The sequence below is a fragment of the Halobacteriovorax sp. genome (genome assembly GCF_041587335.1).
Classification (GTDB): Bacteria; Bdellovibrionota; Bacteriovoracia; order Bacteriovoracales; family Bacteriovoracaceae; genus Halobacteriovorax.
On record NZ_JBFGYP010000013.1, the window covers coordinates 1 to 43,979 of the forward strand.

The window sequence follows — 43,979 nt, forward strand, 5'->3', positions numbered from 1 at the left end:
GCAAGGAAACTATGCAAAGTCTGACTGGATGGAGATGGAAAAAGAGAGAGGAATTTCAATTACGTCCTCTGTTATGTCCTTCCCATATAATAAAAGAGCGATGCACTTACTAGATACTCCAGGTCACAAGGATTTCTCTGAAGATACATATAGAACTCTCACGGCCGTTGAATCTGTACTCATGATGATTGACTCAGCAAAGGGTGTTGAAGCACAGACACAGAAACTAATGGAAGTCTGTCGCCTACGTGACACCCCTATTGTAACTTTTATGAATAAGTTTGATAGAGATGCAATGGATCCATTTGAGCTCATTGATAATATTGAAGAAATTTGCTCAATTCAATGTGTTCCAATGACTTGGCCTGTAGGTAGTGGAGTAGACTTCAAGGGTGTTTATGATATTGCATCAAAAACAATTAGAAGTTTTGACGAAGGAAATGACCCAGACAGTGCAACTGTGCTCGACGCAAGTGATCTTAGATCAGAAGCTGTAATGAGCTATGTAGGAGAAGCATTAGTTGAAAAGCTAGAAGAAGACCTAGAGATGGTTACAGAAATGATGCCAGAATTTATAGAAGAAGAATTCTTAGCAGGGATTATGACTCCAGTATTCTTTGGTACAGCTCTTCACAACTTTGGAGTTCAAGAAACTCTAGATATGATCTCAGGCAGTGCTCCTGGACCTGCCCCAAGAGAAGTGAAGCTTGCTCCATTTGATGAGAAATCTGATGTTAGAGACGTTCTTCCAACAGAGAAGAACTTCACAGGTTTTATTTTCAAAATTCAGGCGAATATGGATAAGAAACACAGAGACAGAGTTGCATTCATGAGAGTTTGCTCTGGTGTATTTGAGAGAAATACAAAAATTCATCATGTTAGGACCGGCAAAGATATAAAGATAGCTTCTCCTCTAATGTTTCAGGCACAAGACAGAGAAATCACAGAGAAGGCCTACCCAGGAGATATTATTGGTCTTCACGATACTGGGAAATTTCAAATTGGAGATACATTCACAAATGGTGAAAAAATAGAGTTTACTGGAATTCCAAACTTTGCACCTGAAATCTTTAGAAAAGTTCTTCTAAAAGATCCAATGAAAGCAAAGCAACTTGATAAAGGGCTACAACAACTTTCTGAGGAAGGAACTGTACAGCTCTTTAGAAGACATACAAGCCCAGAGAAAATTCTTGGAGCAGTTGGTGTACTTCAATTTGAAGTTGTGAAACATAGACTTGAAAGTGAATACAATGTCCGTGGTGAATACGAAGGCTATGGTTTCGTAGGTGTTCGATGGCTAAAGTTTAAAAATGATGTACAAAAAGATCAATTTATTCAAAAGAATGGTTCAAATATAGTCTACGATAATAAAAACCGTCCATGCTTTGCAGTTCGAAGTGAATGGGATCTTAAGCTTGTTATGGAAAAGAATGAAGAAGTTGAGTTCTACTCAACATCTGACTTCAAAAAATCTCATTAATCATAAAATCAGGTACATACAGTAAAAAGTGTCTCTTTAATGAGGCACTTAACTGTAGGTACTTCTAAAGATTAGACTCCCTAAGTACTTAAAAATTAATGTAATCTTAAGCCCCTTTGATTCAAGGGTAAAATAGGTTATGCCGATTAATATTTTAGGTACAACATATAGGGAATAAAATGAGTCTAAATAAATTAACTATTGGAGCAGCTGTCATTGCATTTCTTGCAATAGGTGGAGTCGTAGTTAATAAGGGCTTAAACTCTGAGAAAAATACTACAAGCAAAGAGGCCCCTAAGAAATTTGAGAGAAAGTATAGACTGATAAAAAGATCAGTAAGTAGCTCAGGTAATTCCCCTTCAAAAATCACAAAAAATAATAAAGAAAAAATAACAAAAAGTAAGAAACAAAAGAGAACATCTTCAATTGGTAAAAAAAATAAAAGTACTACAAATAAAAAGAAATCGACTAAGAAAACCATAGATGATCAATTAAACCAGGAACCTCTTGTAGGTTATGACAGTAAGACATACAACCTAGATAGATCTAGCGACAAAGATAGAAATAAAAAGAGTAATAAAGAAGGTGTAACCTACGCTACAGGGTCAAGCACTAAAAAAGAAGAAACAACCGAGAGCTCTACAACAAATGAATCGTCTAGTGCAGGCTCTTCAAATACGTCAAAAACAAAAATTATAAGAGGAAGTATTCCTGCTTTAATAGGATCAATTACAAAAGTAGACTCTTCGCTACTTATAAATTCAGCATATTCAGCAAACTGTGTAAATCCTAAGATAGAATTATTTGATGCTCACACAATGTCAGTGATTGCAGATAACCCAATTAATCAAGAAAATTTAAAATCTACGACAGATTTTATATTTGACCCTGAAGAGCTTCAGTTAGATGTAGAAATTCCAACCAAGTATATTCTTAGAACAAGTGGCTGTAGTGTAAACTATCAAAGAATCATTACAAGTTTCTATGAGAGTCAAAACTTAGGTCCGGCAACAACTCTTATTTCGAGTATCATAAGATCTAGTTTAGAACTAGATTTAGATACAATTGATAGCAATGCTCTTCACAATGCAACTAAAGAGCTAGAAGAAAATACTGAGGCCACAGACACCGAAGAAGAAGTTTACGCCAAACTTGAATCATCACTTGGTCTTAAAGAAAAGTTCCAACAAACATTTGAAGGAAATGGGCCAGAGTTATTATTATCTGCTGCACCAGAAGTAAGTTCTATAAATGTAGATGAATCACTTAAAGAGAAATCCAACTATACTTACACAGTGAACACAAACCATTGGAATAATGATTATGAAGTCGCTTATGAGTGGATCTTAAATGATAATAAAGTTTCAAACAATGCTTCATGGAGTTTCACACCTTCAGCAAACTCACCAACGTCTTACAGTGTAGTTCTAAAAGTTGGTAAAAAGAATTCAGGAGACCTAGATGTTGATACAAGCTATCCGTATCACTTATTAGAGTACACAATACCAATAGAAGATACATTTGAAACAGTTTCACCAAACTTTAATTTAAATGTAGCTTCTACAAACCCTACTGGTGATAAAAATATTATTTTAGATATACAGACAGGAGCAGAAGTTTCTTCAGGTATTTATGCTAACTGTGAGACTTTTTCTAATCTAGCTATAACTGAAGACAATGACTTCCCATCTGATAGTGATTTCAATATTGCGTGTACAGCTGAAAATACACAAAACTTAAACTATGCAATACAAAAAAGTACTGATGGCATTGTTGATTTAAACATTTGGGCAATTGATATCAATGGAAATAGAAGTTCAGCAAAGATCTTATCTATTGAAGTTGATACAACAGAGCCTACAATGGCGTTTAACTCACTGGCCTCCAACTACAGAGCAGATAGAACAATTGATATAAAATGGGACGTTACTGAAAAAAACAATGATGGAACACAAAACTTCATGGTTGATTTCTTTGATGGTTCATCGTGGAGTAATATTGGAAATGTAGCATCTGTCGCTGGAGAAATTGATGATGAAACATATACATTAAGTTATGCTCTCCCAAATATACTTGTGTCTAATGCACGTTTTAGAGTGACTTTTGAAGATTCTCTTGGAAACACAAAGATACTTGAAAGTGCAAACATCGCTATAAATAAACCTATACTATCGGTATCACCTACCTCTCACACCTATGCAGATACACTGAATCAATCAAACGGCTCAAACCAAACCTTTACAGTATCAAATAGTGGTCAAGCGAGTGCAGATTTTTGTAGTAATGCAACTCTTAGTGGAGCTAATAGTTCAGAGTTTGAGATAACAACGGATGATTGCTCCTCAAATGATTTAGCAGTATCAGCAAGTTGCAATATAGTAGTAAGACCTACACCGACATCTAAAGGGGCCAAGTCTGCTGTAATAAACTGGACTTGTGGTAGTGACAGTATAACTTCAAATATTTCTTACGACTCTATAAACAATGCTCCTGTATCACCTTCTGATTTCTCTCAAACTACAGATGAAGATTCGGCTCTATCCTTTAATGTAAATACTGGTAGTGATATAGATGGAGATACTCTTACTTATTCAATAGTCTCAACAACATCTCAGGGTACATTAACTAGTTGTATGGCCTCTGATACTGACTTGAGTTGTCTTTATACTCCTAATGCTGACTATAATGGTAGTGACAGCTTCACATATAGAGTAAACGATGGAACAGCTGACTCTTTGAATATTACGACTGTGAGTATAACAGTTAATCCTGTAAACGATGCTCCGATAATAGGAAGTAACCAATCTCTAACAACAGATGAAGATACAACCTTTAATTTCACAATAAACTCAGGTTCAGATATTGATATACCTGCTCAGACACTTTCTTATAAAGTTATCACATCACCAACAAATGGTACCCTTTCAAGCTGTATAGATAATACAACCTATAAAACAGATAGAGATTGTACATACTCACCTAACCTAAATTTCAATGGAACAGACTCATTTACTTATGAAGTATATGATGGTGATACAAACTCAACTTCAACGGCAACAGTATCTTTCACGATAAATAGTGTTAATGACGCTCCTGAGCTAGCATCTGGTCAAACAGAAACAACTCCAGAAGATAATGTTTTAAATTTCACATTAAATTCAGCAACAGATGTTGATTTAGACACATTGAGCCATAGTGTTGTTTCTACGACTTCAAACGGTGTATTAAGCTGTGCCGGAGTAGATGGAAGTTCGTGTACATATACCCCTAGTAGTGATTTTAATGGATCTGATAGTTTTACGTATAAAGCAAATGATGGCACAGCAGATTCAAATACTGTTACTGTTAACTTAACAATATCTCCTGTTAATGATGCTCCAACGGTAGCCTCAACTCAAGCAGTATCTACAAATGAAGATACACTAGTCAATTTTAATTTAAATAGTGGTTCTGATATTGATTCGGCCACTCTTACCTATTCAGTAGTAACTCCTCCTTCAGATGGAACACTTACTTGTACTGGTGGAACTTCTACAGACTGCTCATACACTCCAGCTGCCAATGAAAATGGAACAAGAACTTTCACCTATAGAGTCAATGATGGCGCACTAGATTCTAATACTGCTACTGTTACGATAACAATCAATGCAGTAAACGACGCTCCAGTGATGGTGGCCGACCAGTCCTTTACAACAGATGAAGATACATCATATTCAGTGACATTAAATGGAGCGACTGATGTTGAGACTGCAACTGGATCAATTCAATATAAAATAACTACTGCTCCTACAAATGGAACCCTTACAAATTGTACTGATGCCACGACATGGAATACAGATATTATTTGTGACTATAATCCAAGCGCTGACTTTAATGGATCAGACTCATTTACTTATAGGGCCTATGATGGATCATTAGAATCTGCAATTTCATCAACTGTCTCAATTACTATATCTCCAGTAAATGACGCTCCAGTAGTCGCGGCTACACAGTCAGTAACTACAGATGAAGATACTCTAGTTAATTTCAATCTAAATAGTGGAACTGATATTGATTCTGCAACTCTTACTTATTCAGTCGTAACTCCTCCTTCTGACGGAACACTCACTTGTACAGGTGGAACTTCTACAGACTGCTCATACACTCCAGCTGCCAATGAGAATGGAACAAGAACCTTCACTTATAAAGTAAATGATGGCGCTCTAGATTCAAATACAGCGACAGTTACGATAACAATTAATGCAGTAAACGATGCTCCTGTAATGGTGGCCGACCAGTCTTTTACAACTGATGAAGATACATCTTATTCGGTAACACTAAATGGAGCGACTGACCAAGAGACAGCAACGGGCTCAATTCAGTATAAAATTACGACTGCTCCTACAAATGGTACTTTAACAAATTGTACTGATGCTACTACGTGGAACACAGATATTATCTGTGACTATAACCCTAATGCTGATTTTTTTGGATCAGATTCATTCACTTATAGAGCTTATGATGGTTCATTAGAATCATCTGTATCATCTACTGTATCTGTAACAATAAACTCGGTGAACGATGCCCCTACTTTAGCAGCAACTCAATCAGTTTCAACAGATGAAGATACAGTATTAAACTTTTCTTTAAATGCTGGATCAGATACTGAGAATGATACATTAAGCTATATTATTCTCACACAACCAACAGTTGGAACACTAAACTGTACAGAAGGTACATCTAGAGACTGTACCTATACTCCAGACAACAACGATAATGGAACTGAAACATTTACTTATAAAGTTAATGATGGCGCGCTTGATTCTACAACTGCCACAGTGACCATAAATATTACGGCGCAAAATGACCCTCCAGAAATTGCAGCAAATCAAAGTTTTACAACTAACGAAGACGTAGCGATAAACTTTAATATCGATAGTGCTACAGATGTAGATATTCCGGCCCAGACAATTACATACAAAGTTATAACTCCTCCATCAAATGGTGTATTATCAAACTGTATTACAAGTTCTCCAGGAACTGATTTATCTTGTACATATACACCAGGTACTGACTTTAATGGATCAGATTCATTTACCTATCGTGCAAATGATGGGCTTACAGATTCTTCAAGTGATGCCACAATTTCATTTACTATAAATGCAATCAATGATGCACCAACGGTAGCTTCAACTCAGGCCGTATCTACGAATGAAGACACTCTAGTTAATTTCAATCTAAATAGTGGCTCTGATATTGATTCAGCGACTCTTACATATTCTGTAGTGGCTCTTCCTTCAGATGGAACTCTTTCGTGTACTGGTGGAACTTCTAGAAATTGTGACTACACGCCTGCTGCAAATGTTGATGGAACAAGAACTTTCACTTATAAAGTAAATGATGGCGCACTAGATTCTAATACAGCAACTGTTACGATAACAATCAACTCAGTAAACGACGCTCCAGCAATGGTGGCCGACCAGTCTTTTACAACAGATGAAGACACATCTTATTCAGTGACACTAAATGGAGCGACTGACCAAGAGACAGCAACGGGCTCAATTCAGTATAAAATTACTGCGGCCCCTACAAATGGTACCCTCACAAACTGTACTAATACTACTACATGGAATACGGATATTACTTGTGATTATAACCCTACAGCAAACTTTAACGGATCTGACTCATTTACATACAAAGCGTATGATGGTGCTCTAGAGTCTGTTGCCTCTTCGACTGTATCAATCACTGTAACATCAATCAATGACGCACCAACATTGGCCTCAACTCAATCTCTTACAACTGATGAGGATGTATTATTAAACTTCTCTCTAAATGCGGGATCAGATATTGAAAATGATACATTAACATATATCATAGTAACAAACCCATCTGATGGAACCCTTTCGTGTACAGGAGGAAATTCTAGAGATTGTTCATATACTCCTGCTCCCAATGAGAACGGAACGAGAACTTTTACATATAAAGTTAATGATGGAACTCTCGATTCAAATATTTCAACTGCAACAATTACTATAAATGCAATAAATGATGTTCCCGTTATGCTTGCTGATCAATCCTTTACTACAGATGAAGACACAAGCTACTCTTTAACCCTAAATGGAGCGACTGATCAAGAAACTGCGACAGGTTCAATTCAATATAAAATAACATTGGCGCCAGCAAATGGAACTTTAACAAATTGTACTGACACTTCTTCATGGAGTACGGATATCATTTGTGACTATACACCAAGTGCTGATTTTAATGGATCAGACTCTTTTACCTATAAGGCCTATGATGGAGCACTTGAATCTTCTTCATCTTCTACAGTAAATATAACAGTTAACCCAATCAACGATGCACCAACTGTTGCAGCAACTCAGGCCATTTCAACAAATGAAGACACATTAATTAATTTTAACTTAAATAGTGGCTCTGATATTGATTCAGCGACTCTTACATATTCTATAGTAGCTCCCCCGTCAGATGGAACACTTAGTTGTACTGGCGGAACATCTAGAAATTGTGACTACACTCCTGCTCCAAATGAAAATGGGACTAGAACTTTCACTTATAAAGTAAATGATGGTGCACTAGATTCTAATACAGCAACTGTTACAATTACAATTAATGCAGTTAACGACGCTCCTGTGATGCTAGCAGATCAATCATTTACTACAAATGAAGATACTAGCTATTCAGTAACACTTAACGGTGCCACTGACCAAGAAACTGCGACAGGATTAATTCAATATAAGATTACAACAAATCCTACAAGTGGAACTTTAACAAATTGTACTAATACTACGACATGGAATACTGATATAATATGTGATTACAGTCCAAGTTCTAACTTTAATGGATCAGATTCGTTTACTTATAGAGCTTATGATGGATCACTTGAATCAGGAACATCTTCAACCGTTTCAATTACAGTAACTCCTGTAAACGATGCACCAACTCTTGCCGCCACTCAGTCTATTACAACAAATGAAGATACTGCATATAACTTTAACTTAACGGCAGGGTCAGATATAGATGGTGACTCTATTAGCTATATCATCGTTGCCAATCCAGCATCTGGAAACTTATCATGTACAGGAGGAACATCTAGGGCCTGTACATATACCCCTGCAGCAAATTATAATGGAACTACAACATTCACATATAAAGTTAATGATGGAGCTCTTGACTCTACAACAAGTACAGTGACAGTAAATATCACAGCAGTAAATGATGCTCCAACACTTGCTTCAACCCAAAGTGTGAATACTCTAGAAGACACATTATTAAACTTTAACCTTACGGCCGGCGCAGATACAGAAAATGACACACTTTCATATATCGTAGTTTCTACAGCTTCAAATGGAACTTTATCTTGTACAGGCGGAACATCTAGGGCCTGTGACTATACTCCATCATTAAATTTTAATGGAACAGACTCTTTCACATATAAAGTGAATGACGGATCACTAGATTCAACAACTAATACTGTAACAATAACAGTAAGCCCGGTTAATGATGCTCCAGTAAAAGCAGCAAACCAATCAATATCAACAAATGAAGACACAGTGGATAACTTCACACTAAACTCTGGAAGTGACGTTGACGGAGACTCTTTGACTTACGTCATTGTAACAAATGCTTCAAATGGAGTAGTTAATTGTACAGCTCAATCTTGTACATATACACCAAACACAAATTACAATGGAGCTGATTCATTTACTTATAAAGTAAATGATGGTGCCCTAGACTCTGTCGCAAATACGACTGTTTCAATAACAGTGAACTCAATTAACGATAAACCAGTAATGGCCTCTAATCAAAGTTTCTCCACAGATGATAATGTAACTCTATCACTTACTTTGTCTAATGGAACGGACGTAGATGGTGATACTCTAAGTTATAAAATAGTATCGGCCCCATCAAATGGAACTCTATCCTCTTGTATTACAACTGGAAGCTATGGACCTGATCTAACATGTGACTACGATGCCAATGCAAACTTTGATGGAACTGACACTTTTACATTTATAGCGAATGATGGAACAATTGATGCTGCTTCAGTAGAAACTGTAACGATTACAGTTACTGATAAAACAGCACCTGCCGCTCCAGCAATTGCGCTCTCTTCATCACTATATACAAACTCAACAGCAACAACATTTACAGCAAGTAGCTGTACAGATACTCCTTCGATATTCTTCAATGAAGGAACTCAACCGACAGCAGGAGCAGCTGGTTGGCAATCGTGTACAACAACAGCTTCAGCTCTAACCTTTACACTTGCAGACACTTCACAGGGAATTCATGGAGTAAAAGCATGGTCTAAAGACAGCAACGGTAACGTCTCAAACACTTCTACAAACATTAACATTACTTACGACACTGTTCTCCCATCGATTGCTGCTGTAGATCCAGTAGCACTAAAGGGAGGAAGTAGTAATACTCTAAACTGGACAACAACGGAAACAAACTCAAGTACTGCTCTTGACTATACTGTCTCATTCTATAATGGCTCTTCATGGTCAACAATTGGAACAAAAGCATCGAGTAATGGATCATTATCAAGTACTCCTTTCAACTTCTCTTGGACGACTCCAAGTTTAGATATATCAAATGCTAAATTTAAAATTGATTTTACAGACTTAGCAGGTAACCTTGGAACAGTCACTTCTGTGGATTTTGATGTAGATTCAACTCCCCCAGCTCTTACTGTGACATCTCCAGCAGATGGAAGTTATCACACATCAAGTGCTACAATTACCGGAAACTGTGAAACTGGTACAAACGTAAACTTCAGTGGGGATATCCAAACAAGTTTTGATATTGCCTGTTCTGGGGGAACATTTTCTCAATTAATAAATTTCTCCAACGGAGATGGTACAAAAAATATAATCACTTCTCAAACAGATGTAGCAGGAAATACTACATCAGATTCAAGGAATTTAATTAGAGATGAAGTAGCACCATCACTAGCTAAAACAGGAGGAGTTTCTCCAGACTTTACGAAGAATAATACTCCAAATCAATGGAGTGGTACTTGTGAAGGAACGTATACAATCTCAGTAACTGGAGACGAAACAACTTCATTTGCATGTTCGTCAGGAACATGGACTTGGACACCATCACCAAAAACGGTAGACGGAAACTATTCTTACTCTTTAGTTCAGACTGACGGTGCCGGAAATACATCTACATCTTTATCATTATCATGGGATAGAGACGCTACCCCACCAAGTTTTGAAGCAACTAGTCCATTTACGGCCAGTGCTGGTGGAACGATTACAGAAACAACAAACCATGACTCACTCACATTTTCTGGGTCATGTGAAGGAACAAACTCAATTGTGATCACAGGAGATGATAGCTCAACAATTGGTTGTTCTTCTACTAACTGGTCGTGGACTACACCAACGTATTCTACAGATGGAACGAGAAATTTTGTTCTTACTCAAAGTGATCCAGCAGGAAATACTTCTGATATAACAATTGCCTGGACAAGAGATACAACAGGTCCGGCACTTACAATTGCTGAGAACTCATATAAAACTAATGTAGATACACAAACATTTAATGGTAACTGTGAAGCTGGATTAACAATTAACATAACAGGAAGTGAAACAACTACAACATCATGCTCTTCTGGATCATGGTCATGGGTATCTAGTAGCGAAACAGCAGATGCGACTAGAACATATAACTTTGCACAGACAAATGCCATGTCTAATACAACGACAGTTTCAGGAACGTGGATAAGAGAAACTGATATACCTACAATAAGCGTACTATCAACATCAGCGAGTAATCCAACAAAGAATCCTAATATTCCTATGAGTATGACAGCAACAAGTCAAAATTCTCAAGTGGGGATATCACATATATGTATAAAGAGTGATGATACAGTCGCTCCTCTAGTGGATGATCAATGTTGGGTAGCAGTTAATGACCCATCAATTGGATTACCTGTAACGCAGAATTTAAACTTAAATGGAAACTACTATCACCTCCTAGGATGGAACTCAAATGTTTCAATACCTGTATACGCATGGGTTAAAGATGAAGCGACAAATATTTCAACTCTATCAAATGCTGGAGTTGGAACAAACGCTCAGGATAAATTAACAAGAATATATGACCCAGGAGAGCCTCCATCAATTGCTGATGTTATAGCGGCAAATACACCAAGTACACCGAATCCTCCAACTAGAGCTCAGTCATCAGTTCCAGCAGGTTCAGATGTATTCATTAGATACAAAGTTACTGACAACTCTGCTTTTCCAACTGGTGCTATTTCAATTTACTACTCACAAGATGAGATTAACTTCACTCTTATCTCTGGAGCTGAATCACTAGATGCTAATACTAATCATGGCTGTACTGGATATACTCTAGAAACAAACGAAGGTTGTTTTAAATGGACAGGAGGCTCACCTTATAACGACTCTTACAAGATAAGAGTTAAAGTAACAGACACTACTGACCTCAGTGCTCAATCTATCTCTAATCCACTAAACTCAGATACGATTAAAATTATTGCAGGTAATACTGAATCTGGACTTGGAGGATCAGCACTTTCAGCAATGTTCTTTACTAGAAAGAATGGATCAGAAGCTGATCCAGGATCTCTAGTCGTAACTGAAAATGGTACTGTATACTTTAATGACTATAAAAGAGGAATACTTATTGTTGACCCTCAAGACGGGAAGCAAAAAGTTTTCATCAGTAAAACAGGAACAAGCTCAGGTGATGGTGGCGCTGCAACGAATGCAACAATTAACTACGCTATTAAAATTGCTCTAGACTTCCAAAATAGATTATTAATTCTAGATAGAAATAGAATACGAAGAGTAAATCTAAATGAAGCAACACCAACAATTGAAACAATTATTGGCGGAGGCTCAAATACAGCTGACACAGTTTCAAATCCACTAGATGTACAGATATATAACCACTCAACAAATTCTTGGTCAGCGAGAAATATTCCATTCTTTGCAACACCAAATGGTGATATCTACTTTATGTCTGATTATGGAATAAAGAACTGGAATGCAGCAAACTATAGATTAAGAATATTTAAATCAGCAACTGGTCAAGTTACATCTAAATATGTAACAGGAACAGGAGATGCATTAAACAACTCTCAAAATATATTAGAATGTCGAATTTCACATTTCGGTCTTGCCTTCAATCCAACGAACTCTCAGTTAACTGGAGCAATGGTTCAGACATATCATGAAGATAGCTACGGAACTTGTAATGATTATAATGATAGGTATACAAATGCTTACCTAGATCCTGAAACTTTTGTAGCAAGAAATGATCTTTATTATGATGGTTACAGATATTATAGATATTTTCCAATAACAGGTATGGACGGAAATCAATATAAGACAATCGATAGAAACTATATTATGAGAAATAACTGGGATGGTACATATACTAAAGTCCTAGGAAGTGGAACAAGAGGAAGATGTGACGATGGAACTGCTGCGCTCTCTTGTAATATGGATATTCAAGATTTCTTTGTTACGGCCAATGGTAAATTTTATTTCATTGATGCAGGTCAAATTAGAACTGTAGACTCTGATGGAAAAGTTGTAACGCTATTTGGTCAGCACCCGGCCTACGGAGACAATATTAATGCTCTTAACGCACGATTTTCAAATATAAATACAGTTGCAAGATTAGATAATGGAAAAATCATAACAGCGGACCCTCTTTCTTATTATTATAAAGAATTTACTATTGAGGGAAATATTAATATTATCGCTGGAAACGGTAACTATGGCTATCAAAACTTTACATCTGACCCTAAAACGCAGCCCTTCTATACTGGTTCATACTGGGTAGTTGATAAAACAAATGGAAATGTTATGGTACGTAGAGGTGGTAACGGTGATATTGTTAGACTTAATAGATCTACAAATCTATGGGAAAGAATAATTGGCTCTGGTGCCACAAATTTTTGGGATGGAGATGGTGTAACTGGCTTGAATATTAATGGTTCAACATCCGGAAACCAAAGTCACGGACTTCCTATTGGATTTGGGGATGGTAAAATATTGATGTCTAGAATGAGGTATAACTCACCAGATATTCATTGGGAGGATTTTGCACTCAAGACCTATGACTCAACTAGTTCCTTTACACAAGCTCATCTTGCAGGGACAAACGGTACTGAAACATATACTGGTGGTTACAGTGGAATATGTACTTCGGGAAGTTCTGCAGCCTCTTGTAAGGTTCCCTACTATGATTCATGGGGATCAAATACATGGTGGGATTCTGTAAATAATAGGTGGATACTTGCTGGTAAATATAGAGTGGATAGACATGTTTGGTCAATTACACCAGGTGGAAATGCGGTTAAGTTAGCTCAAACAGCTAGAAATATCGACGAGTCTGCATTATGGTTAAATGAGTCTGGAACAGATGTACTTTACTACTGCTATTCTGGTAAAATATACAAACATAATATTACAACTAATACAGACCTTGGACTTATGAGTTGGCCAATATCAAATCTTTACTGCCGTGGTTTAAAAATGGACTATAATCCTACCAACAACTCCATCATCTTCCCATTTGAACAGAATGGGCTCTATGGTGTTGGTGAATACTTTCTTCCATAATGATTGAATTACTAGAAAAAGAAGTACAATTCACATTCTCAAGGGCGTCCGGAAAAGGAGGCCAGAATGTTAATAAGCTAAATACAAAAGCAAACCTTTCTTGGAATATCTACGATTCAAAACTTCTTACCTACCGAGAGAAAGAAAACTTCAAACTTAAGTATCCAAACTCAATTAAAGAAGGTGGTAGTGTTATTATCACTTCCAGCTTACATCGAACACAAAAGCTCAATAAAGATGAATGCCTTAGAAAGCTTATGAAACTGATTAGTAAGGCAAAAGAGTTTAAAAAAGTAAGAGTTAAAACAAAACCTACAAGATCTTCTCAAGAAAAACGTATTAAAGAAAAGAAATCAAAAGGTCTTACAAAGAAATTAAGGCAAGAAAAATTCTAAAGAGTAGTAGATACAGGAGGCCTAGAAAGACCTCCATTATAACTTACATCAAAAGTATTAATGACATTTAATACTTGAAATTGGAGCATGATAATACGACTGATCATATAAACCATCATGATCAAAAGAGTAAGCATCATTAAAGTAAGAATAAAGCTTTTTATGCTCTACACCACGACTTTCAGTAAAACCGAACAACTTACATAATTTATCCTGTGAATAGTTAGATATATAGTGAGATCTATCGTTAACATAAACTGCTGTAATGTTGAAGAATTCTCCGTCTATTTCAACCTTTGGGTTTTCTATTGTAGCTGTATTAGAAATTCTATTACACTTTATATTAGAAGACTTTACGAGATCACTTTTATCACCTTGAAAGTCACAGGCTAAAGCTGATGTAGTTCCAAGCATAAGTAGTCCAATTAATAACTTTTTCATATTTTCTCCTCAGTTAACAACGATATTATTTATAAGGACTAGTTTGCCAGTAATACAGAAAAAGTGGAGATTAAACAGAAAACTGAGTAAGGTTTATATGTAAAAAAAATTGACAATTTTAGAGGACAATTCAAAAGAAACTAGAGACTTAAAAGAATACAATAAGAATTCGTTAATATTCGTAAGTATTTTCTGATTTCAAAAAAAAGGCCCCTATCTCTAGGGACCATAACATTATAGATTTAATATTTACTTTTAGAGAAGTGGTCCAATTGCATCTACACAGCTATCAGTTCTTCTAAACTGGCCAGGCACGATTCTATCTGGAACTATCCCCTCTCTTCTTCGTTGACCTGCCTCTGCGGCCTCTATTCTAAACTGATGAGTCATAGTATTAAGCTCATCAACAGCGCTAGGCTCCCAAACTCTCCCATCAGATCCAATAGGTACTTCTCTTGGTCTGACTGCTTCACCCCAACCGACTTGTTTTGGGTGAACTTTCATCTTTAGATCAAATGGCTCAAAGAAAATAGATCTAGTGGCTAGATCAGTCTCAGATAGCCCCTCAGCAACAACAGGTTTAAAGTCATCTACTTCCAATCCTAGTTGAGCACAAAGCTTCTCAAGGTCACTGTAGGCCTTGTCAGGAGTAGCTAAATAGTCAGTATGAGAAGTATTTTGTACTTTTCCTGCCAACTCATCATCTTCATTCAATGCTTTAGATAACATTGCCTTTACAAGCCTAATTTGAAGCGCAGACTCCGCCGTATCCCTTGGAGCATTAAACATTCTAAATTCGGCCTTTCTAATTCTTGGATCAACTCTAAATTGTCTTCTCCAAGGCACAACTGGGTTTGCAATATCAAAATCACCAGTAATAAACTCTTCAGGAATTACATCTTGAAAATATGCAGACATATCTAACTGTAAGTATCTAGACTTTCGCCCATAACGAGTATTGAAGTACTCTTCATTGTAGAGAAGTTTCTTTAAATCATCTTCACTACCATTGAAGTTCTTTAACTCATTTTTAAGAGTATCTGAAATTGCAATAGGCTCTGAAGTCTTCACTCTGTTCACATGTTGAAACATGAGAGACATGATTGATCTATTCTCGTGGAATATAGTTAAAAATCTTGCGAGCTCTTTTGGTTTTCCTTCAAAAGCGGCTAAGTCAATATTTACATGTCCTCCACCAGACAATAGGTTTGGTAAGATATTATTCTTTTCAAAAGCTTCATATACTGCAGAAATATCTTCAACTTGAGGAGTAAATTTTGGTGTCACAAGCTCAATAGATCCGCCACGAGCAGAACCATCAATGACATCTCCATTTGGAGTATATGTACGACCTATACCATCCCATTCAACAATCCACTTTCTATTTTTTGGATCGCGAATTTCATACGATAGCTCAAGACCGTGACCATGTCCCCCACCGTCTTCAATCTTTGTTGCAACTCCGTCACCACCAAGTGATCTATGTAGATCTTCTGCAACATTTTTAATTACAGCTTCTCTCTCTCTTTCTGTAAGGTCACCATAAGTTTGAATCCATGCACGTTTATTATCTGCCATTCTCTCTGTTGAGAATTCCGCGTTGACCATCATCGGCATTTTACCTGAGTACTCTATCCCCAGATCGATGTCATTCACATCAACAATATTTGATACGAATCTTCTACCATCTTCTGGAAGGCGAAACTCTAGAAGATCTTGTGCCATATTAAGGCCACGCTTAGGCTGTAAATACCTTCTGAATTCATCAGAGAGTCTAGTCATCTTTGTCCAAGATTTAAGTAGGTTTCTTACCTCAGACTCAATTTGTGGAGATTCAGGGTTTAGCTCTGCAACTTGCTCAAAGAATTCTTTAGAAAGAGAATTAATAATTGCTCTCTTATTTTCTTTTATTATTGGATTATTTGCGTCAGTCCAATCCCAAAGAGGTAAAGTAAATTCATACTTGAGACTACCAGCTTGAATATTTGCAAGTGCTTTTTCAGCGGTCTCTTCAGAGATACTATGTCTTGAAGCTAGAGTGGATGCACTAGGCACTCTACCATTCCAAAGGCTCCAGTCTCCAATGTTACTTAGCCCACTAAAGTCATTTGAAGAAACTCTTGCAGCTAAGACAGTTTGATAAAACCTTGCTAGCTTTATATCTTTAGTCCCTGCACGAAATTCAACGCCGTGAGTTCCCTCTTTCCATCTAGCACCTTCTAATCTAATTACTCCTCTAGCGGTTCTTAGACTTTCTAAATCACTATCACTTTGAACGCCTTTATAGTTTGCCTTTTCAATTCCAGTTCCCCCTTTAATTCCATCAATAATGATGAGGGCCTGAATACCACGATAAAGTTCGGCGAGCTTAGCTTCAGGTAATTCTGGATGAGCATGAAAGACCATACGTTGATGTCCAGGAGACTGAAAGATTTGTCCTGCATTCTTAAGAGACTTTCTAAACCACGCAACCATCTCTTCAAATTCTGCGTAACTATTTTGAGGAGTAAAGCCTAGCTCCCATCCTCCGCCTCTTCCACCGTGGTGGGCATGAGAGTCTTCGATATACTTTTGAGGTAGACCAAAGTTTGGAGTATATAATCTATAGTTTTGTGGAAAACTTGTCCCTTCAAGACCTGGTAACTTGGCCTTAAAGAGTTTCATTCTAATAGATGGCTTTATAAATGACATAGGTCTGTCTTCTGTCATCTCCATAAATTTAGAAAACTTTGCGTCGAGAACACTTAGTTCTGCTGTACTATAGTCAATTCCTTTAAATTGATCTAAGTCTATAACTTTAGAAACTCCATCGACATCTTTAACATCACTTGCAAGGTCAACTTTTACTCCCTCATCTGTTAGATAAGTTCTATAACCATTTGCATTTTTGATGTAATTACTTAAGAAATTAGAAATAAATTCCTTTCGTTTTTCGTCTGGTAAACTTTCAATATATCTGGAGAACTCTCCTCCATTTGGTCCTAATATTCTTGTAATTAAACCAGATGAAGCTTCTTTTTCAGCACCAAAAGTGACACCTGCATCGAAGCCATCAATATTCTCACCACCAACCTGAACGGCATTGGCCCTATATTGAGTTGCACCCTGCTGAAGAAGTCCCCACATGTCATAAGCAGATTTTGGAGAACTACTTTCGTCTGCAATATACCTTGGACCATTACTTACTCCAGAGCAATTATATAGCAATGACATCATTGCTAAATTTGCTGGGAGTTGCTTCCATATAATTTTATTTTTTTTATTATTTTTCATATATCTATCCTTAAATTAATCTTCTATTGAAAAAAACAATTCTTATTTTTTAGAATTTGAACACGATCCTGTAATTCAGGACTATCCTTTGCTCGTTTCTCAAGGATTTCAAAAAAGGTTTCTTTTTTACTGACTTTACCTTTTGATACTGTTGCAACTTCTTTTAAAAGCTTTGTCCATCCAACAACTTCACTGTCAGATATATCTTCACTAAAAAGCCTCCATAACTTGTGAGGGTTTTTCTTATTAAAAATATTTACTTTTCCAGACTTATTTTTAGAAACAGCTTCTATTGATTTAATTAAATCTTTTTGATCAGACGTACCAATTTCTTTTAGACCTAAAAATAAACCGAGGGCCTTCTCATCTTCTGGTAACACTAAGTCACCAGCTCTAGATAGATCTCCTATCTTGAACTTGTTGAGTCGAACATTTATAAAGTTAGTTAAACTTCTTGGCTCAGAAGGAAGCATCTTAGAAAGAACTTGTTTAGATCTCGAGTTACTTAAAATCTCTAATGTAAACTCAAAACCTCTAGAGCTTAAAGTCTCACTAACACAGGCCGTACACGCAAGAACTGCCGAACTATTTCGTCCGTGCCTATTTGCGAGATAAATTAAAGAGTTTATGGCCTTAACAAGGTCGGCTTCAGAAATACTGTTATCAGGCTTTGATAGAAGGTCTAAGAGATAGGCCTTATATCTCTTATCTTTATTAGTTTTTGCATTTATATTTTTAATAATTTTCTTTAGTTGATTAGCCGAAGGTCTGGTGCCATCGATTCCGTAAAGAGCTCTTATAGAGTTATTTACATAGCTATTAATTTCAGTTGCGCTATTACCTCTAATTCCAAACTTTGTTAAAGAGTTTGATAGACCCACTTCATTTACTAAAATATCACCTAACTTAACTAATCCGCCAAAGACTTGTTTCTGTTCTTTATTTGTATCAGAGTTATATTTATTAGTAATATCATTCGCGAAAGGCTGAGCTTGCATTAAAGCACCCAGACAAAAAACGCCTATTACCTTTTGAAACTTTATATCCCATCGTTTCATTAAATCCCCTTCTTTGGTCTCTCACTACCAAATATATTTTAGTGAATGTAGTATCTATTCCTACGTCTATACGGATGACCGAGCTTTTTACTTTAGTTATTATATTTTTAATTAGCCTAAACTACTGATATCTCGTATTGAGCAACTCACTGCATAGGGACAACTATCTTCTAAGATCCTAATATTTCTAACCACACAAAAGGAGTAAGATTTGTCTAAAGTATTAATATTGTTTTTATTCTCTATACCTCTACTGGCGTCTAATTATCATGACTCGCGATTAGTTACTGGGGCAAAATACCCAAATACAAAGAGTGAAGGAATAACTCCCGTTTATACTGAGGCAATAGCTCCAAATAACATCTCATATGAGGGTGGCTATAACGACCTATTAAAACACGTCCTACCTGCTCCAGATCAAGAGAATGCAGGAAGCTGTTTATTTATGAGTAGCACTGGAACTGTTGAGTGGTGGTACTCAAAACTTAATCCACAAATTACTAATATTCAGGACAAGGATCTTTCTGAGAGATACTTTATGAACCTCTCAAAAGAAGGTCTTGATGACGACTTAGAGTATTGGCCAACCGATATGATCTACGCTCTTAATAAGAGAGGAAAAATCTATAGAAATGAAGACTATAGATACACGAAAGGCTGGTATAAGAGAGTAGATGGAAAGAGAGTTCCTGCAATTCCAAATGAAGAGAGAGCTTTCTACAGTATTTCATATAGCTGGATTAGTTTATATGATGACTTAATAGCACCGATGGTGAAACTTCCTAAATTCGAAAGAGAAGTTATATTTAAAGACCCATCTGAAAATAGATGGAATGTTACAACTGCTCCAAAAGATATCGTACAAAGAATAAAAGATATGATCAAAAAGCGAAATGCACCAGTTCTTGCAATCTATAATCACGTAGGCTACTGGCATGCAAATATGATAGTTGGCTTCAACGACACAGCAAGTACAGAAGGATGTCCTTTTGTAGGAACTTACGATCAACGAATGAACTCAAGAGCAGATGAGATTGTAGAAGAAGCAAACGTTGCGAAGACGGAAAAAGAAAAAAATAAACTATTAAGAAAAGCAAAGAACTTCAGAAGAAGAGGAAAGCAAGTAAGTGATTCTCTCGCAGAAAGTGGTGGATGTAGAGACAAGGGCGTTTTCTACGTAAGAGACTCAATCTACTCAGACCCTTCTATGCCTCTGTATGACTACGACCTAAACAATACAGGTGAAGAAACTCACTTAAATGCTCCTGTGATACTAAGAGAGTATGAGTGGGCCGAGCATTTAATCAATCATGCTTACCAGATTTATCCTGTTCTATAATTATCAGAGGGGATCATCTCCCCTCTCCATACATTGAATAACATATGAATGAAATTAAAAATAAATTAAATAAAAACCTAAAACATAAAAGAAAGTGGGCCAAGAGAAATAATCTAGAGTCATATAGACTCTATGACAAAGAGATACCTCAGTATCCCTATCTTATTGATGTCTACAAAGAAAAAGTTTTAGTCTACGACAGACGCATTGAAAAAATCGATGCTGATAAACCGGAAAACTACGATCAGATGATCGAAGCACTTACAGAGCTGTTCAATATCAGTTCTGAAAAAATCATCATCAAAAAAAGAATCATTCAAACAAAAGAACAAAAATATGAAAAGCTTGATTCAACAAAGAATAGGTTCTTAGTACAGGAAGGACCTGCCAAGGCCTTAGTAAATCTCCACGATTATCTAGACACTGGATTATTTCTTGACCATAGACCAATGCGTTTAAAAATGGAAAAGTTAGCGGCCAATAAGAAAATGTTAAATCTATTTTCATACACCAGTATGGTTTCGGTACATGCTGCTATTGCGGGGGCCAAGACAACAAACGTTGATATGTCTAACACCTATCTTCAATGGAGTAAGGATAACTTTCAGGCCAATGATTTAAATTTATCAGAACATTCTTTTATAAGATCTGATGTCTTTACATATCTAAAAGAGCTCAAAGACGATAAGTTCGATTTAATTTTTCTAGATCCACCAACATTTAGTAATTCAAAAAAAATGGATAACACTTTAGATATTGAAAGAGATCAAAAAGAGCTTATTTCTGGATGTATGAACGCTCTTGTAGATGATGGATTACTTATATTTTCAAATAACAAACGTGGCTTTAAATTAGATCAAGAAATTTCAGAGCTATATAACGTAAAAGATATTACTCCCTCAACTATTCCAGAAGACTTTAAAGATAATAAAATTCACGTATGCTTTGAGATTAGAAAAAAATAGCTCAGATTATTAACTGAGCTACTAGAGATAACTCTATAAAAGTTTATTTAAAAACTTTAAGGCATTTCTAGGACTATTCACCCCAAACCAAACCCCTCCATAATCGATTAAATTTAATAAACGAATACTAAAGGCCGGACTATTTTTTTCACTTTTTGTAAGTAAAGGAACATATAGGGCATTATTTGAGACTTTATGACTATCATCTGTATGGACAAGAATAATATTCATAAGCTCTTCATCAACTGATGATGAACGTTTAATCTCTATTCCTAGTGTAAGAGCGTAGTCTGCAAGAAGAGAGTATTCTTGGTTAGCGTACTCATGATTTTCAATATCTGGACTTAGAACAATATTTACAACTCTAGATTTTTTAGAATCAACTTCATCTAAGAGAGAAGATAAAGATGAGATAGACTTTGGTGACAAGGCCCCTACAGGTACTTCAAATGGCATTTGAATAATAGAGAGAAATGCATCTAGCCCACCAAAACAATTGGGCACGGGAATACCAAAGACAGGCTTCTCAGTATGTGCAGCACAAAATCCAGGAAGTGCTGCTCCCAGCCCCGCCCCAGCTAATACGAAGTCAAAGTCATCTTCTTTTAAGAGTTCTAAAATTTTGCTGGAGTCACGATGAACAGAGAGGACCTTGAAATTAACCTTAAAGTTAGGTTTTAAATATTCTAGAATATCAGTATATATATATTCATCACTTTCACTACCAAATAAAACAAGCACACTTCTCATGGATTACTCCTGAAATTCTAATGAGATAGTCTATAATACACCATAAATAACAATTAAAAATATAGAAAAACAGCTAAGTCCTTAATTACTTATAGCTGTAAAATAAATATAATCAGTATAACTACCTGATAGCTTACCAGATGTGTTTAATAGAGTTATATCCACCTCAATAACTTGGCCATTCTGGCTTGCAGAGTTGGATGAGTATATTTGCTTGGGAGAGCTCTTAGAGCCAACTAGGCTCATATCAGAGCCATTTACACCAAAGTTGTAGCCAACCTTATAGTTTGATTGGTCATTGTGTGCCAGGCTACCGTCATACTCACTAGAGACGTTAATTCTATAGCCCGTATTAGATTTAACAATCAAATCAAAACTTCTAACTTTACCAGCGCTCATAGTTCCAAAATCGAGAGAGTAAGATGTTTGATTTTCATCGTATTGTCCCCCTCGTCCTACAAGAGAAATATTAATATCTGACTGGACATTTAAATTTGTGGTTAAATTTCTAGAGCCTCCCCCACTATTATTCCCTCTTGGGTAAACTTGAATTTGAGTAGTGTCAGTATAAAGCCCATTCTGCAATACTGTAGAGTTTCCCCAATAAGGTAGACGTACATAAACAGTAAGCTTTGTGTACCAAGAGTTCATTTGAAAACGAATTCTTTGACTATTATTTTGAGCATCATTCAAACTGCGCAGAGCTGTAGATGTGGAGTCGTCTTTATATATATTATAGTTTAAAGTATTTGCTCCATTATATAGCTTTCGTGAATATGAGTTTGCACTACCTGAGGTTATACCTAAGTCGTAATTCTTACACTGATTAGAAGTTGAGAAGCGATATATGTGAATATCCAGAGCAACACTTTGATCGACATTAACTTGAGAGAAATCAACATTTCCTGCACTAATATAGACAGGACAATTAGCACCAAAAATACTTGAAGAAAAGAATATGAAAAAGAGTATTAAAATTCTCATTTTTTAACCTTAGTTAAATGAATGTTGCCAATATCAATGAATCCAAGAGAACCCTCAGGTAAGTTAAAACTTCCTAAGTATATCTCATCTTTAACATTAAGTTTTACTGAATAAGTCCCCGATTCTAGTCCCTCAATAAGGATTCTCCCCTTACGATTAGTGAAGCTACCATAAACAACTTCCCCTTTATTATTTAAAATATCAAAGGTTAAAAGTTTAACGGGTATTGAATCAGGAAGAGTCAGGCTACCAAATACAGACATAGCGCCTTTAGATTTTAAAGCAATATGAGAACCTGATTTATAAGTAGGTAATAGTGCAAAGTCAGAAACATCAATAGATAAACCATCTCTAAGAAGTGCTCCATCTGCACTTACTTTGTAATAACGATATGGTTGTATCTTAGATAATAAAATATTATCAAATAGAGAACTATCTGCGACCTGTTCACCACTGCTATTGATAAGAATTGTTTCATCTTCTAAGTTTTCGTCACGAGAGAGAATAGCAAAAGAATCTGAAATAGGTTTCCCAAAGCTAAATCTATTATCTGCATAGGCCACAGCAGTTCCAAACTTAAAGCTTCCTTCATAAGAATTCCACCCATCAGAATTTCCTATAGATTTTTCTTGGGAGTGCCTTAGACCCAATTCAAATCTCTCATGATCATAACGTGAATCAAACTCTAAGGACTTTTGTTGATCTGAATTTCGAGCTGTAAATTGGTACGATAGTGAATCATCACTTTGAGTCTTTATTTTCTGAAGAGATGCCTGAGATGTTTTACTTAATGAATTGTAACTACCGTAAAGGTTATGCCCGCGCTCAGGTAGGAACCAACTAAAGTATGCTGAAATCTCAAAACTATTACTACCGTTAGTTAAAGTTCGATAAGTTGAAACGGTATTTATATTGAATCTTCTCTTAAATGTTTTCCCCAAACTTCCAGTCAGGGCCCAAGTATTACTTCTGCCCTGGTTATGGTCGAACTGACCACCAATTCTATAACTGTATCCATAGATATTTTTATTAAAGGCATAGCTTAAAATATTTTTGCTGTATCCAAGAGAATTGACTTGGTCTATTAGTAAGAATTTACTATTTCTGTGCTCAATACCAAAAAGGTGGCCTGAAGCAGCAACGCCTATAAATCGCTGATCCAAAAAGAAGTACTCACCTTTTAAAGAAAATCCAAGACCACTTCTTGAGTTCACACTAGATTGCTGTGTTTTGATTTGACCAAACTTTGTAGACAGAACTTGGTCAGCCCCCAAAAGCTGTGCTTCATTATCTGCTTGAAAGAAAGCTCCCAAGGTAAGATTATCGGTCATCCCTCTTCTATAGTAACCAGTATAAATATATTCGCTGTCTATGTATTCTCTTTCTTCATTAATGATTTGACTCTTTTTCCCTACTCCATAATAAAAATCAGAAAGTCCTACTTTTAATAAATCTTGGCTGAAAGCGGCCGGAATAACGATTTCATCTACTCTTCCTAAGTCGGTCTCAATGACTAGTTTAATTTCGTTAAGACCTTGAATAAGAGGGAGATCTTCTAACTTATGAGTCCCAGCTTTTAGCTTTAAAACATTAATTAATGTTCCGTTAACAAAAACTCTAACCGTTGAAGACTCTCTTAGATCAAACTCAGCCTTCCCTCTAGGAACTGTTGTATCATAGGGTCTTAATGAAAAATCTTTTCCATAACTAACCCCTAAAATACTGATACCTGATAAATAGTCAGTCGATGGAGTTGTGCTATCACCTATAGATAACCTAGTAGTTCTTTTTTGAAAGTCATAAAGAAGCCTAGTGTTGTTACGAATAAAGTCACTATCTTTATATGTATGAGAAGACTCTAAAACAAAACCTTTAAAGTTTACATTTGGAAGAACATCTAACTCTCCAGAGTTATCTCTTTTCATATTGTGAAAGTAAGGACGATAATAATAAAGATTAGAGTAAAAAGAGAATTTACTAGGCTCAGTAACTTCGCTTACCCACTGGGGCCTATACTCAAAGTCAAAGCTAGTCGTTTTCTCTTTAATAATCTCAGGTTTTAGATAAACTTCAATATAAAACTTCTCTTCATTTAAAACAAGCTCAACACCTAAATCTTTTAGAGCATTCAAAGTCATCTCAGAGTCAGTAAATATAACTTCTTCTCGAACAAATTCAGAAAATATTTTTTTTGAATTTAAAATTGATACAGGCTTATTAGATGTAAATTTAACAGGGGCCTCACCAACTTCATTATTATTTAATATAAATGAAGTAGGCACCCATCGTGATTTTGATTTAAATAGCTTAGAAAATATTTCAGATTCAGTTTGAGCACTAGAGTAACTAGCAAAACAAAATAAAGAAATAATTAAGAAGAATTTAATCATCATTCACAAATTCAATCTTATATGGTTTTTGTACGTTGATGCCCTTAGGTGGTACGAATGAAAAATACCTCTTAGTTTGAGCGAGAATATTCTCTCCACGTATACCTTCAAGGTTATCAACTTGAAAGGTTTGACCTTCCTGAATAACTTTCAGACTTGGCTTAAGTAAAACTTGGTGAACATTTCCGCTGTTTTCTAAATAAAAGACAATTCTCGATAGATCCTTTTTAGTCTTTGCACTTATAACAGATAAGTTTGACTTACCATCTTTAGGAGCGACGTATAAGGCCGCAACATAACGGAGAAGGATTTTTATATCTGTTTTACTATTTTTCTTTTTAGTTACATCAATTGGGAGTTGCTCTGCAATTAAACGGAAAGATTTTTCAACTTTATCAATATTGCCTTTAAGCCATCTCACTTTGATTACACGTTTCTTTTTTGGACCTAATACAAGTTGGTCTGGAAAGATTAAAAAATCATCTGTTTCAGGTTGAACTTCACTTCCATCAGAATTCATATTTCTTTGTCTCATTTCTAATTGAATAGCAATTGGATCATCAGAATCATTAAAAACGGTGAATAGAGCTGTCTTAGTCTTGTTAGATGCTTCGATTGTATAACTCATTGGCATGAGCTTAAAAGCGCTGGCATTGGACAGTATTAAAAATAGAAATAATATAGTTAGTTTTTTCACTTTATAATGATAGCTCGTGAAATAAGAAGACTCAATAATAATTAATACAAGGGCCTATAAAAAGGCCCTTATTTTTTTTTAGTTTGCTTGGATTGTGAAAGTAACAGTATCCGAGTAAGTACCTTGAGTAAGGCTTGCTGCAGATTGACCAGTGTAAGAAATTTCAACGTCACTAGCATAGCTATATACACCACCAGTTGATTCGTTTTTAACTTCAGTATCTGACTGAGCTAGAGTAACTGCAGTTCCATCATATTTCATTGTGTAAGACACTTCATCAAGTGAACCGTTTTTAAGTAGCCCACCATTTGCTGTTCTAACTAAGATTTTATATCCAGTATTTGAGTTTGTTTCTTCAGAAACTTCTGCAACTTTTAGATCAGTTTCAGTTGAAGTTAAATCTAGACTATTATTAACGCCACTCTCAGGAGTAACTGAAAGAGAAAGAACTTGATCAATTGTTCCTTGAAGAAGAAGAGTCCCTTGAGTTGCTGCAAACGAGCTGGCTGACATTAGAGTTAAAGTTGACGCAATAAATAATTTTTTCATAATTCTCCCATATAGAATAGTTATTTATAGTATATACAAACTATATGCCAAAAACAGGGAGGCATTTTTTGTACCTTTTGGTGTCAAAATGGATGAAAAGGTATCAAAATGTACAATGACTAGGGACTAGTTGATTTTTTAATTAGCTGCTATTTCTAGAACTTTATAGGAAGAATCACTAGAACTAGATGATTCAATATTTTTAGATTTAAAAAAGTAAGGTCTGATATTTTTCTTGTAGGGAGCATTAGAAATGATTCTTACGTTATTATTTTCATCAATTCGGTAATCTATATTTACACCAATTTTAGAAGATAATTGAAGAGAGCCCGTTGTAGAGGCCACTGAGAATACAGAGTAAAAGAATAAAGAATATATAGAAATCAGTTTTTTCACGAAATACTCCTAAGAGCATTATCGGTCAAAAAGAGCATTACTTGATCGTTAAAATCAAGTAATGCGTATAATCAATTAGTTAGCTTGGATCGTAAAAGTGACAGTATCTGAGTAAGTGCCTTGAGTTAATGCCGCAGCTGAGCCACTTCCAGTTAATGTAATGTCTACGTCACTATCATGACTGTAAACACCACCCGTAGAAACAGATTTAACTTCAACATTATTAGTAGATAAGCTTGATACAGCGTCACCATCGTAAGTAAGGGAGTAAGCAACAGAATCAAGTTCTCCATTTTTTAATAGCCCTGCATTTTGTGTTTTTAAAAATATTTTATAACCAGTATTAGAGTTTGATTGTTCAGAAACCGCAGCAACTTTAGTCGCTGACTCTCCTGCGACTAAGTCTAAGCTGTCATTTACACCTGTCTCAGCAGACACTGTTAACGAAAGAACCTGATCGATTTCCCCTTGAAGTAATAATGTGCCCTGTGTGGCGGCGAAAGATGGAACAGATAGTAAGGCCAAAGTTGTTGAAGCTAGTAATATTTTTTTCATTGCAAGTTCTCCTGTATATATATTAGCAGTTATAAATTCTCACTTATCTATTATCAAATAATATGCCAAGAACTTGAATGTAATTATAGGAACTTGAATAGAGAATCTCGAGAAGAGTGTATAATAATTAGACAGAAGTATTACTAGTTATCAGATAATTGAACACTACCTCCTCTACTGGATAAAGCTAGATAGTCCGTAATCACCTAGAACTGGAATATCTAAAAGAGTTAACTCACTCTTTAGCCAACCTACTCCATTAACGCTTGGGTGATACCAAAGGTAACCTTTCCACTTACCATTATCTGGAAGAATCTGGATTTTATAAGAGTCATAATAGCTCCCAATACTCTCTCTTTTAATGAACTTAACAGTGGCCTTTTTCACCTTTAGACTGCCAATTGATTGAAGATAGTCATAACCTTCTTTTTCAGAAAAAGTTGTAGGTAAGCTTTGTTTAACACTCCCTTTTAACTTGTTACTACCTATTGGAATGTATATTTTCTTTTTAATTTTATAACTAATATGCGCGACGAAAGAATCACTATTGGCCTCCAAGGCCTCAATCTTAATCTCACCACCTTTATGGTGCTTTCCCTTAGCGATATTATGAAAAATAACATCTCCATAAGAATGTAGAGAAAGTGTAAAAAGGATTGAAAATAATATTGATTTCAAAGGAAGCTCCATAAGATGGGTCATGGTTATGTAACATGACCCATATAAAGAAAAGATTAGTTGCAGTAGTTCATGTCTCTAAAGTATTGACCGCAAACGTAGCTTGCATTACGACAATCACTTAAACGAGATGATCTATATGATCTATAACCACAAGTACGCACAGCTTGAGTCTCAACTAGGACATCAAAAGATCCAGTCTCTACAGTACTACCATCATTAGTTAGCTTATAGTCGATAGTATTTTCTCCGGCCTTAAGTAAAGGTCTTTGAGTAAGAGTCCAAATCCAAAGATTAAAATTCTCTCTACTCTCGTTACCTTTGATTTTTGAAGACTTTGTCTTAGTTTTTCCACTAGTGTTTGTGTAAGTTAAAGTAACTTTGTCAGCTTCAATACCAGAGTCATATGTGAACTTAGATCTGATTGAAGGTGTTAAGTAACTGTCAGAGCAGTTCACGTATACAGAAGCTCTCTCGCCTCTTTCGTAACAAGTAAGATGAATCTGACCTCTAAGTCTATGGTTCTCAAGACGGTCTCCTACTTTTAGGCCTGTTTGTGCTTGTGCTGAAAATGAAAGAAGTAATAGAGCTACCGTGCTCAGTAGTGACTTCATGAAGATCTCCTTATTTAAAGTTATAAATATGTTAGATTGATTTTTTTCAAAGTACAAACGATGATAGAAATGGTAAGATACTTAGATGAAAAAAATATTTATCATCTTATCTTTTATATTATCTCTTGATAGCTTAGCGTTAAATTGTAACAACGCTACACGTAAAGTCATTTTTGACGAAGATACTAAGGGAATTGTCTTAATTGTACATGGATTAAATTTAAGTCCAGAGAAGATGGAGACTCTAGGAAATTACTATAAGTCACAAAGTCTATCACCTCTATATGTAAAACTCACAGGACACACAGAGAACTCGAAATGGGACCAGGTAAATAAAGATAGATGGATAAAAGACTTCTATCTACCATTGTGCCAAGCTTATTTAAATTCTAAAGAATTAAAAGTGCCAATGTATGCTCTTGGATATTCTTTAGGCGCTGTAGTCATTCAAAATTCAATAGAAAAGTTCAACGCTCCATTCAAGAGTGTTACCTATATTGCTCCAGCATTCAAAACTAGATGGTACACATCCTTTATAAACATATTATTTAAAGTTGGTTTTGAATTTAGTCTTCCAAGTGGAAACTTTGTAGAATATAGGGCAAAACCAAATACCGGACTCAAGGCCTATAAGGCCATGTATGAAATAGAGAAACAATTAGAATATAAAGACTCTATATCAAAGCTCATTCTTATGGATAAGAGAGATGAGCTGATAGACTTTTATTCAACGCAAACATTATGTGAAAACTCGAAGAATTGTAAATTTGTAGAAATAAGCTCACGGCCCACAAGAAATGAAAAGTCCATCTACCACTTGGCCATAGATCCAGCGACTTTAGGTCAAAAAGCATGGAAAAAACTGACAAGTAAGATAGGCTTAAGCCTCTAATAGAGAAGCTTTACAACTACTTAGAATGTCAGAAGATATTATTTTTCCTTATTTGTTTTTTAAACAAAAATTATGATAAAATTAGAGAGTAATGGATCTCCAAGGAGTTTAAACCATGCGAACCTTGCTCTTAGATAGTACCTTTTTCCCGGTGCGAATCATTAACTGGCAGAAGGCCATGATTCTATTGCTCACCGGTCGGGCCGAAGTCGTCACTGAATACGACGACAAGCTAATTCGGTCCACAACACAAAGCTTCAGCCTGCCCAAAATCTTACGCCTCTTTAACCGACACAACACCCAAAGACATGTTAAATTCACTCGATTAAATGTCTACTTAAGGGATAACTACACATGCCAGTACTGCACCAAACCTTTTGCTTTTAAGGAATTAACTTTTGATCATGTAATCCCAATCAGTAAAGGTGGAAAAACAAATTGGAAGAATATAGTAACCTGTTGTAAAAAATGTAATACAAAGAAAGCCGCCCAAACATTGAAAGAATCAGGTCTTAAATTAATGAATAAGCCTAAGAGGCCAAGTTGGTCTGCAACAATGTGTCTAAAGATTAAGGAAAATGATCCCAGTGAATGGTTTCAATGGTGCCCAGGGTAGGCCTTCTTCATAGACTAATACTATAATAATAAGTTATATTTCCCCATAGCTTAGGGGGAATGTTAAATTTGAAATACCTATTTTTATTATCTATTTTATTTTTAGTTGCATGTACAAGCAACCACTCTGTTCAGACATTGAAAAGTAAGAACTTCAATGGTGATGTCTTTCAATATAAGTCTAAAAATATCGATAAATCGTTCACTGATTTACTTAAGTGGAAATTCTTTGGAAAAAGTACTCCCTGGCCTAAATCTATTCCAGTAAAACAAGTTAAAATAGATAAGAAAAGAGTTTCTAATGAAACACATATCACATTCATTAACCATTCAACTTTTCTAATACAAAACAAAAATATCAACATCCTCACTGACCCAATCTGGAGCGATAGAGCATCACCATTAAGCTTTATGGGTCCAAAGAGAGTTAGAAAACCTGCTGTAAAGCTAAGCGATTTGCCACCAATAGATGTAATTTTAATAGGGCACAACCACTACGACCATCTAGATATAGAGACTTTAGTAAAGTTGAATAAAACTCATTCTCCAACTTTCATTGTAGGACTAGGCGTAGAGAAGCTGTTAAATGAAAATGGAATAGAGGATGTTATTAGCTTAGACTGGCACCAGACTGTCAAAAAAGATGAGATAGTCTATAGATTTGTACCTTGCCAGCATTGGTCTGCAAGAGGCCTATTTGATAGAAATGAAACCCTATGGGGCTCTTTTATAATTGAGGCCGACAAGAGAATATATTTTGCAAGTGATACTGGATACTCCGATCACTTTCAAAAACAATACAAAGCATATGGAAAGATGGATATCTCTCTCTTACCTATTGGTGCATATGAACCAAGGTGGTTTATGAAAGAGCAGCACCTAAACCCTAGAGACAGTGTAATGGCGCACTTAGATTTGAATTCTAAGTTAACAATCGGAATGCATTTTGGAACCTTCAAATTGACTGATGAAGGAATTAATATGCCTACAGAAGAGTTGGAATCAGCACTTACTGAGTTTGGAATAAAGAAGAATGAATTCATAGCTCCATTTTTTGGACAAAAATTTAGGATTAGATAATGGAAACTGATTTTCTCACATGGACTAGAGAGCACGAAACATCAACAAAAGAACCATTTATATGGAAGAGCTTAAATAATGGTGTTCTTAAAGTATTAGGTACGGGCCTGATTGAATTTATTCCAAACACCACTTCAGCAAAGCAGGTTGTATATAGTTGTGGAATACATGGAAACGAAACAGGCCCGATTGAAATTATCAACGATATTATATCTGACATAACAAATGCTAAGCTAGAATGTGTTGAACATACACTTTTTATTATTGGTAACCCAAGGGCCATGAATCTAGAAAAGAGATTTTGCAGTGAAAACCTCAACCGTCTCTTTGCGAGAGATTTAAGTTCTAAAGAAGATAACTATGATGTCCTTAGAGCAAAAGAAATCATTGAAGTCATGGATAACTTCTTTGATGATAAAAGCAGTAAAATTCACTATGACCTACACACAGCAATAAAGCCATCAGAGTTACAAAAGTTTGCCATTTATCCATTCACTCCAGGTAGAGATATAGATATAGAACAACTAGGTTTTCTAGAAGATTCTGGCATAGACGCAGTGGTCTTTAGTAATAGTAAAGCGACAACATTCTCCTACCATTCAAGTATGAAATATGGGGCAAGCTCTTTCACACTAGAGCTTGGGAAAGTCCAGAGATTTGGCGAAAACAACAGAGAGTCTTTTAAGGATATTGAAAACACCCTAAGACAAATCCTTGAGGGTAAATATAAAAAGAATGAGAAGATCTCAAAACTAAAGCTCTTTGAAATCAATATTGAAGTTATAAAAAATGATGATTCATTTGACTTCACATTCGACAATACTCTCCCAAATTTTTCTACGTTTAAAGACGGAGAACTAATCTCTAGTGACAACACAGAAAAAATATATGCAAAAGGAAGCGAACAAAGAGTCATATTCCCAAATCCAAATGTAAAAGTTGGAGAGCGGGCGGCACTTATTATCCGACCAAAAAGATTGCCAATGTAAATCTAAGTGTTTACAATTTATTCTCACACACTAAACTTTTGGTAACAGGGACGTTATGAAAGACAATATTGAGGATATGGTAAAAGAGACCATAGAAGAAAAGCCACTAGGTGGAAAGTCACTTTCATCTATTATAAAAAGTAATACATTTGATAAACCTTCAAAAGGACTATCGAGCTTACTCTCCAATAAACTTGGTTCCCCTATATCAGAAACCAAGACTCAAATTCAACAAGTCACAACAGAATTCTACCCATCCGATATGATGATCAACAATGAGTTCTTGAGAATAGAAAGAGAGAAAAACGAGAAATTGACGGCCTCTCTCGAAAAGCTGACAGACTTACCTACACAACTTCAGACCATTCAAAGTAAACTTGAAGAGCTTACTCAATTTGAAGAGATGAATAAACTCGACCAAGATATAAATAATGAGCTCTCAAAGAATATATTCGATTCTCTAAAAGAGAAAAGATCTTACCTCTATGTCGTAATGGGAATTTGTATTGTTTTTGGACTCGTACTAGGAAAAATGTCTTTTACAGAGGAACAACCAATTGCAGTAGCCCCAACGCCTGTAATCAAAAAAGAATTAAAGAAGATAGTTAAGCTATCAAAGTTTGTGACTTTAAAATTTGTAAATATGAGAGCATCAAACTCTCCAAAGTCAGAGATCATAAAAACAATCTCCCCAAACCAAATCTTAACTAAATTAGATAAGAAAGGTGGATGGATTAATGTTGAATACACTGACCTTATAAACAATAGTACTGCCAAGGGCTGGGCCTGGTACGAAAACTTGAAAGAACTTAAGTAATTTAACAGTTTTCGTATTTGCATCACGCTTGTTAATAAATTAGAATATAGCTAATGAAGTTAATTTCTACCCTTATTTTATTTTTATTTTTACAAAACTCCCCTACTGCTCAATCAATTCTTGTTGATCCAGGGCATGGTGGTGAAGACTGTGGAGCAAAAGGTAAACTCTGGAAAGGAAAGACTTTAAAAGTAATATGTGAAAAAGACATTGCTCTATCTATCGCTAAAATTATTCATAAACGTCTCTCTAAAAATTTCTCAACCTATCTAACTAGAAGCTTGGACAGAACCGTAACTCTAGAGGAACGTGCAGAGCTTGCAGATAAAATAAAAGCAGACATCTTCATCTCAATCCATATAAATGCTTCAACATCTAAGTACTCTCATGGCCTGGAAACTTTCTATTTAGATAATCATGACAATGCAGCTGTGAAAAAAATTGAAATGGTAGAGAATAAAAATACTAAAGGTGAACAAGTGATAATCAATAAGATCTTAGCCGATTTAGTTATTGATAGAACTGCTCCTAGCTCAAGAAAGATGGCCAAGCTAGTACACAATGAAATTAGCACAAAAGTCTCAAAAAAATATAAAATTACAGACCGCGGTGTAAAACCAGCAATATTCTATGTAATGGCGCTAAGTAAAAGGCCATCGATTTTATTAGAAGTAGGATTCATCTCTAATACTAGAGAGCTTAGAAAGATGATCTCAAAGAAGTTTCAAGAAGACTATGCTAATGCCGTTTCGCTTGGAATTGAGAAATACTTCTCAAAACAAAAAGCACCTCCACTCCTATAGCATTTCTACATTTAAATTATAACAACCTGTAGAATTAGCAGGATCTGCTTGAGGTTTGCACCTTACGTGATCAGGATGACATTTTAGTCTGAGATGAAAATGTGTAAGATGATATTTAGCAGGTCTAAGCCTTCTGAGAGTTTCTTTTTCAATACTAGTTGGAGATGACCCATATAAACTACAGAATTTTTTCTTAATTGCTTGATCAACAAATATACGACCAACATCACCTCTACTTACTATAGATTTGAATAATTCCCAGTTCTTTTTAGTATCAAAGTTTTTAGAAACAACACCAGACTTTACAAAGTATTCTGCCCACTCAGGGTTATCAATATCCTGTCCCAACTTATTTGTTCTCAGATAAACAATATCAATATCGAGACCATTTTGATGAGAGCTGTGACGTGAAACCTTCCCTCCACGTACAGCAGATATATCTCCAATTTGAAACTTTTCAATTGAGGGGTTCTTTACATAGAAGCTATAAGTAAACTCGGATACAAAGTCTAACAAGTAGTCTGTAGCATAGAGCCTTTTTCTATTTCTAAAGAGTTTTTCAAAGTGACCATTATAGTCATCAATAGAAGCTGAATTATTAAGGGACCCATTGGAATAGAAGCCTATAGACTCTGAAGAAAATGAGTGTGAACAGTAAAGAAGAGATAACGTAATTATTAATTTATTAAGCATAAAAAATCCATTTTTCTTTAATTATAAAATGATTTATTACACTTATACAAATAGCATTTTAAACTTAATCTTCAATATCAACTATCAAATCGACCCAGTCATCTTCTGGAACATTCTCAACAGGAACACACCAATCCATTACAGACTTACCAAGAGAGTGAACCAACTCTGTATCTCCACTTACTAAGTGATGCCACTCTGGTAGGTCCTTACCTTTTGAGACTAGCTTATAGGCACAAGTTGACGGGAGATATTCGAGACTATTAATATTTTCTGGAGTGATTTTTAGACATTCAGGAACGACTAAGAAACGAGAAGAATACTGCTTACATTTAACTTTCTCAATATCTAATAAGGAACAAGCACAAGCAGTGTATGCAACTTCAAAAGTATCAGGATCCTCTAATTTGACGAGACAGCACTTTCCACAACCATCACATAGAGATTCCCACTCTTCAGAGCTGAATTCATTAATTTTTTTATTTTTCCAGAACATGAAAGAAAACTTACCTTATATGGCCAAGTTATTGAAATATTTTGTAAAGAATATACTGTATTTAGTACAAATGACTACTTGCTATGTAAATAAATTGATATAAATATAGTAATGGAAGTATCTAATGCTACGCTTACTGCGTATATCGAAACATTAAAAGAGCACAACGTGGACCCTTGCGTCTTAGTGAGCGGTACTTCATTAACCTTTGAGGAAATATCTAACCCTAAAGGTAAAATCACCTGGAAAGATTTTGAAACAATCACAAACAATACTTTTGACACCGTAGGCGAAGAGAAAACGCTAACCAGTTTAAAAATAACTGGAGTAGATAATGATGATCTCTCAGTCTTAAAAAAGATTTGTGCCTCAACAATAAGAACTGAAGGTATTTACTGGTTTTTTTGTGCTTGTGTAGCAAAGTTATTCTACAAGAATCTAACTTTTGAATACAAGAAAGTAAAAAGTGGTCATGTCCAATTAAAAATAATCATGAAGAGAGGACATAAGTGCTTTAGTAATTTTACAAAGGCCTACGCATCGGCATTTGAAGGCTTTCCAACAATGATAGGTCTTGGTCCAGCGCAAAGCTCAATAGATGAAACATCACCTGATCCAATAATTAACTTATATTTTAAAAACACAATAGGTTTTTGGAATCCATTTTCATACTTCAATCGCTTCTTTAGTTCAAAAACAAATGTTGCTCAACTATTAAGTGAACTAGATGCAGGGAAACATGAGCAAGACTTACTAAATAAAGAACTCAAGAACCTAAATGAAGAGCTCAAAGATTCTAATCGCCTTAATGAATCTCTATTAAGAACGATTATGCATGATCTCAATAATCCTCTCGCGATAATGAGGCTCAAGGCCGAAAAGCTACTTAATGAATCAGAAGACTTTAACAAAAAAGATAAAGAAGTTTTAAATCGAGCTTCAGAAAATATGTATCAAGTTATAAATGATTTAAAAAATTTCCACTTGGCAAAATGTTTCTTACAAGATGAAGTTTTCAATATTCTAGAATGTATAAAAGATTCTAGAGGACACTTTCAAGAAAAAATAGAAGAGAAAAAGCTAGATGTAATAATAAAATCCTCACTGCAAAATCACTTCACTTTAAAAGGAAACAAGGTAACATTTACCAATTCTATACTTTCAAACCTACTCTCAAACTCTATTAAATTTAGTTTTGAAGGTGGTACCATATACATAAGTGCTGATGAAGTAGAAGATGCAGTAATCATTACAGTTAAAGACAATGGGACGGGAATGACATCTTCTGCTGTTGAAAACTTTTTTAATAGCAACTTAAGTGAAAGTGAAAAAGGAACTTCTGGTGAACTCGGACTTGGCATAGGTCTAACTCAAGTAGCTTATTTCACAAAACAAATGAATGGAAAAATAATAGTTAATAGTAAATCATACTCTAAACACCCAAAAGATCATGGAACAGAAATCAAATTAATTTTTAAAACAGATTATCATGAACTTATATTTTGATAGCCAAAAATTTAAGACTATAAAATTGAATACAATAAAATAAATTAAAGACAAAAATTCGCCTAAACATTCTGAACTATTCAAAAATCAAATTTAAATAATTTCACGATCACTCAAAAAATATATGATGACTTCACCAAGGAGATCATATGTTTTCAAGAAATCTAGGTTTAATTTCTAAAGAAGATCAGAAATCTTTAAAAAGTAAAAAAGTTTTAATTGCAGGAACAGGAGGAATGGGAGGCGTTTGCGCAGAAGTTCTTGTCAGAATGGGAATTGGAGAACTTACTCTAGTTGATCATGACATCTATGAGGAAACAAATTTCAATAGACAACTCCATTCAAACAAAGAAACCCTAGGACAGTACAAAGTAGAAGTTTTACAAAAAGAATTTTTAAAAATTAATCCAGATCTGAAAATTAAAGTTCTCCCACAAAAAGTGACGCTACAAAATATCGAAAGCCTACTAGAGGGAGTTGACTACGTAGTGAATGGAATGGATGAAATGTACAACTCCTTAATCCTGGAGAGAACAGCAAGAAAGAAATCTATTACAATCGTTGATGCATGGTTAACGCCTTACGCTAGTGTTTTTGTAATGACACCAGACTCACCTCACTGGGAAGACTTTCTAAACCTACCAACAAGTGGAGTCCCTCTAGAAGAGCTGACTCCAGAACTTTGTAATGAGGCCGTAGAAATTGAAGTGGACTATACATTTTCTCACTTCTCTCCCTATGAAATCATGCCAAAAGATTATGTAAAAGATATTGTTTACAAAAGATGTAAGCGACCTTCACTAGCACCAGTGGTTTGGCTTAGTGGAGTACTCATGGCAAACGAAGTTTTCAAGTTAGCATGTGGGATGCCTCATACAGATTACAGAGGAATATTCTTTAACCAATACGATATGGATCTAGAAATTGGAAAATTACAAACATTTAAAAAAGTAGCCTAGGAGAATCTTATGTATCATGAAAATAAATACAATAGTATCACTTCAAAGCATTATTTAAATCCAGGAAAAAACCTTAATGACTTAGATCTCATGCGATTGTATGGAGCAATGATTGAGATAAACATTCAAGGAAAACAAAACGTAGACAACCTTTACTTAAAAGAAGGATTACCACTAGAGAAAGTCAGAGAAATTTACAATGAATGCATCATTACGTTATTCAGTGACAAAGATTCTCACTTCGGATTTCTAGTCAGTCCTATTTTAAAATCAAATAATTATACCGTGATGCATGCAGGTCTTATAATATTTAGTAGAAATCCAGGAGGAGACTTCATGTCACTTGCAACACTCTCTAACTTCACTATGGCCTATGAAGCATATGGAAAGGTATTGGTTACAAATATTACCTCAACTCCTTCAATAATTGAGGTTTTTACAAATTCTGTGAGTTATGCTTGGCCTTCTCCAAAAATGAACATAAAACTTACACCTAAAGGATATAGAGCAGCTATAAAAATGTTGGAAGATGAATATATGAAAAAATATTTTCCAAGTAACTCTGATGTTAAAATTGATCTAAAGCGATTTACAATGACATCAAACTCAAATGAAATGGGATTTTCAACAGACTACTACAAACTAAGTAGGGCCAATAAATATATCTACCAAGCTTTCTGCAAGACTTGGATTGACTATAGTAAGAGTGAAGACGTTATACAGGTTGGACAAATTAACTTCCTCACCTACTTACAACAAAGAGTAAAATTAACTCTTCTCAAATATAAACTCCAAAGAGTAATCAAACGTAAAGAAAATAGACCAATAGAGAACAAACTCAAGCATGCGGCCTAAATTAAACTTTTAACCTTTTCAAAAGAGTTCGTAGTAATGATACCTTTTCGTGAACTAACTTCACGACTCATTTCATTCATTTGTCTCACCCTCTGCTCACTTGGAGGGTGAGTACTTAGAGCATCAGCAAATGCTTTAGAGAATTGATTACTATTTCCTTGGTATTGCCTTTCCATTGTTAAAAGTTTTTCATAAAATTTACCAATATGTCTTGGATCATAGCCAGCAGTCAAAGATGTGTTAAAACCTATCCTATCTGCTTCCATCTCATCTTCTCTAGAGTTGGCCATAAAACCAAATTTCTGAATTAAAAGAACTCCACCTGCACCAGCGGCACCACCATAGAGAGCTATTCTCTTTATACATTCGCGGTCATTTTTCTTACAAAGTGCTTTCCCAAGACCATAACCAGCAGCTCCTCCTAGAATTGCACCACCAAGACCAAATAACATATTTCTAGTTTTAGATTCTTTCTGCGCCTCGATTCTTTCAGCAGTATGCCTAGCTTTAATATGACCTACTTCGTGTCCAATAACTCCAGCAAGTTCAGCTTCACTACTTGCCATTTTAATCAAGGGAGCAGTAATAAAAACTTCTCCTGCAGGTAGCGCAAAGGCATTTACCATTTTAGATTCTACTACTCTAAAATTATAATTATAAGGATGTCCCTCAAGGCCATTAGCGGAAACTATTTTCTTGCCTAGGTCTTTAATATAAGACTGAGCGTAGTTACTTGATAGAGTTGGATACTCTTTTTCCATTTGTGGAAGGTATTCGTTAGTCATGGCCCTTTCGTCAGAAAAGCTAAGGCTAGTCTCTTGACCTGTATTATCTCCCTCTCTCATTCTATGCTTAGGTGCAGAAGCACATGATGCCAACAGAATAGGTAGAGATATAAGAAATGCTCTTCTTCCATGATCTGTTGAATTAATTTGTATTAGATCTTTTTTTAAATGCTTTATTAGTTCTTTACTCATCACACATCCTTATAAAATAATTATATCTAACTCAAAGAAAATAACAATATTTGAGATCTAGACTTAAGATAAATTTAAAGATTTAGTTGAAGTGTATTATAGAAATAAAAAAGCCTAGGCATAAACCTAGGCTTTTTTAAAAATGGAGGTCAGAATCGGATTCGAACCGATGATGCAACAGTTTTGCAAACTGCGCCATTTGACCACTCTGGCATCTGACCACATTTGTTCTTGAAAATGTATAATGATTTATACGAATAGAAATGTCAACACAGAACTTGCGTTATTTCAGCTAGTTCTGCATTGTCTAAGCAATAATAATTACGCTTCTCTAATAACGTATTTATCTTTACCTGCGTCAACCATCTCTCTAAGTTCTTTACCAACTTTAAAGAAAGGAACTTTCTTAGGCGGAACTTTCACAACTTTACCAGTCTTAGGATTCCTACCCTCGTACGCTTTATAATTTCTATTTGCAAATGATCCGAATCCTCTAATCTCAATTCTCTCGTCATTATAAAGAGATTTGATCATTGAATCGAAACAAATGTTAATAATTGATTCAGCTTGCTTATGTGTTAAATTCGCTTGCTTTTCAATTGCAGCAATTAGATCTGCCTTAGTCATACGTCTCTCCTTTAGAAACATTCAACTTACATTATTGTATGATTAAATAACCTATCGGTAATTTTTCAAATTCCTAAATAGCTTAAATCATTTTTTTGTAAAAACCTAATGTCTTGTTATTTCGTTATAATAAGCACTAAGTAATGCCCATTTTCTGTGGTTCTTTTTTATCTCTATTTCTCAAAAAAAAGATATAACTATATGAAATCACATAATGCAAAGATTAGCTAAGAAAAAAGACAATTAACAGCTTAAAATAATAAGAGGAAAGCATTCAAGTAACGAAGCTAAATGTCGATGAGATATCAGAGCACTAAAAGGATATAACTTGAGAAGATTAATTGGTTACCTAACACTATTCACAGCACTTACAGGATTCACTTCTTGTGTATCTGGTGGTGGTCGTGAAGGAAAGCCAGTTGTAACATCAAGTAGTCAGGCCTCAGGAGCTCTAGGATGTGAAGAGGATTTATTCTGGCTCTCATCTGGAGACACTTGTGTGTCTTCATGTCCAGATGGAACATCAATTCCAACAAGTACTGAACTTACAGAACTTCTAACAGAAGTTACTGAAGACATTCAAACTATTATTGCCAACTCTGCAGGAGTTTGTGTAGATAATCCAGTAGTACGGCCAACCGATGAAATCTTTATTAATTCAGACTTCTGTGCATGTAAATCAGGACTACCAGATATCATTAATAACTGTGAGTCATATTGTGCAGGAACAACGACTGATACACCTACTCTTTATGTGAGCACTACATTAGGGGCCAATGTTGAACTTAATGAAGGTTTAGGATCGCTTGATAATTGGTGTAATAATGAAATTAGTGATGGCCTAACAGGGCCAGCTTGTTTCCTAGAAGTCTATGATGGTAATTCTACTAGTGATCTCTCAGTAGAAATAAACTCAGGCTCAAATAGCTTTTCAGCTAATATATCTTCACTAGCATTAAATACAACTTACGTTGCAACCTTAAAAGAAAAAGGTTCAGGGTCTAATGCTCAAAGTAAATCATTTCAAATTAGAAGAATTGAATATAGTGATGATGATGAATCAGACGAGACACCTTTAAAGATAATGCCGATCTCACAATACACTTGCTTAACAAGAGCAGGAACTCAAGTAGATGCAGGAAATCTTTATGAGAATGCTGCTAGACTACACTATTACTTCCCTAGTAATAATAGTCCACCGTCACTAGCTCCTGGTGACCCATTCCTATTCTGCCATGATGTTTCGAGATATGGAGAAGATGACTCTCCACTATACGACAGACTTGAGCTCATACCTCAACATATGGCACTTTGGGATTTATCGGATGTACGTTTTGCAGATCAAAACTCGGATTCAAGATCAGATATTAATGAAACAATTCAACAGAGATTACTAGACGATTATGGAATAACAAAAACAATCAATATCTTCGGACTTCTGACTTGGCCAAATATGCCTAATATCGATGGAAATACTCCAAATATGGGTTACTATATGGTGCCATGGATTGACTCCGTAACAGGAAGGGCCTTCTGTCCAGATCAGACAAATTATAATAGTGAAGACAAGCTATTTAATATTCTAAAAGAAGTAGTTGGTGTTAGTACTGAAGGAATGTACATGGCCGTAAAAGAAGCAGAGCTTCTTACCAATACGGATGATGAGCCTGTCCTCGCTCCTACTGATATAATGATTATTAGAGAAAACCTATTAAAGAAAATTTGGTTCTACTACGAAAATAACCAACATTACGTACCAGATGAAATTACGGCCACTCAAAAGACAATCCACTTTTATTGGCCTGCAGATGAGGCTAACCCATACATAAGAAAGTCTACACAGAAAATATACACAATTAGACGACCTAGTGAATTAAATGTTGGTGACAATCAAACAGGTATCCCTACGACAGTTGATCCATCAGATAAGAGATTTGGGTGTATGCCAGCTCTTGATTAATTAGAGAAAGACATTTTGGAATATATTGAATGTTGGCGCTAACTCTGAGCCAAAAAAGAAAATAAGAATAAAAATTCTAAGGCCAAAAATAAAAGTTTTTCGAAAAATCCAACCAAATAATCTCTTAAATATACTTCCTTTCTTAGAGGACATTCGGGCCAAAATAAAGCCTAGTATAAAAGTGAAAATATTTGCGAGTAGAAAGTAAGTGAGTTTCTTCTTATCCTTAAACATATCTAAAAGACCAAGTAGTGCTCTATTGTCTCGTAGAAGATGCGTCATAAAATCAACAGTCTTTGGAAAGGTCTTTGCCACCCCTTTAGCTGGAGACTGACCAATATTTTGTTCTACCTGTTCTCTAGATGCTTGATAACTCATTCTCGAATAAATAGAGTTTAGGTTTTTAACAAGAGGTCTCAACTTATCTAAGTCTAGACTACCAAGAGCAGAACTTTTTGAACCGCCGTGGTTATCTTGAATGCTTTTGACTAGCTTTTGATTTTCTTTTCGATAGTCCTCTAGAGAAGATTCTAAGTGATCATCACTATCTTCACTGAAATTATCTTGGGAGTAAGATGATATAGACCCCAGGAGTAGAACTCCTAGGGATATATTAAGCATTATAAAAAATTGGAATAACTTACGCGTTTGCAGCACTCTTTTCCTCAGTTCCTTTCATTCTATCAAAGAATAAAGTAACAGGAGCTGCTACAAAAATTGATGAGTATGTACCAATAAGTACACCTAATGAAATAGCTAGGAAGAAATCCTTAATTGCTAGTCCACCAAAGAAATACATAACAACTGATACAAAAAGTGTTGTAAGTGAAGTCATTATTGTTCTTGAAAGTGTTTCATTTACTGCATTGTTAATATGAGTAGAAAGAGGAAGTGAAGGTCCCTTCTCTTCGTGCTCTCTAACTCTATCATATACAATAACTGTATCATTCACTGAGTAACCAATAACAGCTAGAAGCGCAGCAACTGTCTGCAGAGTAAACTCAACATGAAAGAATGCAAATACACCTAGGATAATTGTTACATCATGAAAAAGAGCAACAATAGCACCTGGAGAATACTTAAAATCAAACCTAAGACCAATATAGATCATAATGGCAATTAGGGCCCAAAGCATTGCTTGGAAACCAGAGATTCTTAGTTGAGCACCAGCTTTTGGACCAACAATATCTACCTTTCTAACTTCAACACCTTTTGAAGCGTAAGAAGCGAGAAGAGATTCAGATACTTTTTCAGTAATCTGATTAAGGTTAGTCTCATCTCCCTGAACTTTTACAAGAAACTCATTTTGAGATCTCTCACCGATTGTTTGAGCAGCAATTCCTTTAAATCCTGCGTCAGCAAGGTTTTTACGAAGACCGTCAAGATTGATCGATTCAGTAAATTTAAGTTGGATCTCTGCTCCACCTCTAAAGTCTACCCCATAGTTCATTTTTGTAGCGATACCAAAGATAGCAACTGCTACAACGATTAAAGAGATAACTGCTGTTACAGAGAATTTATTAACGAAA

The 43,979-nt window shown here is 35.4% G+C and carries 33 protein-coding genes and 1 tRNA gene; 15 read left to right on the forward strand and 19 right to left on the reverse strand.

The features are described 5' to 3' along the window. From ABX784_RS03570 to arfB, 3 genes are all read left to right on the forward strand, one after another. A partial coding sequence (locus ABX784_RS03570) for a peptide chain release factor 3 (RefSeq protein WP_372652651.1) occupies positions 1-1,480 on the forward strand: 1,480 nt, incomplete at its 5' end. A gap of 179 nt (positions 1,481-1,659) precedes the next feature. Beyond that, a complete protein-coding gene (locus ABX784_RS03575) occupies positions 1,660-14,097 on the forward strand; it encodes a tandem-95 repeat protein (protein ID WP_372652653.1) in 12,438 nt (4,145 codons plus the stop codon). Further along, positions 14,097-14,492 (forward strand): alternative ribosome rescue aminoacyl-tRNA hydrolase ArfB, encoded by a 396-nt coding sequence (gene arfB, locus ABX784_RS03580; RefSeq protein ID WP_372652655.1) that lies wholly within the window; start codon positions 14,097-14,099, stop codon positions 14,490-14,492. The genes ABX784_RS03575 and arfB overlap by 1 nt, the downstream gene beginning before the upstream one ends. 57 nt (positions 14,493-14,549) lie before the next feature. On the opposite strand, the gene ABX784_RS03585 is transcribed toward arfB, so the two are convergent. The 3 genes from ABX784_RS03585 to ABX784_RS03595 form a co-directional block, all read right to left on the reverse strand. Next, the gene (locus ABX784_RS03585) at positions 14,550-14,933 is read right to left on the reverse strand and encodes a hypothetical protein (protein WP_372652657.1); all 384 of its coding nucleotides are present in this window, start codon (positions 14,931-14,933) and stop codon (positions 14,550-14,552) included. A 255-nt stretch (positions 14,934-15,188) separates the two neighbouring features. Next, positions 15,189-18,206 (reverse strand): hypothetical protein, encoded by a 3,018-nt coding sequence (locus ABX784_RS03590; protein ID WP_372652659.1) that lies wholly within the window; start codon positions 18,204-18,206, stop codon positions 15,189-15,191. A 23-nt stretch (positions 18,207-18,229) separates the two neighbouring features. Further along, the gene (locus tag ABX784_RS03595) at positions 18,230-19,264 is read right to left on the reverse strand and encodes a hypothetical protein (RefSeq protein WP_372652661.1); all 1,035 of its coding nucleotides are present in this window, start codon (positions 19,262-19,264) and stop codon (positions 18,230-18,232) included. 211 nt (positions 19,265-19,475) lie between these two features. On the opposite strand from ABX784_RS03595, the gene ABX784_RS03600 reads away from it, so the two are divergent. After that, positions 19,476-20,603, forward strand: a complete 1,128-nt coding sequence (locus tag ABX784_RS03600; protein ID WP_372652663.1) for a hypothetical protein — start codon at positions 19,476-19,478, stop codon at positions 20,601-20,603. A 44-nt stretch (positions 20,604-20,647) separates the two neighbouring features. Beyond that, positions 20,648-21,568, forward strand: a complete 921-nt coding sequence (locus ABX784_RS03605) for a class I SAM-dependent methyltransferase (RefSeq protein ID WP_372652667.1) — start codon at positions 20,648-20,650, stop codon at positions 21,566-21,568. 33 nt (positions 21,569-21,601) lie between these two features. Here ABX784_RS03605 and ABX784_RS03610 read toward each other — a convergent pair whose 3' ends face one another. From ABX784_RS03610 to ABX784_RS03650, 9 genes are all read right to left on the reverse strand, one after another. Next, positions 21,602-22,318, reverse strand: a complete 717-nt coding sequence (locus tag ABX784_RS03610) for an AIR carboxylase family protein (protein ID WP_372652669.1) — start codon at positions 22,316-22,318, stop codon at positions 21,602-21,604. An 81-nt stretch (positions 22,319-22,399) separates the two neighbouring features. After that, positions 22,400-23,302 carry a spore coat protein U domain-containing protein gene (locus tag ABX784_RS03615; RefSeq protein ID WP_372652671.1) on the reverse strand — a complete coding sequence of 301 codons (903 nt, stop codon included), beginning with the start codon at positions 23,300-23,302 and terminating at the stop codon, positions 22,400-22,402. After that, positions 23,299-25,695, reverse strand: a complete 2,397-nt coding sequence (locus ABX784_RS03620) for a hypothetical protein (protein WP_372652673.1) — start codon at positions 25,693-25,695, stop codon at positions 23,299-23,301. The genes ABX784_RS03615 and ABX784_RS03620 overlap by 4 nt, the downstream gene beginning before the upstream one ends. Next, complete coding sequence (locus ABX784_RS03625; protein WP_372652676.1) at positions 25,685-26,389, reverse strand: molecular chaperone; 705 nt, start codon at positions 26,387-26,389, stop codon at positions 25,685-25,687. The genes ABX784_RS03620 and ABX784_RS03625 overlap by 11 nt, the downstream gene beginning before the upstream one ends. A gap of 78 nt (positions 26,390-26,467) precedes the next feature. Next, positions 26,468-26,938: a fimbrial protein gene (locus ABX784_RS03630; RefSeq protein WP_372652678.1), complete on the reverse strand. Its 471-nt coding sequence runs from the start codon at positions 26,936-26,938 to the stop codon at positions 26,468-26,470. A 138-nt stretch (positions 26,939-27,076) separates the two neighbouring features. After that, a complete protein-coding gene (locus ABX784_RS03635; protein ID WP_372652680.1) occupies positions 27,077-27,334 on the reverse strand; it encodes a hypothetical protein in 258 nt (85 codons plus the stop codon). Positions 27,335-27,409: 75 nt separating this feature from the next. After that, entirely contained in the window at positions 27,410-27,889 is a 480-nt protein-coding gene (locus ABX784_RS03640; protein WP_372652683.1) for a fimbrial protein, read from the reverse strand. Between the two features lie 174 nt (positions 27,890-28,063). Further along, positions 28,064-28,567, reverse strand: a complete 504-nt coding sequence (locus tag ABX784_RS03645) for a hypothetical protein (protein WP_372652686.1) — start codon at positions 28,565-28,567, stop codon at positions 28,064-28,066. A gap of 56 nt (positions 28,568-28,623) precedes the next feature. After that, the gene (locus tag ABX784_RS03650; protein ID WP_372652687.1) at positions 28,624-29,181 is read right to left on the reverse strand and encodes a hypothetical protein; all 558 of its coding nucleotides are present in this window, start codon (positions 29,179-29,181) and stop codon (positions 28,624-28,626) included. A gap of 85 nt (positions 29,182-29,266) precedes the next feature. Here ABX784_RS03650 and ABX784_RS03655 point away from each other — a divergent pair, with 85 nt between their 5' ends. The 6 genes from ABX784_RS03655 to ABX784_RS03680 all read left to right on the forward strand — a co-directional run bounded on the left by ABX784_RS03655 (position 29,267) and on the right by ABX784_RS03680 (position 34,377). Then, complete coding sequence (locus ABX784_RS03655) at positions 29,267-30,073, forward strand: serine aminopeptidase domain-containing protein (protein ID WP_372652690.1); 807 nt, start codon at positions 29,267-29,269, stop codon at positions 30,071-30,073. 178 nt (positions 30,074-30,251) lie between these two features. Further along, entirely contained in the window at positions 30,252-30,689 is a 438-nt protein-coding gene (locus tag ABX784_RS03660) for an HNH endonuclease (protein WP_372652725.1), read from the forward strand. A gap of 68 nt (positions 30,690-30,757) precedes the next feature. Beyond that, the gene (locus ABX784_RS03665; RefSeq protein WP_372652695.1) at positions 30,758-31,768 is read left to right on the forward strand and encodes an MBL fold metallo-hydrolase; all 1,011 of its coding nucleotides are present in this window, start codon (positions 30,758-30,760) and stop codon (positions 31,766-31,768) included. Further along, entirely contained in the window at positions 31,768-32,757 is a 990-nt protein-coding gene (locus ABX784_RS03670; protein ID WP_372652697.1) for a succinylglutamate desuccinylase, read from the forward strand. The genes ABX784_RS03665 and ABX784_RS03670 overlap by 1 nt, the downstream gene beginning before the upstream one ends. Positions 32,758-32,812: 55 nt before the next feature. Beyond that, entirely contained in the window at positions 32,813-33,574 is a 762-nt protein-coding gene (locus ABX784_RS03675; protein ID WP_372652699.1) for an SH3 domain-containing protein, read from the forward strand. Between the two features lie 53 nt (positions 33,575-33,627). Continuing rightward, entirely contained in the window at positions 33,628-34,377 is a 750-nt protein-coding gene (locus ABX784_RS03680) for an N-acetylmuramoyl-L-alanine amidase (protein WP_372652702.1), read from the forward strand. Here ABX784_RS03680 and ABX784_RS03685 read toward each other — a convergent pair. After that, positions 34,372-35,070: a penicillin-insensitive murein endopeptidase gene (locus ABX784_RS03685; protein WP_372652704.1), complete on the reverse strand. Its 699-nt coding sequence runs from the start codon at positions 35,068-35,070 to the stop codon at positions 34,372-34,374. The genes ABX784_RS03680 and ABX784_RS03685 overlap by 6 nt on opposite strands. Before the next feature lie 64 nt (positions 35,071-35,134). Then, positions 35,135-35,566 (reverse strand): YcgN family cysteine cluster protein, encoded by a 432-nt coding sequence (locus tag ABX784_RS03690; protein WP_372652706.1) that lies wholly within the window; start codon positions 35,564-35,566, stop codon positions 35,135-35,137. A 111-nt stretch (positions 35,567-35,677) separates the two neighbouring features. Between ABX784_RS03690 and ABX784_RS03695 the strand changes: the two genes are divergently transcribed. The 3 genes from ABX784_RS03695 (at position 35,678) to ABX784_RS03705 (ending at position 38,886) form a co-directional block, all read left to right on the forward strand. After that, positions 35,678-37,072: a sensor histidine kinase gene (locus tag ABX784_RS03695; protein WP_372652709.1), complete on the forward strand. Its 1,395-nt coding sequence runs from the start codon at positions 35,678-35,680 to the stop codon at positions 37,070-37,072. Positions 37,073-37,221: 149 nt separating this feature from the next. After that, the gene (locus ABX784_RS03700) at positions 37,222-38,031 is read left to right on the forward strand and encodes a ThiF family adenylyltransferase (protein ID WP_372652711.1); all 810 of its coding nucleotides are present in this window, start codon (positions 37,222-37,224) and stop codon (positions 38,029-38,031) included. Positions 38,032-38,040: 9 nt separating this feature from the next. Then, positions 38,041-38,886 (forward strand): hypothetical protein, encoded by an 846-nt coding sequence (locus ABX784_RS03705; RefSeq protein WP_372652713.1) that lies wholly within the window; start codon positions 38,041-38,043, stop codon positions 38,884-38,886. On the opposite strand, the gene ABX784_RS03710 is transcribed toward ABX784_RS03705, so the two are convergent. The 3 genes from ABX784_RS03710 to ABX784_RS03720 all read right to left on the reverse strand — a co-directional run bounded on the left by ABX784_RS03710 (position 38,883) and on the right by ABX784_RS03720 (position 40,490). Then, a complete protein-coding gene (locus tag ABX784_RS03710) occupies positions 38,883-39,863 on the reverse strand; it encodes a M48 family metalloprotease (protein WP_372652715.1) in 981 nt (326 codons plus the stop codon). The two genes, ABX784_RS03705 and ABX784_RS03710, sit on opposite strands and share 4 nt — an antisense overlap. 143 nt (positions 39,864-40,006) lie before the next feature. Further along, positions 40,007-40,084 (reverse strand) — tRNA-Cys (locus tag ABX784_RS03715). Between the two features lie 100 nt (positions 40,085-40,184). Continuing rightward, a complete protein-coding gene (locus tag ABX784_RS03720) occupies positions 40,185-40,490 on the reverse strand; it encodes an HU family DNA-binding protein (RefSeq protein ID WP_044557394.1) in 306 nt (101 codons plus the stop codon). Between the two features lie 328 nt (positions 40,491-40,818). Between ABX784_RS03720 and ABX784_RS03725 the strand changes: the two genes are divergently transcribed. Beyond that, the gene (locus ABX784_RS03725; protein WP_372652717.1) at positions 40,819-42,450 is read left to right on the forward strand and encodes a hypothetical protein; all 1,632 of its coding nucleotides are present in this window, start codon (positions 40,819-40,821) and stop codon (positions 42,448-42,450) included. On the opposite strand, the gene ABX784_RS03730 is transcribed toward ABX784_RS03725, so the two are convergent. Together ABX784_RS03730 and secF are read right to left on the reverse strand one after the other, a co-directional pair. Next, a complete protein-coding gene (locus ABX784_RS03730; RefSeq protein WP_372652719.1) occupies positions 42,451-43,071 on the reverse strand; it encodes a hypothetical protein in 621 nt (206 codons plus the stop codon). 19 nt (positions 43,072-43,090) lie between these two features. Then, on the reverse strand, positions 43,091-43,979 hold an 889-nt coding region (gene secF / locus ABX784_RS03735; RefSeq protein ID WP_372652722.1), incomplete at its 5' end, for a protein translocase subunit SecF.

Coding starts and splice junctions, on each gene's coding strand:
- ABX784_RS03630 (WP_372652678.1), bottom strand. CDS start 26,938: ATGAAAAAATTATTTATTGCGTCAACTTTAACTCTAATGTCAGCCAGC.
- ABX784_RS03650 (WP_372652687.1), bottom strand. CDS start 29,181: ATGAAGTCACTACTGAGCACGGTAGCTCTATTACTTCTTTCATTTTCA.
- ABX784_RS03605 (WP_372652667.1), top strand. CDS start 20,648: ATGAATGAAATTAAAAATAAATTAAATAAAAACCTAAAACATAAAAGA.
- ABX784_RS03705 (WP_372652713.1), top strand. CDS start 38,041: ATGTATCATGAAAATAAATACAATAGTATCACTTCAAAGCATTATTTA.
- ABX784_RS03575 (WP_372652653.1), top strand. CDS start 1,660: ATGAGTCTAAATAAATTAACTATTGGAGCAGCTGTCATTGCATTTCTT.
- ABX784_RS03620 (WP_372652673.1), bottom strand. CDS start 25,695: ATGATGATTAAATTCTTCTTAATTATTTCTTTATTTTGTTTTGCTAGT.
- ABX784_RS03685 (WP_372652704.1), bottom strand. CDS start 35,070: ATGCTTAATAAATTAATAATTACGTTATCTCTTCTTTACTGTTCACAC.
- ABX784_RS03720 (WP_044557394.1), bottom strand. CDS start 40,490: ATGACTAAGGCAGATCTAATTGCTGCAATTGAAAAGCAAGCGAATTTA.
- ABX784_RS03660 (WP_372652725.1), top strand. CDS start 30,252: ATGATTCTATTGCTCACCGGTCGGGCCGAAGTCGTCACTGAATACGAC.
- ABX784_RS03590 (WP_372652659.1), bottom strand. CDS start 18,206: ATGAAAAATAATAAAAAAAATAAAATTATATGGAAGCAACTCCCAGCA.
- ABX784_RS03585 (WP_372652657.1), bottom strand. CDS start 14,933: ATGAAAAAGTTATTAATTGGACTACTTATGCTTGGAACTACATCAGCT.
- ABX784_RS03675 (WP_372652699.1), top strand. CDS start 32,813: ATGAAAGACAATATTGAGGATATGGTAAAAGAGACCATAGAAGAAAAG.
- ABX784_RS03655 (WP_372652690.1), top strand. CDS start 29,267: ATGAAAAAAATATTTATCATCTTATCTTTTATATTATCTCTTGATAGC.
- ABX784_RS03695 (WP_372652709.1), top strand. CDS start 35,678: ATGGAAGTATCTAATGCTACGCTTACTGCGTATATCGAAACATTAAAA.
- ABX784_RS03670 (WP_372652697.1), top strand. CDS start 31,768: ATGGAAACTGATTTTCTCACATGGACTAGAGAGCACGAAACATCAACA.
- ABX784_RS03730 (WP_372652719.1), bottom strand. CDS start 43,071: ATGCTTAATATATCCCTAGGAGTTCTACTCCTGGGGTCTATATCATCT.
- ABX784_RS03615 (WP_372652671.1), bottom strand. CDS start 23,302: ATGAGAATTTTAATACTCTTTTTCATATTCTTTTCTTCAAGTATTTTT.
- ABX784_RS03610 (WP_372652669.1), bottom strand. CDS start 22,318: ATGAGAAGTGTGCTTGTTTTATTTGGTAGTGAAAGTGATGAATATATA.
- ABX784_RS03700 (WP_372652711.1), top strand. CDS start 37,222: ATGTTTTCAAGAAATCTAGGTTTAATTTCTAAAGAAGATCAGAAATCT.
- arfB (WP_372652655.1), top strand. CDS start 14,097: ATGATTGAATTACTAGAAAAAGAAGTACAATTCACATTCTCAAGGGCG.
- ABX784_RS03710 (WP_372652715.1), bottom strand. CDS start 39,863: ATGAGTAAAGAACTAATAAAGCATTTAAAAAAAGATCTAATACAAATT.
- ABX784_RS03690 (WP_372652706.1), bottom strand. CDS start 35,566: ATGTTCTGGAAAAATAAAAAAATTAATGAATTCAGCTCTGAAGAGTGG.
- ABX784_RS03595 (WP_372652661.1), bottom strand. CDS start 19,264: ATGAAACGATGGGATATAAAGTTTCAAAAGGTAATAGGCGTTTTTTGT.
- ABX784_RS03680 (WP_372652702.1), top strand. CDS start 33,628: ATGAAGTTAATTTCTACCCTTATTTTATTTTTATTTTTACAAAACTCC.
- ABX784_RS03640 (WP_372652683.1), bottom strand. CDS start 27,889: ATGAAAAAAATATTACTAGCTTCAACAACTTTGGCCTTACTATCTGTT.